Annotated in this window: 54 protein-coding genes (1 of these 54 cut by a window edge); 48 read left to right on the top strand and 6 right to left on the bottom strand. The window is 57.5% G+C overall.

Translation table 11 applies throughout. From position 1 onward, the window contains the following. The 45 genes from M516_RS0118200 to M516_RS0117980 all read left to right on the top strand — a co-directional run. Nucleotides 1-2,550 carry the 3' portion of a phosphodiester glycosidase family protein gene (locus tag M516_RS0118200; protein WP_029100382.1) on the top strand. 600 nt of this gene lie to the left of the window's left edge, so only the last 2,550 of its 3,150 coding nucleotides appear in the window; its start codon lies off the left edge, out of view; it ends in the stop codon at nt 2,548-2,550. 168 nt (nt 2,551-2,718) lie between these two features. Next, entirely contained in the window at nt 2,719-4,089 is a 1,371-nt protein-coding gene (gene bioA, locus M516_RS0118195) for an adenosylmethionine--8-amino-7-oxononanoate transaminase (protein WP_029100381.1), read from the top strand. A gap of 5 nt (nt 4,090-4,094) precedes the next feature. Continuing rightward, nucleotides 4,095-4,838 (top strand): dethiobiotin synthase, encoded by a 744-nt coding sequence (bioD, locus tag M516_RS0118190; protein WP_029100380.1) that lies wholly within the window; start codon nt 4,095-4,097, stop codon nt 4,836-4,838. Then, entirely contained in the window at nt 4,835-5,839 is a 1,005-nt protein-coding gene (gene bioB, locus M516_RS0118185) for a biotin synthase BioB (protein ID WP_029100379.1), read from the top strand. The genes bioD and bioB overlap by 4 nt, the downstream gene beginning before the upstream one ends. A 5-nt stretch (nt 5,840-5,844) precedes the next feature. Further along, nucleotides 5,845-7,044 (top strand): 8-amino-7-oxononanoate synthase, encoded by a 1,200-nt coding sequence (gene bioF / locus M516_RS0118180; RefSeq protein WP_029100378.1) that lies wholly within the window; start codon nt 5,845-5,847, stop codon nt 7,042-7,044. Next, nucleotides 7,041-7,769, top strand: a complete 729-nt coding sequence (locus M516_RS0118175) for an alpha/beta fold hydrolase (RefSeq protein ID WP_029100377.1) — start codon at nt 7,041-7,043, stop codon at nt 7,767-7,769. The genes bioF and M516_RS0118175 overlap by 4 nt, the downstream gene beginning before the upstream one ends. Next, nucleotides 7,750-8,580, top strand: a complete 831-nt coding sequence (gene bioC, locus M516_RS0118170; RefSeq protein ID WP_029100376.1) for a malonyl-ACP O-methyltransferase BioC — start codon at nt 7,750-7,752, stop codon at nt 8,578-8,580. The genes M516_RS0118175 and bioC overlap by 20 nt, the downstream gene beginning before the upstream one ends. A 91-nt stretch (nt 8,581-8,671) precedes the next feature. Further along, nucleotides 8,672-9,862: an acetyl-CoA C-acetyltransferase gene (locus tag M516_RS0118165; RefSeq protein WP_029100375.1), complete on the top strand. Its 1,191-nt coding sequence runs from the start codon at nt 8,672-8,674 to the stop codon at nt 9,860-9,862. A 204-nt stretch (nt 9,863-10,066) separates the two neighbouring features. Further along, nucleotides 10,067-10,276, top strand: coding sequence for an AtpZ/AtpI family protein (locus tag M516_RS0118160; protein ID WP_029100374.1), 210 nt, complete (start codon nt 10,067-10,069; stop codon nt 10,274-10,276). 11 nt (nt 10,277-10,287) lie between these two features. Continuing rightward, the gene (locus M516_RS0118155) at nt 10,288-10,656 is read left to right on the top strand and encodes an ATP synthase subunit I (RefSeq protein ID WP_029100373.1); all 369 of its coding nucleotides are present in this window, start codon (nt 10,288-10,290) and stop codon (nt 10,654-10,656) included. Between the two features lie 73 nt (nt 10,657-10,729). Further along, entirely contained in the window at nt 10,730-11,545 is an 816-nt protein-coding gene (gene atpB, locus M516_RS0118150; RefSeq protein ID WP_029100372.1) for a F0F1 ATP synthase subunit A, read from the top strand. 48 nt (nt 11,546-11,593) lie between these two features. Beyond that, a complete protein-coding gene (atpE, locus tag M516_RS0118145; protein WP_029100371.1) occupies nt 11,594-11,815 on the top strand; it encodes a F0F1 ATP synthase subunit C in 222 nt (73 codons plus the stop codon). Between the two features lie 260 nt (nt 11,816-12,075). Continuing rightward, nucleotides 12,076-12,579, top strand: coding sequence for a F0F1 ATP synthase subunit B (gene atpF / locus M516_RS0118140; protein WP_029100370.1), 504 nt, complete (start codon nt 12,076-12,078; stop codon nt 12,577-12,579). After that, on the top strand, nt 12,576-13,103 hold the full coding sequence (locus M516_RS0118135) for a F0F1 ATP synthase subunit delta (RefSeq protein ID WP_029100369.1): 528 nt from the start codon (nt 12,576-12,578) through the stop codon (nt 13,101-13,103). Before atpF ends, M516_RS0118135 begins: the two co-directional genes overlap by 4 nt. A 29-nt stretch (nt 13,104-13,132) precedes the next feature. Continuing rightward, complete coding sequence (gene atpA / locus M516_RS0118130) at nt 13,133-14,644, top strand: F0F1 ATP synthase subunit alpha (RefSeq protein ID WP_029100368.1); 1,512 nt, start codon at nt 13,133-13,135, stop codon at nt 14,642-14,644. 75 nt (nt 14,645-14,719) lie between these two features. Then, nucleotides 14,720-15,583, top strand: a complete 864-nt coding sequence (gene atpG, locus M516_RS0118125) for an ATP synthase F1 subunit gamma (RefSeq protein WP_029100367.1) — start codon at nt 14,720-14,722, stop codon at nt 15,581-15,583. Nucleotides 15,584-15,630: 47 nt separating this feature from the next. Continuing rightward, the gene (atpD, locus tag M516_RS0118120; protein WP_029100366.1) at nt 15,631-17,040 is read left to right on the top strand and encodes a F0F1 ATP synthase subunit beta; all 1,410 of its coding nucleotides are present in this window, start codon (nt 15,631-15,633) and stop codon (nt 17,038-17,040) included. A 27-nt stretch (nt 17,041-17,067) separates the two neighbouring features. Further along, nucleotides 17,068-17,472 carry a F0F1 ATP synthase subunit epsilon gene (locus M516_RS0118115; RefSeq protein ID WP_029100365.1) on the top strand — a complete coding sequence of 135 codons (405 nt, stop codon included), beginning with the start codon at nt 17,068-17,070 and terminating at the stop codon, nt 17,470-17,472. Nucleotides 17,473-17,656: 184 nt separating this feature from the next. Then, nucleotides 17,657-18,397, top strand: a complete 741-nt coding sequence (locus tag M516_RS0118110; protein ID WP_029100364.1) for a DUF6042 family protein — start codon at nt 17,657-17,659, stop codon at nt 18,395-18,397. Nucleotides 18,398-18,653: 256 nt separating this feature from the next. Beyond that, nucleotides 18,654-19,025 (top strand): NADH-quinone oxidoreductase subunit A, encoded by a 372-nt coding sequence (locus M516_RS0118105; protein ID WP_029100363.1) that lies wholly within the window; start codon nt 18,654-18,656, stop codon nt 19,023-19,025. Next, on the top strand, nt 19,016-19,534 hold the full coding sequence (locus M516_RS0118100) for a NuoB/complex I 20 kDa subunit family protein (protein WP_029100362.1): 519 nt from the start codon (nt 19,016-19,018) through the stop codon (nt 19,532-19,534). The genes M516_RS0118105 and M516_RS0118100 overlap by 10 nt, the downstream gene beginning before the upstream one ends. Further along, nucleotides 19,531-20,859, top strand: a complete 1,329-nt coding sequence (locus tag M516_RS0118095) for an NADH-quinone oxidoreductase subunit C (protein WP_029100361.1) — start codon at nt 19,531-19,533, stop codon at nt 20,857-20,859. The genes M516_RS0118100 and M516_RS0118095 overlap by 4 nt, the downstream gene beginning before the upstream one ends. 3 nt (nt 20,860-20,862) lie before the next feature. Then, entirely contained in the window at nt 20,863-22,011 is a 1,149-nt protein-coding gene (locus M516_RS0118090; RefSeq protein ID WP_051188291.1) for an NADH-quinone oxidoreductase subunit D, read from the top strand. After that, nucleotides 22,008-23,021 (top strand): NADH-quinone oxidoreductase subunit NuoH, encoded by a 1,014-nt coding sequence (nuoH, locus tag M516_RS0118085; RefSeq protein ID WP_176703311.1) that lies wholly within the window; start codon nt 22,008-22,010, stop codon nt 23,019-23,021. The genes M516_RS0118090 and nuoH overlap by 4 nt, the downstream gene beginning before the upstream one ends. 42 nt (nt 23,022-23,063) lie before the next feature. Next, on the top strand, nt 23,064-23,477 hold the full coding sequence (nuoI, locus tag M516_RS0118080) for an NADH-quinone oxidoreductase subunit NuoI (RefSeq protein ID WP_029100358.1): 414 nt from the start codon (nt 23,064-23,066) through the stop codon (nt 23,475-23,477). A 2-nt stretch (nt 23,478-23,479) separates the two neighbouring features. Then, the gene (locus tag M516_RS0118075; RefSeq protein WP_029100357.1) at nt 23,480-23,989 is read left to right on the top strand and encodes an NADH-quinone oxidoreductase subunit J; all 510 of its coding nucleotides are present in this window, start codon (nt 23,480-23,482) and stop codon (nt 23,987-23,989) included. Further along, nucleotides 23,986-24,297, top strand: a complete 312-nt coding sequence (nuoK, locus tag M516_RS0118070; protein WP_029100356.1) for an NADH-quinone oxidoreductase subunit NuoK — start codon at nt 23,986-23,988, stop codon at nt 24,295-24,297. Before M516_RS0118075 ends, nuoK begins: the two co-directional genes overlap by 4 nt. 18 nt (nt 24,298-24,315) lie before the next feature. After that, complete coding sequence (gene nuoL / locus M516_RS0118065) at nt 24,316-26,232, top strand: NADH-quinone oxidoreductase subunit L (protein ID WP_029100355.1); 1,917 nt, start codon at nt 24,316-24,318, stop codon at nt 26,230-26,232. Next, entirely contained in the window at nt 26,222-27,757 is a 1,536-nt protein-coding gene (locus M516_RS0118060) for a complex I subunit 4 family protein (protein WP_029100354.1), read from the top strand. Before nuoL ends, M516_RS0118060 begins: the two co-directional genes overlap by 11 nt. Nucleotides 27,758-27,760: 3 nt before the next feature. After that, entirely contained in the window at nt 27,761-29,287 is a 1,527-nt protein-coding gene (gene nuoN / locus M516_RS0118055) for an NADH-quinone oxidoreductase subunit NuoN (RefSeq protein ID WP_029100353.1), read from the top strand. Nucleotides 29,288-29,410: 123 nt separating this feature from the next. Continuing rightward, entirely contained in the window at nt 29,411-29,641 is a 231-nt protein-coding gene (locus tag M516_RS0118050; RefSeq protein WP_029100352.1) for a DUF1146 family protein, read from the top strand. Between the two features lie 139 nt (nt 29,642-29,780). Continuing rightward, nucleotides 29,781-30,527: a YwmB family TATA-box binding protein gene (locus M516_RS0118045; protein WP_029100351.1), complete on the top strand. Its 747-nt coding sequence runs from the start codon at nt 29,781-29,783 to the stop codon at nt 30,525-30,527. 18 nt (nt 30,528-30,545) lie between these two features. Then, entirely contained in the window at nt 30,546-31,871 is a 1,326-nt protein-coding gene (gene murA, locus M516_RS0118040; protein WP_029100350.1) for a UDP-N-acetylglucosamine 1-carboxyvinyltransferase, read from the top strand. Nucleotides 31,872-32,040: 169 nt separating this feature from the next. After that, complete coding sequence (gene spoIID / locus M516_RS0118035) at nt 32,041-33,045, top strand: stage II sporulation protein D (protein WP_029100349.1); 1,005 nt, start codon at nt 32,041-32,043, stop codon at nt 33,043-33,045. Nucleotides 33,046-33,139: 94 nt separating this feature from the next. After that, nucleotides 33,140-33,880 carry a M23 family metallopeptidase gene (locus tag M516_RS0118030; protein ID WP_029100348.1) on the top strand — a complete coding sequence of 247 codons (741 nt, stop codon included), beginning with the start codon at nt 33,140-33,142 and terminating at the stop codon, nt 33,878-33,880. A 242-nt stretch (nt 33,881-34,122) separates the two neighbouring features. Further along, nucleotides 34,123-34,407 (top strand): sporulation transcriptional regulator SpoIIID, encoded by a 285-nt coding sequence (gene spoIIID, locus M516_RS0118025; RefSeq protein ID WP_003388385.1) that lies wholly within the window; start codon nt 34,123-34,125, stop codon nt 34,405-34,407. A gap of 115 nt (nt 34,408-34,522) precedes the next feature. Beyond that, nucleotides 34,523-35,539 (top strand): rod shape-determining protein, encoded by a 1,017-nt coding sequence (gene mreB, locus M516_RS0118020; RefSeq protein WP_029100347.1) that lies wholly within the window; start codon nt 34,523-34,525, stop codon nt 35,537-35,539. Between the two features lie 6 nt (nt 35,540-35,545). Next, nucleotides 35,546-36,517 (top strand): flagellar hook-basal body protein, encoded by a 972-nt coding sequence (locus tag M516_RS0118015; RefSeq protein ID WP_029100346.1) that lies wholly within the window; start codon nt 35,546-35,548, stop codon nt 36,515-36,517. Between the two features lie 17 nt (nt 36,518-36,534). Then, nucleotides 36,535-37,356, top strand: coding sequence for a flagellar hook-basal body protein (locus M516_RS0118010; RefSeq protein ID WP_029100345.1), 822 nt, complete (start codon nt 36,535-36,537; stop codon nt 37,354-37,356). A 28-nt stretch (nt 37,357-37,384) separates the two neighbouring features. Further along, complete coding sequence (locus M516_RS0118005; RefSeq protein ID WP_029100344.1) at nt 37,385-37,633, top strand: DNA-directed RNA polymerase subunit beta; 249 nt, start codon at nt 37,385-37,387, stop codon at nt 37,631-37,633. Between the two features lie 188 nt (nt 37,634-37,821). Then, nucleotides 37,822-38,340, top strand: a complete 519-nt coding sequence (locus M516_RS0118000) for a CDP-alcohol phosphatidyltransferase family protein (RefSeq protein WP_029100343.1) — start codon at nt 37,822-37,824, stop codon at nt 38,338-38,340. A 163-nt stretch (nt 38,341-38,503) separates the two neighbouring features. After that, nucleotides 38,504-38,959, top strand: a complete 456-nt coding sequence (gene fabZ, locus M516_RS0117995; RefSeq protein ID WP_029100342.1) for a 3-hydroxyacyl-ACP dehydratase FabZ — start codon at nt 38,504-38,506, stop codon at nt 38,957-38,959. Between the two features lie 90 nt (nt 38,960-39,049). Then, nucleotides 39,050-39,799, top strand: a complete 750-nt coding sequence (locus M516_RS0117990) for a WecB/TagA/CpsF family glycosyltransferase (protein WP_029100341.1) — start codon at nt 39,050-39,052, stop codon at nt 39,797-39,799. A gap of 16 nt (nt 39,800-39,815) precedes the next feature. After that, a complete protein-coding gene (locus M516_RS0117985; protein ID WP_029100340.1) occupies nt 39,816-40,916 on the top strand; it encodes a glycosyltransferase family 4 protein in 1,101 nt (366 codons plus the stop codon). A gap of 169 nt (nt 40,917-41,085) precedes the next feature. After that, nucleotides 41,086-45,615 carry an S-layer homology domain-containing protein gene (locus tag M516_RS0117980; protein ID WP_029100339.1) on the top strand — a complete coding sequence of 1,510 codons (4,530 nt, stop codon included), beginning with the start codon at nt 41,086-41,088 and terminating at the stop codon, nt 45,613-45,615. Nucleotides 45,616-45,646: 31 nt separating this feature from the next. Here M516_RS0117980 and M516_RS24445 read toward each other — a convergent pair whose 3' ends face one another. Together M516_RS24445 and M516_RS0117970 are read right to left on the bottom strand one after the other, a co-directional pair. Further along, a complete protein-coding gene (locus M516_RS24445) occupies nt 45,647-46,126 on the bottom strand; it encodes a hypothetical protein (RefSeq protein WP_051188290.1) in 480 nt (159 codons plus the stop codon). Between the two features lie 90 nt (nt 46,127-46,216). Further along, on the bottom strand, nt 46,217-46,870 hold the full coding sequence (locus tag M516_RS0117970) for a YigZ family protein (protein ID WP_029100338.1): 654 nt from the start codon (nt 46,868-46,870) through the stop codon (nt 46,217-46,219). 280 nt (nt 46,871-47,150) lie between these two features. On the opposite strand from M516_RS0117970, the gene M516_RS0117965 reads away from it, so the two are divergent. The 3 genes from M516_RS0117965 (at nt 47,151) to M516_RS0117955 (ending at nt 55,118) form a co-directional block, all read left to right on the top strand. Continuing rightward, entirely contained in the window at nt 47,151-48,359 is a 1,209-nt protein-coding gene (locus M516_RS0117965; RefSeq protein ID WP_029100337.1) for a TolC family protein, read from the top strand. Nucleotides 48,360-48,799: 440 nt separating this feature from the next. After that, on the top strand, nt 48,800-51,970 hold the full coding sequence (locus tag M516_RS0117960) for an S-layer homology domain-containing protein (protein ID WP_029100336.1): 3,171 nt from the start codon (nt 48,800-48,802) through the stop codon (nt 51,968-51,970). 199 nt (nt 51,971-52,169) lie between these two features. After that, on the top strand, nt 52,170-55,118 hold the full coding sequence (locus tag M516_RS0117955) for an immunoglobulin-like domain-containing protein (protein WP_029100335.1): 2,949 nt from the start codon (nt 52,170-52,172) through the stop codon (nt 55,116-55,118). A 108-nt stretch (nt 55,119-55,226) separates the two neighbouring features. On the opposite strand, the gene M516_RS0117950 is transcribed toward M516_RS0117955, so the two are convergent. From M516_RS0117950 to M516_RS26030, 4 genes are all read right to left on the bottom strand, one after another. Beyond that, nucleotides 55,227-55,904 carry a helix-turn-helix domain-containing protein gene (locus M516_RS0117950; RefSeq protein WP_029100334.1) on the bottom strand — a complete coding sequence of 226 codons (678 nt, stop codon included), beginning with the start codon at nt 55,902-55,904 and terminating at the stop codon, nt 55,227-55,229. Between the two features lie 18 nt (nt 55,905-55,922). Next, nucleotides 55,923-56,276, bottom strand: coding sequence for a tyrosine-type recombinase/integrase (locus M516_RS0117945; RefSeq protein ID WP_193746995.1), 354 nt, complete (start codon nt 56,274-56,276; stop codon nt 55,923-55,925). A gap of 87 nt (nt 56,277-56,363) precedes the next feature. Then, on the bottom strand, nt 56,364-57,149 hold the full coding sequence (gene istB, locus M516_RS0117940; protein WP_029099487.1) for an IS21-like element helper ATPase IstB: 786 nt from the start codon (nt 57,147-57,149) through the stop codon (nt 56,364-56,366). Next, nucleotides 57,146-57,671, bottom strand: a 526-nt coding sequence (locus M516_RS26030) for a Mu transposase domain-containing protein (protein ID WP_420796328.1), incomplete at its 5' end; no start/stop codon positions are given. The genes M516_RS26030 and istB, both read right to left, overlap by 4 nt.

The following is a 57,671-nucleotide window of genomic DNA, read 5'->3' as shown; positions in this document are numbered from 1 at the left end:
ACGCCGGCGTTCGGCAAGACCAGCCTCGGCGCCATTCCCGGCTACAAGGACGTCGTCGAAGTACTGTTTGTGGACAACGTGGCCAAGGAAGTGCGCATCAACCAACCCGGCTTTTACATACCGTACAACGGCTACGTGCTGTGGGGACACGGCGCGGCGGCCAACTTCCTGAAGCAAAACTTCCCGGTGGGGTCAAGGGCGACCGTCGAGTACCAGACGACGCCGCTCAATCAGGACTGGGTACAGGCGGTGGGAGGAAACGTGCTGCTGGTCGATCAGGGCAAACCGCTCCCCTCGTTCCCGGCCGACAAATCGATTCTCTCGATCAACGCCCGCACCGCTGTCGGCGTCTCCCGGGACGGCAAGACGCTGTACATGGTGACGGTGGACGCGAGCAAAGGCGTCTATCTGGATGAACTGGCCAAGATCATGGCCGAACTGGGTTCCTGGCGCGCGGTGAACTTCGACGGCGGCGGTTCGACCACCTTGGCCGTGCGCATGTTGGGCGAAACGCACGCCAGCCTGGCCAACCAGCCGAAAGACGGCGCGGAACGGCGGGTCCCGACCGGACTGGCCGTGTACAACACGGCGCCGCCGGGAGAACTGGCCGGCTTCCGGATCTTCGGCCCGGCAGAGATGCTGATCGGCCAAACGGCGGAGTTTACGACCAAGGCGTACGACACCCACTACCAGCCGTACGCAGTCAACCCGTCCACCATCGTCTGGGAGGCCGGGGACGCGGGATCGTTTAACGGCCAGCGCTTCACCCCGACCCGTTCGGGACAGGTGTCGGTTACGGCGCGCGTGGGCAGCGTGGCGTCGAGCAAAGAGGTGCACGTCATCTCCGGCAGCGAGGTGCAGCAGATCGTCGTCTCGCCCAATCCGATCACCATCGCGCCCGGACAGGCGCTTACCCTGGACGTGAAGATCAAGACGAAAAAGGGACAGCTTCTCCAGGCGACCCCGCTCAGCGTCCAGACCAGCGTCAATTCGGCAGCCGCGACGGTAAACGACAAGCTGCAGCTCGTCGCGGGACAAGAGCCGGGCAGCGGGACGCTGACCGTATCGTACGACGGCGTCACCACCAGCGTGCCGTTCGTCGTCGGGCAGTTTGAGCAGCCGTGGCTTACCTTTGACAACCAGACGGGCATGCACCATGCGGCCGTGCCGGCTTCGATCAGCAACAGCGGATCGTTTACGGCGGTATCCGATCCGGTCTTCCGCACCCGCAAGGCAGCCAAGCTGGTCTACAACTTCTCCGGCGCTCCGGCGACCGAACTGCGCATCGCCTACGGCCGCGTCGGGTCCCAACCGGTGACCATTCCGGGCAAACCGATCGGCATGGGACTGTGGGTGTACGGAGACAACAGCAAGCACTGGCTGCGCGCGGAGGTTATCGACGCCAACGGCAAGACCGTCTACGTCGACCTGGCCCAGGCGATCGACTGGAGCGGATGGAAGCAGGTCAAGGGGTACTTCCCGGCCAATGCGGCCTACCCGCTGAAGCTGAAGAGCATCTACGTCGTTGACCGCCCCGATGACGGCAACCGGCACGACAAGGGAACGCTTTACTTCGACGAGGTCTCCCTGCTCCTGCCGAGCACGGCCGGCAGTCAGCCGTCCGGCAGGGACGTGGCGCCGGAGACGCCAGGAACACTTTCCCTGGGAGCCGAATTGGACCTCGGCTATTCGTTCGTGCGTACGGCGTCATTCCTGCAGTCGGCCTCGATCAAGGTCAATTCGATCGTGCAGCAGCCGCTCCCCGGTTACGTGCCGGCCGACTACTCGTTTACCATCAAGCCGGGCGCTTTGAAGGAAGGCCAGCAGGACCAAATCTCCACGTCGCCGGTGACGCTGACGCTGACGCCGAAGCAGTGGCTGCCGGGCAAAGGCGTGGGCCTGCTGTACGTGAACGAGGCAAACAAGACGTTTGACCAGATCCCCGGCACCGTCAACGCGAAGGGGCAGTGGGTGTACGAAGTGAACGCCTACGGCACGTACATCCCGTACTACCTGGACGGAGGCGGCGTCGCCTTCACGGACATCGCCAACCACCCGGCAAAGGCGGAAATCACCTACATGGCGCAAAAAGGCTTGGTCAAGGGGCTGACGGAAACCACGTTCGGCCCCGAGGTCCCGCTGACCCGCGCCCAGTTTGTCACGCTGCTGGCCCGGACGTTCGAGTGGGAGCTGCCGTCCTCGCCGAAGCTCACCTTCAAGGACAAAATCCCGGCGTACGCGCAGGGGGCGGTGCAGGTGGCGCTCTCCAAAGGGCTGGTCAAAGGGTACCCGGACAAGACGTTCCGTCCCGACCAACCGGTGACCCGGGCGGAAGCGGCCGTGATCCTCGACCGCGTGCTGAAACAAAAGGGGACGACGGCCAAGGCGCTCTCCGACAAGCAGGCATGGCCCGCCTGGGCTGCTTCGTCGATTACCAACGTCGTCGGGCTGGGGCTGATCGACCCGGTCGGCAGCAGGTTTGAGCCGAACAAGCCGACCACCCGTGCGGTTTGCGTCGTGGCGCTGTACCGGATTCTGCAGAAAAAATAAAAGTTCGAATTTCGACGAAAGACCGAGTTCTTCCCGAGGGAAGGGCCCGGTCTTTTGTCCTGTTTTTGGAGGGGTCCCCAAAAATCCTTTGCGAAAATTTGTTAACTAAAATACAATTGTGGTTAACAAAACGTTTTCCGAATATTTGTGCCGAAGGAGGGGACCGGGTTGTCGCATACGCATACCTACGAAGAATTGGCACGAAAAAACAAGCAGTACCTCTGGCATCCGTTCACGCAAATGAAGGACTACGTGGCGGAAGACCCGCTGATCATCGCGCGGGGCGAGGGGATCAAGCTGATTGACGTGAACGGCAAGGCCTATTACGACGGGTTTTCGTCCGTCTGGCTGAACGTTCACGGCCACAACGTGCCGGAGCTGAACCGGGCGATTGTCGAGCAGTTGGAGCAGGTGGCGCACTCCACCCTGCTGGGCATGGCCAATGTGCCGTCCATCTTGCTGGCGGAGCAGCTTGTCCGCATCGCGCCCGACGGCTTGACCAAGGTGTTCTACTCCGACAGCGGGGCGACCGCCGTGGAGATCGCCTTGAAAATGGCGTTTCAGTACTGGCAGAACATCGGCGTCACCGGCAAGCGTTCCTTTATCACCATGAACAACGCCTATCACGGGGATACGATCGGCGCCGTCAGTGTCGGGGCGATTCCGCTGTACCACGAGGTGTACCGGCCGCTGCTCTTTTCCTCGTATACGATCCCGTACCCCTATCCGTATCGTCACGAGGGAGAGCGGTCCGCCGCCGAAGAGACGCTTGCCTGTCTGGAGCGGCTGCTGGACGAGAAGGCGGACGAGATCGCCGCGCTGATCGTGGAGCCGATCGTCCAGGGGGCGAGCGGGATGATCATCATGCCCGACGGCTGCCTGAAGCAGATGGCCGATATGGCCCGGGCCTACGGCGTGCTGCTGATCGCCGACGAAGTGGCTACCGGTTTCGGCCGCACCGGCAGGATGTTCGCCTGCGAGCACGAAGGCGTGACGCCGGACATCATGGCGGTAGCGAAAGGGATTACCGGCGGCTATCTGCCGGTTGCCGCGACGCTGACCACGGACCGGGTGTACGACGCCTTTTACGCCGACTACAAGGAGCAGAAGACGTTTTTCCACGGTCACTCCTACACCGGCAATCCGCTCGGCTGCGCCGTCGCCCTGGCCAACTTGCGTCTGATGGAAGAGCGGCGGATCGTCGAGGGGGTGGCGGAAAAATCGCGCCGCCTGGCGAAGCTGCTGGCGCCGCTGTCCGATTTTGCCCACGTGGGAGAGGTGCGGCAAAAAGGATTTATGGTCGGCATCGAACTGGTGCGGGACAAACAGACCAAAGAGCCGTATCACTGGGATGAGCGGATCGGCGTCCGGGTCTGCCGACGGGCGCGGGAAAACGGGCTGCTGACCCGGCCGCTGGGCAACGTCGTCGTGCTGATCCCGCCGCTGGTCAGCACGGAGGACGAACTGGCGGAGATGGTGGGCATTCTGGCGGAATCGATCGAGGACGTAACCGCGGCAGCCGCGGTCAAAGGAGCGTGACACGGATGGGAGACGGATGCTTCGCCGGCTTGTTCGTCGCCGGCACCGACACCGAGGTGGGGAAAACCGTTGTGACGGGCGGACTGGCCGCCGCCCTGCGCGAGGACGGCCTGGATCTGGGGGTATGGAAGCCGGTCCAATCGGGGGGAGAAACGGAAGAAGAGCGGGATTCGTACCGCCTGCGCACGCTTTCGGGCGTAGCCGACGCCTGTGACGAGATCGCCCCGTTTTCCTTTCCCGCGCCGCTGACCCCGCTGCTTGCCGCCGAGGCGGCGGGCGTCAGCCTTTCCCTGGAGCGGATCATCGCGTCCGGTCAGCCGCTCAAACGTCGGCACGATGCGCTGCTGGTGGAAGGCGCGGGCGGATTGGCGGTTCCCTTGACGAGGAACGAAATGATGATTGATCTGGCCGCCCGCCTCGGCATGCCGCTTTTGCTCGTGGGTCGTGCCGGTCTGGGGACGATCAACCACACGCTGCTGTCGGTGGAGTACGCCAGACAGCGGGGCATCACGGTGGCGGGGGTCATCCTGAACGGCTGCCGCACGGGCGACGGCGACCGGAGCGTGGAAAGCAACGCGGCCATGATTGAACGATTCGGCGATGTGCCCGTGCTCGGGCAGATTCCCTGGTTGGAAGGGAACGTTACCCGGGCCGGTGTGATCGAGGCGATACGCCGCCACGCAGATGTGGAGCGCATTCGCGGCTGGGTGGAGAAAAGCATGCTGCAAAAAGGAGAGGGTTGCCGATGAATCGAGTGGGGACGGCCGTCAACTGGACGGATTACGCGGAAAAAGCGCTGGCCGGGGAAGGGCTGTCGCGGGAGGAGGCGCTGTCCGTGCTGCGGGCGGACGATGACGACATCCTGCCGCTCATGCACGCCGCTTTTCGCGTTCGAAAGCGCTACTACGGGAAAAAGGTAAAGCTGAACATGATCATCAACGCCAAGAGCGGGCTGTGTCCCGAAGACTGCGGCTACTGTTCGCAGTCGATCGTCTCCAGCGCGCCGATCCAAAAGTACACGCTGCTGGACAAGGAGACCCTCCTGGCGGGAGCGCGTGAGGCGCTGAACCGCAAGGCCGGCACCTACTGCATCGTCGCCTCCGGACGGGGCCCCACGGACAAGGAGCTGGAGCAGGTGATCGAGGCGGTCAGGGAGATTCGCGCCACCATGCCGCTGAAAATCTGCGCGTGTCTCGGTCTGTTGAGCGGGGAACAGGCGGCCCGGCTGGCGGAGGCGGGCGTCCACCGCTACAACCACAACCTGAATACCAGCCGCGCCAACTATAGCAACATCACGTCGACCCATACCTACGATCAGCGCGTGGAAACGGTGGAAACCGTGAAGCAGTCGGGGATGTCCCCCTGCTCCGGGGTGATCATCGGGATGGGAGAAAGCGACGAGGAGATCGTCGAGATGGCGTATGCGCTGCGCGAGCTGGACGCCGATTCCATCCCGGTCAATTTCCTCAACGCGATCCCCGGCACGCCGCTGGAAGGATACGGGCGGACGCCGGCCCTGCGTGCGCTCAAGGTGCTGGCGCTGTTCCGGTTTGTCTGTCCGACCAAGGAAATCCGCGTCGCCGGCGGGCGCGAGGTCAACCTGCGGACCCTGCAGCCGCTGGCCCTGTACGCGGCCAACTCCATTTTCGTCGGCGATTACCTGACCACGCCCGGCCAGGAGATTACGACCGACCATCAGATGATAGAAGATCTCGGCTTCGAGATTGAGCGCTGCGCGCTGCAGGAGTGAGGCGGATGAACGGAACCGGCTTTTGCGACTGGATGGAAGCGGAGCTGGATGCGCTCCGGCAGCAGTCCCTGAACCGGTGCCTGCGCATCGTGGACGACCGCGGGGAGGAAGGCGGCAAATGGCTGACGGTTGGCGGCAGGCGGCTGTTGAACCTCTCCTCCAACGACTACCTGGGCCTGGCGGGCGATCCCCGGATCGCCGATGCCGCCCGTCAGGCGGCGGAACAATGGGGAGTGGGAGCGGCCGCCTCCCGGTTGATTTGCGGCAATCACCGCTGGTATGCCGATCTGGAAGAACGTCTGGCCGAATGGAAGCAGCGGGAAGCGGCCCTGGTCTTCGCCAACGGCTACATGGCCAATCTGGGGGTAATCGCCGCGCTGGTCGGGCGGGAGGACGCGGTGTTCAGCGACCGGCTGAACCACGCGAGCATCGTCGACGGCATCATTCTCAGCCGCGCCCGCCATTACCGCTACCGCCACAACGATCCGGAGCACCTGGAGCACCTGTTGAAAAAGCACGCCGGACACCGCCGCGCCCTGATCGTCACCGATGCCGTCTTTTCCATGGACGGAGATGCGGCGCCGCTGCGCGAACTGGTGGAGCTCAAAGCGCGCTACGGCGCGATGCTGATGGTGGACGAGGCCCATGCCGGCGGCGTGAGAGGCAGACGGGGGGAGGGGCTGTGTCACGAACTGGGACTGCACGACCGGGTGGATGTGATCATGGGCACGTTCAGCAAGGCGTTTGGCGTGTACGGCGCCTACATCTGCGCCGACCGCGTGCTGATCGACTACCTGGTGACGAAGACGCGTCCGCTGATCTACTCCACCGGGCTGCCGCCGATGGTGGTGGCCGCCGTCCGCAAGGCGCTGGAAGTGGTGCAGGAGGAAGGCTGGCGCCGCACCCGGCTCAGGGAAAACAGCGCCTGGTTTCGCCGGCGGCTGCAGGCGTGCGGTTTTGCGGTCGGGGAGGGCGACTCGCCGATCGTCCCATGGATCGTCGGCGACAACAGGCAGGCGCTCCGGTTGAGTCAACGTCTGGAGGAGCGGGGAATCGCCGCCGTCGCCATCCGCCCCCCGACCGTACCGGAAGGCACCGCCCGCATCCGCTTTTCCCTGATGGCGACGCATACGCGTGAGGAGCTGGAGGAGGTTATTCGGCAGATGCAGTTCGCTGCGGCAGCCCGGGAGGAGGAGACGGGATGAAGGCGGCGATGCTGTGGCTGAACGGGTGGGGGATGTCCAACGAGGCGTGGCGCGGCATGCGCAGCCAGTTTCCGGAGTGTGAGCACACCGTCCCCGACCTGTCCAGGGCGGACCGGCCTGAAGCGTTTTACGAGATCGCCCGTCAGGCGGCCTTATCGACCGCTTCCCTGCCGCTGATCGCGGTCGGCTGGTCGCTGGGCGGGATGCTGGCGCAGCGGCTGGCGGCCGAGGGATTGGCCGTGGGGCTCGTCTTGATCGGCACGACGGCGCGGTTTGTCCGTCCCCGCGAGGAGCGGCGGCTTGGCTGGCTGGACGCGCAGGTGCAGCGGATGGAGCGGGCGCTGTACGCGGATCGGACGGGCGTGATGCGGACGTTTTGGCAGTCGATGTTTACGGCGGAGGAGCGGCAGCGTGACCGTGCCGATCCGTCCGTCTCTTTTTGCGACGCATGGCCCCTGTCGGCGCTCGCGGCCGGACTGTCCTACCTGCGCGAGGAAGACCTCCGTCCGCTTCTCGGGAGCATCACCTGCCCGACGCTGGTGATTCACGGGACGGCCGACGGGATCTGCCCATTCGCGGCAGGGGAGGAATTGGCCGCGAGGATACCGGCGGCCCGGCTGGAGGCAATCGACGGGGGCGGCCACGCGCTGCCGCTCGTCCATCGTCAGGCGGTGGCGGAGGCGATCAAAAGGATGGTGGAACACGGTGTGGAAAGCAGCAGTTAGCAGACGGTTCAGTGATAAGGCGGACACCTACGATCGGTACGCCCTGGTGCAGCGGGAGATGGCGGCGGAACTGGCGGCAGCGCTGGAGGCTGAGATGCCGCCGGCGGAGTCGGTTCGCCGGGTGGTGGAAGTCGGCTGCGGAACGGGCGGTTTGACCAGCCTGCTCAGCGGCCGCTGCGGCAGCACGGAGTACCTGGCGCTGGACATCGCGCCGGGCATGCTGGAAGCGGCGCGGCGACGCCTTGGCCCGACCGGGCAGACGTGCCGGTTTGTGCTGGCCGACGTCGAGGAATGGGTCTGGCAGCAGGCGGAGCAGTGGGCCGATCTGATCGTCTCCAGCGCCTGTTTTCAATGGCTGCGGCAGCCGGAGAGGACGGTGGAGGGGCTGTACCGGCTGCTGCGGCCGGGCGGCTCGCTGCGCTTTGCCACCTTTGGGCCGCGGACGTTTTGGGAACTGCACGACTCGTTCGCGGCGGCCTACCGCAAGCTCCAGCGTGAGCCGCAGCGGCACGGGCTGTCGTTCTGCACGCCGGACGAGTGGCGGGCGATGCTGGATAGGGCCGGTTTTGCCGGCGTGCGGGTACGTACCCGGGAGGTGCGGCTCCACTATCCGGACGTGCGCTCGTTTTTGCACGCGGTCAAGGGGATCGGCGCCAGCACCGGTCCGGCGTCGGACAGCGCCGGGTTGGGTCAGCGGCGGCTGCTGACGGAAATGATGGAGGCGTACCGGAGCCGTTTTGGCGGAGCGGAGGGCATTCCCGTCACGTACGAACTGGTCTATGCGGCGGCTGAGCGGCCCGAGGGAAGGTAAAAATCGGTTCGCCCGGAACGGCAGGATATTTTGCGAAAAAAGGGAATTGTATGAGGAAAACCATCATCCTGTTTTCCAAGGAGTGATCCAGATGAGTCAGAAAGAGGTAGTGATCGCCAGCGCAGTGCGCACGGCCATCGGCAGTTTTCAGGGATCGCTGTCCGGCGTCAGCGCGCCGCAGTTGGGAGCCGTCGTGCTGGAGGCGGCTTTGCAGCGGGCGGGCGTTGCGAAGGAAGCGGTGGACGAAGTGATCATGGGCAACGTGCTGCAGGCGGGATTGGGACAAAATCCGGCGCGCCAGGCGGCGATCCGCGCGGGACTGCCGCAGGAGACGCCGTCGATGACGATCAACAAGGTATGCGGCTCCGGATTGAAAGCGGTTCACCTGGCCGCCCAGGCGATTCTCTGCGGCGACGCCGACGTGGTGCTGGCCGGGGGCATGGAAAACATGAGCCAGGCCCCGTACCTGCTGGAAGGGGCCCGCAGCGGCTACCGGATGGGCGATCAAAAGGTGGTCGACTCGATGATCCGCGACGGCTTGTGGTGTGCGTTTAACGATTATCACATGGGCATCACGGCGGAAAACCTCTGTGCCGAGTACGGGATCAGCCGGGAAGAGCAGGATGAGTTTGCCGCCTGGAGCCAGGAAAAAGCGCAGCGCGCCCTGGCCGAGGGGCGTTTTCGCGACGAGATCGTGCCGGTGCCGATTCCGCAGAAAAAAGGGGACCCGGTCCTGTTTGAGGTGGATGAATTTCCCCGCGCGGGCGTGACCGTGGAGTCGCTCGGCAAGCTGCGGCCGGCTTTCAAAAAGGACGGAACGGTGACCGCGGGCAACGCGTCGGGCATCAACGACGGAGCGGCCGCCCTGTTGATCATGTCGGGCGAAAAGGCGGCCGAGCTGGGCGTGAAGCCGCTGGCCCGGATCGTCGCCAACGCCAGCGCCGGGGTCAACCCCAGCATCATGGGCATCGGACCCGTACCGGCGACGCAGCGGGTGCTGGCCAAGGCGGGACTCTCCCTGGACGAGATCGATCTGATCGAGGCCAACGAGGCGTTCGCCGCCCAGTCGCTGGCGGTCGGAAAGGCGCTGGGCATCCCGCGCGACAAACTGAACGTAAACGGCGGCGCGATCGCCCTCGGACACCCGATCGGCGCCAGCGGTGCGCGCGTGCTGGTCACGCTGATTCACGAATTGCACAAGCGCCCGGGGGTAAAATATGGATTGGCGACGCTGTGCATCGGAGGCGGACAAGGGGTGGCCATCGTCGTCGAGAAACTGTAAGCGGACAGACCTCGGTTTCCATGCTCCCGGTGACGTACAACTTGGCGGTTTTTGTAAGAAAACGTTCGCTGTTTTCAAATGTGAACGCTTTGTGTACAGAACGAGCCGCACGTTGACAAAGGGAATAAATCTTCGTTAATATGGATGAGGGCAAAGGGGCACTTGACACCTGCCCTCTCCTTGTGTATGAAAGGGGGCGGTCCAGTGCCGAAAATCGATAATCCGTGGCGGGCCATCACGCTGGTCAGCCTGATCGGCGCCGATCTGGCCGTCTGCGTCATCGCAGGCGTCTATCTGGGCAGGTACGTCGACAGCCTGCTGGCCACCAAACCGTGGTTCATGATGATCGGATTGCTCGCCGGATTGGGTATAGGCGTGTACAGCGTCTACCGCATAGTCCGCGGTTACCTGTAGGGAGATTGAACATGCAAACGTTTACTTCGGCTATGCGAGCGGCTTTCCGCTATGCTTTTGTTTGTATGGCCCTGGTTGCGATACTCTGGGCCCTGTTGCCTCAGTATCGAATGTTTTTGCAAAGCCTCCTGCTTGGTATGGGCGGAAGTGTCCTCAGCGGCACGCTGCTGGCCAGCAAAACCTGGCGGATCGGCCAGATGGCTGTCGATCCGAACGTGCGGCCGAAAGGAACCGGCATGCTGCAGCGCCTTCTCGTGGCCGGATTTGCCGTCTTTATGACAATCCGCTTTCCCCACCTGTTTGTGCTCTCTGGCGTGCTGATCGGCCTTTTCCTCTTTCAAGTCTTAGGCTTCTTTTTTGTTTATCGCTCCTTCAAATAGATAGGTTGGCAAGCATTTTTTCGTTCTGATTTGCTGGTGCAACAGATTCGCGCGGAAGAAAGGGGTGAAATACATGCATTACTCTCTGCGATTCGAATGGTTGGGCATGGTGTTTGACATCTCGACCATCATTGCGATTGTGGTAACAGCCTTGATTGTGCTGTTCTTCTGCATCGGGATGACCCGCAACCTCACCTCTGGCGTTCCCGGAGGCAGGCAAAACGTGATGGAGTGGATTGTCGACTTCGTCACCGGCATCACCAAAAGCTACATCGAGCCGAAAAAGGCCGCCGGTTTTGTCTCGCTGGCGCTGACGCTGTTCCTCTACATCTTCATCGGGAACCAGTTGGGCCTTCTGTTCAACGTGAACACGGCGATTCACAACGATCCTGTGGAGAAGCAGTATGTGAGCGATACCGTCAAAGACATGCTGACGCTCTCCACGACGGAAGAGGCCAAGAAGGAAAAGCTGGCGAAGCTGGAGGAGGAGATTAACGATCCTCACGGCCACGGCGCCTCCATCGGCTGGTGGAAATCGCCGACCGCCACTCCGAGCGTAACCTTTGCGCTGGCGTTGGTGGTTCTTCTGTACGCCCACTACCTGGGGATGAAGAAAAGCTTTGGCGGCTGGCTCAAGCACACGTTCCTGAACCCGATTCACATCCTCGAAGAGTTCATCATCAAGCCGCTGACGCTTCCGTTGCGTCTATTCGGTAACATCTTCGCGGGCGAGGTTCTCATCGCGTTCCTGCTTAGCGTGGGGATCTTCGGCAGCATTCCGCTGTTCCTGTGGCTGGGCTACTCCGTATTCGTCGGCTCGGTCCAAGCCTTTATCTTCACCACGCTGGCGATGGTGTACATTTCTCAACAAGTGAATGACCAACATTAATTCGCAGTAGATGTTTATTTTTCACAACACTAAGGAGGTATTTTTACAATGGAAGGTTTGGCTCTTGCAATCGGTATCGTATTTGGTCTGGCTGCTCTGGGTGCAGCAATCGGCAACTCCCTGGTAATTTCCCGTACAATTGAAGGCGTAGCTCGCCAACCGGAAGCACGCGGTAACCTGATGGGTCTGATGTTCCTCGGTCTCGGTCTCGTCGAGGCGGTTCCGATTATCGCGGTTGCGATTGGTTTCATCCTCTTCGGTCGTCTGTAAGCGAGCGAACAATCGAAACGATAGGCGGGGGCTTGACCTTCGCCTCTATTTTGGTCAATGGGCGGTGAACGCGTTCCCATTGACACCGGTGTCGGCTGAGCGCGACGTCCCGTACGGCGCACCGCCGACACTCGCACATCTTGTGCGTCGCTGCGCGGCTCGCCTCGCCAGGTGCGCGGCGATGCCACGTTTTCTTGCGGAAACAAACGGCTTTACCCGTAGAGATACATTCTCCTGTTTGCAAGGAAGGAGTGAAACGAATGCTCGACTTTGGTGCCGTAGCCCTCGAATGGGGCTCGCTCTTGACCCAAGCTATCGTATTCCTGCTGCTGCTGCTGGCGGTTCGCAAGTTTGCCATGGGCCCGATCGTGGCTGTCATGGAAAAGCGTCGTCAGCATATCGAATCCGAAATCACCACGGCTGAGCGCAGCCGCAAAGAAGCGGAAGCACTGTTGGCCGAACAGCGCCGCGTGCTGGACGAAGCTCGCCTCGAAGCCAAATCGATCATCGACCGCGCGACGAAGCAGGCGTCCGATGAAGCAGCCAAAATCGTGGCTGACGCCCAAGCTGCCGCTGAACGTCTGAAAGCGGACGCAAGCGCGGAACTGGCGCGTGAAGTGGAGAAAGCGAAAGCGGAACTGCGCGACCAAATGACCGGTCTGTCCGTTCTGCTCGCGTCCAAGATCATCGAGAAAGAACTGGATGAAGCGACGCAAAAAGCGACTGTTGACAAATTCCTCGCTCAAGTGGGAGATCGCCTATGAGCGGCGCGGTAAGCAAGCGCTACGCTCGCGCCCTGTTTGAAGTAGCCAGCGAGCGTGGGAAGCTCGACCAGATTGAAGCGGATCTGAAGGCGGTCGTGGACGCGATTGAACAGAACGCCGATCTGAGCAAGATCCTGCTCCACCCGCACATCGCGCGTGCGGCGAAAAAATCGCTGGCCGACGACCTGTTCAAAAGCCATGTGAGCGAAGAGACGCACAACTTCCTCAACGTCCTGATCGACAACGGACGCGAGGGACAACTGGTGGACATCTACCGCTCCTTTGTGCGGATGGCCAACGACGCGCGCGGCATCGCCGAAGCGACCGTGACCAGCGCCAAGCCGCTGAGTGCCGAAGAACAGGCGGAGCTGGCGGAAAAGCTCGGACAAAAGCTGAACAAAAAGCTGCGCGTGCAAACGGTCGTGGACCCGTCCATTCTGGGCGGCGTCGTGATCAAGATCGGCGACCGGCTGTACGACGGCAGCATCAAGACGAAACTGGAACACTTCGCGCATCAGCAATAAGATCGTTTGGATGAATGGGGTGAATAATAGTGAGTGCAATCAGACCAGAAGAGATTAGCTCCCTCATCAAAGAGCGGATCGCTAATTTTACATCTGAAATCGAAGTTGTGGACGTAGGCACGGTCATTCAGATCGGTGACGGTATCGCACGCGTTCACGGTTTGGAAAAAGCCATGGCGGGGGAACTGCTCGAGTTCCAAAACGGCGTCATGGGCATGGTACTCAACTTGGAAGAGGACAACGTGGGTGTCGTTATTCTCGGTCCGTTCCGCGACATTAAAGAAGGCGACACCGTTAAGCGCACCGGCCGCATCATGGAGGTGCCGGTGGGCGAAGCGCTGCTCGGCCGCGTGGTAAACCCGCTCGGTCAGCCGCTCGACGGCCTCGGCCCGATCAACACGACGCAATTCCGTCCGGTCGAAAGCCCGGCCCCTGGAGTTATGGCGCGTAAATCCGTTCACGAGCCGCTGCAAACCGGTATCAAGGCGATCGACGCGATGATTCCGATCGGCCGCGGTCAGCGCGAGCTGATCATCGGTGACCGCCAAACCGGTAAAACGGCTGTGGCGCTGGACACCATCATCAACCAAAAAGGCCAAAACATGATTTGTATCTACGTGGCAATCGGCCAAAAGCAATCGACCGTTGCCAACATCGTGGAAACCCTGCGCAAGCACGGTGCCCTGGAGTACACCATCGTGGTGTCCGCGACGGCGTCCGACCCGGCTCCGCTCCTGTTCCTGGCTCCGTACGCAGGTGTAACCATGGGTGAATACTTCATGTACAAAGGACAGCACGTCCTCTGCGTGTACGACGACCTGTCCAAGCAAGCGGCGGCATACCGCGAAATGTCCCTCCTGCTCCGCCGTCCTCCGGGCCGCGAAGCGTATCCGGGTGACGTCTTCTACCTGCACTCCCGTCTGCTGGAGCGCGCTGCGAAGCTCTCCGACGAGATGGGCGCCGGTTCCCTGACCGCACTGCCGTTCATCGAAACGCAAGCGGGTGACATTTCCGCGTACATTCCGACCAACGTGATCTCCATCACCGACGGTCAGATCTTCCTGGAGACCGACCTGTTCAACGCCGGTCAGCGCCCTGCGGTAAACACGGGTCTTTCCGTATCCCGCGTAGGTGGTGCGGCGCAGATCAAGGCGATGAAAAAGGTAGCCGGTCCGCTCAAGCTGGAGCTGGCCCAATACCGCGAGCTGGCAGCGTTTGCGCAGTTCGGTTCCGACCTGGACAAGGCGACGCAAGCCCGTTTGACCCGCGGTCAGCGCCTGATGGAAATCATGAAACAAAACCAATTCGATCCGATGCCGGTGGAGAAGCAGGTTGCCATCATCTACACGGCAACCAAAGGCTATCTCGACGATATTCCGGTAGAGGATGTACGCCGTTTCGAGAAGGAATTCCTCTCCTACCTCGATTCCAACAAGCCGCAACTGCTGGAACACATTCGCACGACGAAAGAGCTTCCGGATGAAAAAGAACTGAACGCAGCGATCGAAGAGTTCAAAAAAGGCTTTTCGGTTAGCCGCTAAGCGGATATAGAATGAGATCTGTTGCATGCCGGCCGTCTGCGGTTCGGCATGCACCCCCAAGGTGGTGAAAAGTGAGTGGCTAAAGGAATACGCGAAATTCGAGGCCGTATCAAAAGCTTTAAGAATACGCGTCAAATCACCAAGGCGATGAAGATGATGGCGGCAGCGAGACTTCGCCGCGCCCAGGAGAAAGCGGAAGCGGCACGTCCGTACGCGCGCAAGATCCGGGAGGTCATTGCCAGCATCGCGAGCGGCACGACTGCGGTAAAACATCCGATGCTGGAATCCCGGCCGGTGAAAAAGACCGGGTACATCGTCATCACCTCGGACCGCGGCATGGCTGGCGGCTATAACGGAAACATCATTCGGAAAGTGCTCCAGACCATCAAGGAAAAGCACAAATCGCAGGACGAATACGCCATCTTTGTGCTGGGGCGCAAAGGGCGCGATTTTTTCCGCAAGCGCAACTACCCGGTCATCGATGAGGTCGTGGGACTGCCGGGCAACCCGACGTTTGCCGACATCAAGAAAATCGCCAGCGCGGCGGTTCAGATGTTTGCCGACGAAAAAATCGACGAGCTGTACCTTTGCTACAATGAATTCCAAAGTGCCATTTCGCAAGTGCCGACGGTCACCCGCCTGCTCCCGCTGAACGCTGTGGAGAGCGGGGAGCAGCGCAAGGTGAACTACGAATACGAACCGTCCGCCGAAGAAGTGCTGTCGGTGCTGCTGCCGAAATATGCAGAAACGCTCGTGTACAGCGCACTCCTGGATGCGAAGGCGTCCGAGGAAGGAGCCCGCATGACCGCGATGGGCAACGCAACGGACAATGCAACCGCCATGATCGACAAACTGACGCTGGAGTACAACCGTGCCCGTCAGGCGGCCATTACCCAAGAGATCTCCGAAATCGTCGCAGGTGCGAATGCGCAAGCGTAATGTCTAGGTAAACGCCCAAATCAGTTTCACAGGAGGGAAGAAGTAAGATGGCGAAAGGACGCGTGGTTCAGGTAATGGGTCCCGTTGTAGACATCGAGTTTGAACGCGGACACCTGCCTGCCATTTACAATGCGATCAAGATTCAACACAAAGCGCAAAACGCGGGTGAGCGCGACATTGATTTGACCGTTGAGGTTGCGGTTCACCTGGGCGACAACCGCGTACGTACCGTTGCGATGGCATCCACCGACGGTCTTGTGCGCGGCATGGAAGCGATTGACACCGGTGCTCCGATTTCTGTACCGGTTGGTCAGGTAACTCTGGGCCGTGTATTCAACGTGCTGGGCGAACCGATCGACCTGAAGGAACTGGGCGAAGTGGAGCGCCGTGACCCGATCCACCGCAAAGCGCCGGAATTTGTGGAACAAGCGACGACCGTAGAAATTCTCGAAACCGGGATCAAGGTGATCGACCTGCTCGCGCCGTACATCAAGGGCGGCAAGATCGGTCTGTTCGGCGGTGCCGGCGTAGGGAAAACCGTTACCATCCAAGAGCTGATCAACAACATCGCGCAGGAGCACGGCGGTATCTCCGTATTCGCCGGCGTAGGCGAGCGCACGCGTGAAGGGAACGACCTGTACCACGAGATGAAAGACGCAGGCGTTCTGCCGAAAACCGCGATGGTGTTCGGTCAGATGAACGAACCGCCGGGTGCGCGTCTGCGCGTGGCGCTGACCGGTCTGACCATGGCGGAGTACTTCCGCGACGAAGAAGGCCGCGACGTGCTGCTGTTCATCGACAACATCTTCCGCTTTACCCAGGCGGGTTCCGAGGTATCCGCGCTGCTGGGCCGCATGCCGTCCGCGGTAGGTTACCAGCCGACGCTGGCAACCGAGATGGGGCAACTGCAAGAGCGCATTACCTCCACGAAAAAAGGTTCCGTAACGTCCATCCAGGCGATCTACGTACCGGCGGACGACTACACCGACCCGGCTCCGGCTACGACCTTCGCACACTTGGACGCCACCACCAACCTGGAGCGTTCCATCGCCGAGCTGGGTATCTTCCCTGCGGTTGACCCGCTCGCATCCACGTCCCGCGCGCTGTCCCCGGACATCGTCGGACAAGAGCACTACGAAGTGGCTCGCGGCGTGCAAAAAATTCTGCAGCGCTACAAGGAACTGCAGGACATTATCGCGATCCTGGGTATGGACGAGCTGAGCGACGAAGACAAGCTGATCGTAGCCCGCGCCCGCCGCATCCAGCGCTTCCTGTCCCAGCCGTTCCACGTTGCCGAGCAGTTTACCGGCTTCCCGGGCAAATACGTCCCGCTCAAGGAAACGGTCCGCAGCTTCAAGGAAATCCTGGAAGGCAAGCACGACGATCTGCCTGAGGCGGCATTCCTCTACGTTGGTACGATTGAGGAAGCGGTTGAGAAAGCGAAGACCATGGCGTAAGACACCCTGGAAAGGGGAGACCAGTAAGTGAGCAAGATGACAGTGGAAGTCGTAACTCCTGAACGGGTTGTCTACAGCGGCGAAGCCAGCATGGTCATTGCCCGAGGCGTGCAGGGGGATCTCGGTATTTTGCCGAACCACATGCCGCTGGTAACCCCGCTGAAAATAGCGCCTGTTCGGATCAAGACAGAAGGCGAGAAAGAGATTCGCATGGCCGTAAGCGGCGGGTTCATGGAAGTTCGCGGCGACAAGGTAACAATTCTGGCCGAGACGGCAGAACTTCCGGAGGACATTGACGTGGAGCGCGCCAAGGCGGCGAAAGAACGCGCCGAAAAGCGTTTGATCGACAAACATCCGGACCTCGACATTCGCCGTGCCGAACGCGCCCTGCAGCGCGCCATGGCTCGTCTCGATGTGACCAACAACCAGTAAGCAAACATCCCCGCGCCACCCGGCTGCGGGGATTTTTCCTGTAGCGGGACGATTTTTTTCCAGTTGGTACTGACCTGCGGTTTCCGTTATAATAAACCTAATGCTCTGCCGAGGCGTGCCGTTTGCCCGGAAAGGCGAAGGGGCGGGACGGCACTGGCGATCGGAAAGAAGGAGAGTGTAAGTCATGCAAACCATTCGCGATATTCGCAATAACCAAACAGGCGTAGTCATTCCCAGCGGATATACGGCAAACGGCTGGTACAACGTGCTGTCTCATGACATGAACGTCCTGTTTCAAGCGCTGTGCTACGTGGTAACCAAATGCGAAAGCAAGGAAGAAATGAAGAAGCAGTTGGACGGCTTTAAAGGACTGCAGCACGTGTTTTCCACGCCGAAGAAGGAAAAGTTCAAGTCGGAAGAAGACTACAACGCCTACGTGGCGCACGTGGAGAAACACAAGGAGTTCCTGGAGCGCTCCGGCTATCAGTACCCGACATCCCGCGAGGAGGCCATTGAACTGCTGACCAAGTGGGGGCTGGTTCTGGACAAGGGCGACGTGTGGGACATCCCCGTTTATCCGTTCCCGGACACGATGGATTTGTTCCAACTGACCGAGGCGGAACAGTTTGCCCTGACACACATCAAGCTGGAGGCATTGGTCCATCCGATGTTCAGCCGTTTGGTGTTGAAGCTGCATGAGCACGAGGAAAACACCTTTACCTACACCAAGGCAGAACTGAAAGAGATGCTGAACACCAATGACGCGATGCTGACCGAAGTGCTGATCAAGCTGACGCCGTATATGGAAGAGCCGATTGACAACTTGCTGGAGATTCCGGACGACCAGCCGATGACCTTCACGGTCGTATGGGAGCGCATCTACGAGGATTTCCTCGGGCAGGAGTTCTCCTCGAATGTTCAATAAAACCGGATTCTTGTGGATTGGAAAAACTTAGGGACGATTCCCTAAGTTTTTTCCTTTTATTGTAAGGGGAGGGAGGCTTTCGTTAGACACCCGTTTGGCGATTTGCTATAATGATGGAGGTATTTTTTTCTAACAGTGTCAGATTGGTTCAACAGCGTGACCTGCTTCCGGATGCTGCACGAAAAAAGACCAGCGTCGCTGAATCGGCATCTCGTTCGAAATTTTTCATATTTTTCACAGAGCGGAGGGAACGACGGTGAGTGAGGTCTACACCAACAATTACGTGATTGTGGCGATTTTCCTGATCCTTGGGGTGCTGCTGCCGGTGGCAACCGTGAGCATCATCGGACCGCTGCTGCGTCCCAAGAAGCCGACGCCGGAAAAGCAAGCCACCTATGAAAGCGGTAACATTCCCGTTGGGGACAGTTGGGTGCGCTTCAACGTCAAGTACTACATCTTCGCCCTGCTGTTTGTCATTTTCGATGTGGAAACCCTCTTTCTCTATCCATGGGCGGTCGCCTATAACCAGTTGGGCCTGTTTGCCCTGGTGGAGATGGTGATTTTTATTACCTTGCTGGTGGTTGGATTGATCTACGCTTGGAGAAAGAAGGTGCTGGAATGGAACTAGATCTCACGAGCATCGCGCCTGAACTGCAGGAAGAACTGAATCGCAACGTCATGTTTACGACGCTGGAAACGATCAAGGGGTGGGTGAGGAGCAATTCCCTCTGGCCGCTGACGTTTGGGTTGGCCTGCTGTGCCATCGAGATGATGGGAACCGGCGGCTCCCGATACGACCTTGACCGCTTTGGCGTCATTTTCCGTGCCTCCCCGCGGCAGTCCGACGTGATGATCGTGGCCGGCACGGTGACCAAAAAAATGGCGCCGCTGCTGCGCAGATTGTACGACCAAATGCCGGAACCCAAATGGGTCATCGCCATGGGCTCCTGTGCCACGGCCGGCGGGCCGTACGTGAGGTCGTACAGCGTGGTGAAAGGCGTAGACCAGATCGTGCCCGTCGATGTGTACATTCCGGGCTGTCCGCCCAACCCCGCAGCGCTGATTTACGGCATTAACAAGCTGCAGGAGAAGATTCGCTACGAGGCGAAGACCGGAAAGCGGGTGACCAGCCAATGAGCGACGAAAAGCGCAAACCGACGCCGGAAGAAAAAGCGAAGGCTGCGGCAGAGGCCCGTGCCAAGGCGGAGGCATTGCGAAAAGCGAAAGAACAGCAGGCGGAGGGGACAGAGCAAACAGCGGCAGCCCCTTCGGATGCGCAGGCCGCAGGCGGCGAAACGCCTGAAGCTCAGCCAGCCGCGTCCAAGCCCGTCTCGGAAATGACGCCGGAGGAAAAGGCGAAAGCAAAAGCAGCGGCGGCAGCAGCCGCAGCGGCGAAGGCAAAGGCCGCGCGTGAAGCGGCAGAGGCCGGCGGAGCAGGGGAGACGACAGGCGACGATGCCGACGCGAAGGCGAAAGCGGCAGCGGCGGCCAAGGCAAAGGCGGCGGCCGCAGCAGCCGCAGCGGCGAAGGCAAAGGCCGCGCGTGAAGCGGCAGAGGCTGGCGGAGCAGGGGAGACGACAGGCGGAGACGCCGACGCGAAGGCGAAAGCGGCAGCGGCGGCAAAGGCAAAAGCGGCGGCCGCAGCAGCCGCAGCGGCGAAGGCAAAGGCCGCGCGAGAAGCGGCAGAGGCTGGCGGAGCAGGGGAGACGACAGGCGGCGACGCCGACGCGAAAGCGAAAGCGGCAGCGGCGGCAAAGGCAAAAGCAGCGGCCGCAGCAGCCGCAGCGGCGAAGGCAAAGGCCGCGCGAGAAGCGGCAGAGGCTGGCGGAGCAGGGGAGACGACGGGCGGCGACGCCGACGCGAAGGCGAAAGCGGCAGCGGCTGCAAAGGCAAAAGCAGCGGCGGCAGCAGCCGCAGCGGCGAAAGCAAAGGCCGGCGGGGCGGCAGGAGCGGACGAGACAGCGGAAGCACCCAAACCGCCTTCCAAAAATCAGCCGTATCTGGACAAATACGTGGCCCGTATTTCCGAAACATTCGGTGCGGACGTGCTGGAAGCAGCCTATATCAACGAGCTGTCCAAAGACGTTCCGACGCTGGTGGTGAAAAACGAGCGCTGGCATGAAGTGGCCCGGTTCCTGAAAGAAGACGAGTCGCTGGCGTTCGACTACCTGTCCGATCTGCACGGCGTCGATTACGAAGACCGCATGGAAGTGTACTATCATTTCTATTCCTACAAAAATCGGCAGAGCCTGGCGGTAAAGGTCAAAACCAACCGCGAACAACCGAGTGTCCCGTCTGTTATGGACATCTGGCGCGGTGCCGATTGGAGCGAACGGGAAACATTCGACCTATTGGGCATTTATTTCCCGGGACATACCGAATTGCGTCGAATTTTGCTGCCGGACGAGTGGGTCGGCTATCCGCTGAGAAAAGATTACGTGCAGTACGACGAGGAGGTGTAGCAGATGAACCGCGACATCCTATTGACGAATGCCACGACATCTCCTGAGTCGGGCATCCGGACGGAAGAAATGCTCCTCAACGTCGGACCGCAGCACCCCAGTACCCACGGCGTATTGCGCCTGGTCGTCAAGATTGACGGGGAGACCATCAAGGAAGCGACTCCCGTGATGGGCTATCTCCACCGGGGGACGGAAAAGCTGGCGGAAAACCTGACGTATACGCAGATCATTCCCTATACCGACCGGATGGACTACGTCTCGGCCATGACCAACAACTACGTCCTTTGTCACGCCGTCGAGACGATGATGGGCGTGGAAGTGCCGGAGAGGGCCCAATTCCTGCGGCTGATCGCGATGGAGCTGAACCGCGTGGCCAGCCACCTGGTCTGGTGGGGGACGTACCTGTTGGACATCGGGGCGATGGGACCGTTCCTGTACGCCTTCCGCGACCGGGAAAGCATCCTGGATTTGTTCAATGAGCTGTGCGGAGCGCGAATGACGTTCAACTACATGCGCATCGGCGGCGTGAAGTGGGATGCGCCGCCGGGCTGGATCGACAAGGTAAAAGAGTTTGTCCAATACATGAAAAAGGAATTGAACAATTACCACAAATTGGTGACTGGCAACGAGATTTTCATCAACCGTCTGCGGGGAATCGGCAAATTCGACCAGAAGACCGCGCTGGATTACTCGCTTTCCGGCGTGATGCTGCGGTCCACCGGGGTGAAGTGGGACCTGCGCAAAGACGAGCCGTACTGCATCTACGACCGTTTCGAATTTGACGTGCCGACGGCTACCGAAGGCGACTGCCTGGCGCGTTATCACTTGCGGATGGCGGAGATCGAACAGTCGCTGCGCATTCTTGAGCAGGCGCTCGATCAATTTCCCAGCGAGGGAGAAGTCATGGGCAAAGTGCCCCGCGTCATTCGTCCGCCTGCGGGCGAGGCGTACGTGCGGATCGAGTCGCCGCGTGGGGAGATCGGCTGCTACATCGCCAGCACCGGCAAGGATAAGCCGTGGCGCCTGAAGTTCCGCCGCCCGTCGTTCCACAATCTGCAGATCCTGCCCAAGCTGTTGGAGGGCGAAAACATCGCCAACATGGTGGCCGTCCTGGGCAGCATCGACATCGTGCTCGGGGAGGTTGACTGCTGATGAGCGATCTGTTGCAACAAACGCCCTCATGGGGCACCGCGCTCTGGTTCGCTCTGGCGGCGGTGGCGCTGCTGCTCGTCGTGCTGGGGTTCGTCACCTACGCGATCTATTTTGAACGCAAGGTGATCGGCTGGATGCAGTTGAGGATTGGTCCCAACCGCGTCGGTCCCCTGGGTCTGCTGCAGACGGTGGCCGACGTGGCCAAACTGCTGTTGAAGGAAGACACGAGGCCGCAGCACGCCGACAAGGCGCTGTTTACGCTGGCACCCATCCTGGCGTATGCGCCCGCGTTTGGCGTCCTGGCCGTCATGCCGTTTACGGACAGCATTCGCTTTGCCGATCTGGGCATCGGCCTGCTCTACTACATCGCCTTGTCCGGCATCACCGTTCTGGGCGTGATCACGGCAGGCTGGGCTTCCAACAACAAGTATTCGCTGATCGGCGGATTGCGCTCCGCCGCGCAGATGATCAGCTACGAAGTGCCGCTGGTCATGTCCGTGGTGGGGGTTGTGCTGATGACCGGCAGCATGAACCTGCGGGATATCGTGTTGGCGCAGCAGGACGTGTGGAATATCGTGCCGCAGTTTCTCGGCTTTGCGGTCTTCATCGTGGCGGCGCAGGCGGAGCTGAACCGCACGCCGTTCGACCTGCCGGAGGCCGAATCGGAGCTGGTGGCCGGCTACCACGTGGAGTACTCCGGGTTCCGCTTTGCCATGTTCATGCTGGCGGAATACGTCTACATGTTCGGTATGGGCGCCCTGGTGACCATCCTGTTTTTGGGCGGCTGGCTGCCGATTCATCCGAGTCTTTCCTTCATTCCGGGAATTGTCTGGTTTGTTCTCAAATTCTCGCTCTACGTCTTTTTCCAGTTCTGGGTGCGTGCGACGTTCCCCCGTCTGCGCGTCGACCAGTTGATGTCGTTTGCCTGGAAAGTACTCCTGCCGCTGGCGCTCTTGAACATCCTGCTGACCGCCGTGGTGATTTCCTTCCAAAACGGCATGTTCTCCTAGACGCCGAGCCGTATCACGATCTTGTCCAGAGGGGTGACACACATGCTAGGACTGGCCAAAGGCCTGGGGTATACGTTTAAAAAGCTGACCGAGAAAAAAGTGACCCATTTCTACCCGGACGTGCCCTTTCCGATGCCGCCTCGGTTTCGCGGCATTCAGCACTTCTCGCCGGAAAAATGCATCGTCTGCAACCAGTGCGCGCGCATCTGCCCGACGGAGTGCATCCAGCTGACGGGCAAACCCCATCCCGATCCGGAGAAAAAGGGGAAAATCATCGACACCTACGACATCAACTTTGAAATCTGCATCCTGTGCGACCTCTGTACGGAGGTGTGCCCGACGGAAGCGATCGTGATGACCAACAACTACGAGCTGGCCGTGTACAGCCGGGACGAGTTGTACAAGGACCTGAAATGGCTGGACGACAACAATACCAACGTCAGGGAGGAGAATTAGTCATGACCGGCGAATTTCTGGCCTTTTTCATCCTCTCCCTTCTGACGATCGGCGGCGCGGTCTTCATGATCAGCTTCACCCGGGTGGTGCACATGGTCATTTCGCTCGGGATCACGTTTATCAGCATCGCCGGCCTGTTCGTGCTGCTGGGGGCCGAGTTTGTCGGCGTGGCCCAGGTGCTGGTATACTCGGGCGCCATATCCATCCTGATGCTGTTCGGGATCATGCTCACCAAACACAACGCTTCCGACGAAGGGACGGGACGTTCCTGGAAGAACATCTTCAGCCTGGTGTTTGTCGCCGGCCTGTTCGGCCTGATGTTCTGGGGCATCCAAAAGACCGTGTGGACGGCGCCGCCGGAGGGAGCCGCAGCGCAGACGGCCAGCGTCAAGCAGCTCGGCGTGGAGATTTTCACGAAGTACGTCATTCCGTTTGAACTGGTATCCGTCCTGCTGCTGGTGGCGCTGGTGGGCGCGATCATCATGGCGAAAAAGGAGGGGGACAGCGAATGAGCGTAAACATTACCTCCTATTTGCTGGTGGCCCTGATTCTGTTTTGCGTCGGATTGTACGGGGCGCTGACCAAGCGAAACGCGGTCATTGTGCTGCTGTCCATCGAACTGATGCTGAATGCGGTCAACATCAACCTCGTGGCGTTCGCCAAGTACGGGCTGTTCCCGGCCGTGACGGGGCAGATCTTCACCCTGTTCACGATGACGGTGGCAGCAGCCGAAGTGGCGGTGGGGCTGGCGATCCTCATCGCGCTGTACCGCAACAAGGAGACCGTCAACGTGGACGAGATGGATTCGATGAAACGCTAGACGAAAAGGAGGACAAAGATGGATACCCTTATGCAATACGCGTGGCTGATTCCTCTGTTTCCGCTTCTTGCTTTCATCGTGATCGTCTCGTTTGGCCGTCAGTTGAAAGAAGGAGCTGCCGCCGTCGGGATCCTGTTGACCGCCGTGTCGTTTGGGGTGGCGGCGCTGACGTTCTGGCAGAGGTTTCAGGAGGGAGCGTCCGATTACACGTTCTCCCTCGACTGGCTGCAGGTGGGCGACATCGTCATCACCATGGGCTTTGAAGTGAACCAACTGAATGCCATGATGCTGGTGATCGTCACGCTGGTCAGCCTGCTGGTGCAAATCTATTCCAAGGGATACATGCACGGAGACGAGCGTTTCCCCGTGTTTTACCAATACCTGGCCCTGTTCACCTTTTCCATGCTGGGCCTGGTGATCTCACCCAACCTGCTGCAGGTCTACATCTTCTGGGAGCTGGTAGGGGTCTGCTCGTTCCTTTTGGTGGGCTACTACTACTTCAAGCCGGAGGCCAAGGCGGCGGCGAAAAAGGCGTTCATCGTCACGCGGATTGGCGACCTGGGCTTGTTTATCGGCATCTGCCTCTTGTTCTGGTGGACCGGTAGCTTTGAGTTCACGCAAATTTTTGACAGCATTGCGCTCGGCAAGCTGGAGCCGTGGATGATTACGCTGGCGGCGATCCTGATCTTCGTCGGCGCGGTCGGCAAGTCCGGTCAGTTCCCGCTGCACACCTGGCTGCCGGACGCGATGGAAGGGCCGACGCCGGTGTCCGCCCTGATCCACGCGGCGACGATGGTGGCGGCCGGCGTTTACCTGGTGGCGGCCACGTATCCGCTGTTTCTCGCTTCGGAAACGGCGCTTGACGTGGTGGCCTACGTCGGCGGCTTTACGGCCATTTTTGCCGCATCCATCGGCCTGACGCAGCGCGACATCAAACGGGTGCTCGCCTACTCGACGGTCAGCCAGTTGGGTTACATGATGCTGGCGCTGGGGGTGGCCGGCGCGGCCGGCTATGTGGCGGGGACGTTCCACCTGATGACGCACGCGTTTTTCAAGGCGCTGCTGTTCCTCGCGGCCGGCAGTGTCATCCACGCGGTACATACCCAGGACGTGTTTGAGATGGGCGGTCTGTGGAAAAAGATGCCGGTGACCGCGCTGACGTTTTTGATCGGCTGTCTGGCGATTGCGGGGATCTTTCCGTTTGCCGGCTTCTGGTCCAAAGAGGCGATTCTCAGCGCCGTGTACGAGGCGCACCGCTTTGACCTGCTGTGGCTGGCGATCATCGCCGCGTTCTTCACCGCGTTTTACATGTTCCGGCTGTTCTTCCTGACGTTTGCCGGGGAGCCGCGGGGCAGGCGCGACGGGCACGAATCGCCGGGGGTCATGACCGGCCCGCTGCTGATCCTGGCCGTGTTGGCCATCGGGGCCGGCTTTGTCAACACGCCGTACGCCCCGTATCTGACGAAATGGCTGCTTTCCGGCGAAACCGGCGCGGCCATTACCGCCGGATTTGGCGAGGGAACGGGCCATGCCGCCGCCTGGCTGCAGATCGTGGCGCTGTTGGTCTCGCTCCTGGGCATTGTGCTGGCGTATCTGATGTACGGCAAGCGCTACATTCCGGCGGACGCCATCCCGGAAGCGATGCCGTGGCTGTATCAATTGTCCTACCGCAAATACTACATCGACGAACTGTATCACTACGTCATCGTCCGTCCGCTCGGCTGGCTCGGACTGCTGCTGGATCTGATCGACCGGTACGTGGTGGACGGTCTCGTGGCCCTGACCGCGAAAATAACCAGAGGCATCGGCTCGCTGCATGCCCGGGCACAAAACGGCCAGGTGCAGTCATACGGGGCCGTGGTGCTGTTCGGCTTGCTGCTGTTGGTTGTCGCGATCAGCCTGACGGCGCAGGGAGGTGGATTCTTTGGTCAATAGTATCCTGCTTAGTTTGATCGTCTTTTCGCCGCTGCTGGCCATCCTGATCCTGGCGTTCGTCCCGCGTCATCAGGGCGGTGTGATCAAACAGATTGGGGTGCTGGGCACGCTGCTGCCGCTGGCGCTGTCCTTGATGCTGTTCGCCGCCTTCAACTACGAGACGGCGGAGCCGCAATTTGTCGAGAGCGCCAAGTGGATTTCCATCCCGATCGGGTTCGCCCAAGGGGGGGCGATGTTTACGTTTGACCTCGCCTACGAGCTGGGAGTGGACGGCGTCTCGATGCCGCTGATCGTCCTGACGGCGCTTGTCGGTACGCTGGCGGCGGTCGCCTCCTGGCAGGTCAAAAAACGGCTGAAGGAATACTTCATCCTGTTTCACCTGCTGTTGATCGGCATGCTGGGCGTATTCGCCGCGCAAAACCTGTTTCTGTTCTTTATCTTCTTTGAACTGACGCTGGTGCCGACCTTTTTCCTGATCGGCATCTGGGGATACGGAGAGCGCGAACGGGCGGCCAACAAGTTCCTGCTGTACAACGGGATCGGGTCGGCGGTCATGCTGATCGCCTTCATCGTGCTGTTTGTCTTCCTGCAAACGCTGAACATGGAGAAGATCGCGACGATTTTGGCATCGACCGACCATCCGGCCGCCGCCGCGATGACGCCGGCGTTCCGCTTCGGCCTGTTTCTCGCCTTGTTCATCGCGTTTGCGGTCAAGCTGCCTGTGTTCCCGTTCCACACCTGGATGTTGAAGGTACACGTGCAGGCGCCGCCGGCGATTGTCATGATCCACTCCGGCATCCTGCTGAAAATGGGGGCATACGGGCTTTTGCGCATGGGCATCGGCTTTTTCCCCGAACAGGCGTACCAGTTTGCCGGGTGGATGGCGGTGCTGGGGCTGATCAACATCCTGTATGGAGCGGTGCTCGCCTTTGTGCAGGAGGATTTGAAAATGGTGCTGGCCTACTCCAGTATCAGCCACATGGGCATCGTATTGCTGGGATTTGCCGCGATGAACACGATCGGGTTTCAGGGAGCGATGTTCCAGGTGGTCTCTCACGGCTTCATCTCCGCGCTGCTGTTCTTCCTGATCGGCGTGATCTGGGAACGGACGCAAACTTCGATGATCAGCGAGCTGGGCGGCCTGGCCAAATCGATGCCGTTTGTGAGCGGCATCCTGCTGACGGCGGGGATGGCCTCCCTGGGACTGCCGGGCATGTCCGGCTTTATCAGCGAATTCTTCGCCTTCCTGGGGTTGTTTGGCGACAGGCCGGTTCACGCCGCGATCGGTACGCTGGGCATCGTGTTGACGGCCGCCTATCTGCTGCGGGCGATCCTGCGCACGACGTTTGGCCCAACGCCGGAACGGCTGAAGGGCTTGGCCGACGCCCAGCCGATGGAAGTGGTGCCGATGGTGGTGCTGCTCGGCTTCATCATCCTGATCGGGGTCTATCCCGCGGTGCTCGGCAATCCGATGCAGCAGACTCTGAAAACGCTCGTACCCATCGTGACGGGGATAGGAGGGTAATCCATGGACGTAAACACTATTTTCTCGTATGACTGGAGCTACCTTCTGCCCGAATGGATCATTCTCGGCTTTGCCACCTTCCTGTCTCTCCTGGACCTGTTTGCCGGAAAACGGCTGGGCAAAACGGTGCTGGGCTGGCTGACCCTGGTCGGCGTCGTGCTGGCCGGCGTGTTTGTCTTCGTCAATCTGAACACGCTCGACAAACCCTACAGCTACATGGCGGACATGATCCGGATCGACGACTACGGCAACGCGTTCAAGCTGCTGTTCCTGGCGGGCGCGGCCTCTACCCTGCTGCTGTCGATTCCCTACATGAAGCAGGGCGAAGTGAAGCACAGCGGCGAATACTACTACCTGCTGCTGACCGGCCTGCTCGGCGCGATGGTGATGGCGTCGTCGGCCGACCTGATCACGCTCTTTGTCGGGCTGGAACTGCTGTCGCTCTCCTCGTACGTGCTGGTCGGATTGCGCAAAACGTCGCTGCATTCCAACGAATCGGCATTCAAGTACGTCGTGTCCGGCGGCATCGCCACCGCGGTCACGCTGTTCGGGATGTCATACCTGTACGGATTGACGGGAACCACCAACATTTACGAGATTTCCTCCCGGCTGGTTCACGCGTCCTTGGCAGGCTACCAGTTCCTCGTGTACGCCGCGTTTGCCTTTCTCGCGGTGGGGCTGGCGTTTAAAATTTCCGCCGCGCCCAACCACATGTGGGCGCCGGATGTCTACCAGGGGGCGCCGACGCCGGTTACCGCCTTTTTGGCGGTCGTCTCCAAGGCGGCCGGGTTCGCGCTGGTGTTTCGCCTGCTGATGATCGCGTTCTTTCAGGTTCCCGGCGAGGCAGGCCGATTCTTTTTCGAAGAGGGCAGCCTCTATCTGGCCGTGATGGCGGCCGCGTCGATGATCATCGGGAACACCATGGCGCTGCGCCAGACCAACGTCAAGCGGATGATGGCCTACTCCGGGATCGCCCAGGCGGGGTACCTGCTGGTGCCGTTCGTTCCGCCGACGACCCTGTTCTTTGGCGAAGTCATGTTTTACCTGTTCGCCTACCTGCTCGTCATCTTCGGCGCGTTTGCCGTGATCATGGTCGTCACGCGCGACCAGCAGACCGAAGAGCTGAAGGCCTTTGCCGGGCTGTACCACCGCTCGCCGCTGCTGGCAGTGTCAATGAGCATCTTCCTGCTGTCGCTGGCGGGGATTCCGATTACGGCCGGTTTCTTCGGCAAGTTCTATCTGTTCATGGGCGCCATCGCGCAGGAAAACTACTGGCTGGCGGCGATCATGATCGCGACCAGCGTGGTGTCCTACTACTACTATTTCGGGATCATCCGGCAGATGTACATGCGGCCGGGCACGACCGAAGCGCCGCTCGCGGTGCCAAAGGGCATCGGTGCCTTTGTCCTGGTCCTCGCCGCCGCCACCGTATTCTTCGGCGCGCTTCCGGGCGTCGCCACCAATTATCTGCAGGCGCAGTTCAACCCGTCGTTCAACTTTGGCGACATGCTGCCGCCAGAGTTTCAGTGATGGACGGGCAAACATCAGGTACAATAAAGGGGACGGCTGTCACGACAGGCCGCCCCTTTTTTTGCACAGGCCGCATTTATGGAACCGGGCGGGTTTGCCGATATAGGATAAGGAGGAAAAAACATGCAGCAAGAAATCTACGGGGTTGTCAGCATCATTCTGACTGTGCTCTTCATCGCGCTGAGCTGGTGGGGGCTGCAGGCCATTCGCTTCGATCTGTTTCTGAAAAAACCGGACAGCGCGCAGGCCAAGCTGCTGCAAATCCTGCTGTCGCTCGTGATCGGATACGAAGTGGCCCGCTTTTTCCTTGACTATCTGGGCTGGTCCCTGATGATCGGACAGGTTTTCTCCTGACCGCATCCGAACGCAGGCGGTCTGGTCCGCGTATCGGTTCGACGGACGAAGTCTCTCGACGCCCGCTGGTATATCCCTCCAATTTTCCGTGCAAACTAAGAGGTACAAAGAGAAGCACGTGAAAAGGGAGAGGAAGACGATGGGGAAATGGTCGGGGTGGTGGATCCTGCTGCTGTTGGCTGCGGGGGTGACGGTTTGGCGGATGCCCGCAGAGGCGAAGCCGGAACGGCCGGCAGCGGCGCAGCTGCTCGACGCGGTGGAAGGCTCCGGAGCCGAAGGAGTATCGATCCAGGTGCGAATCCGCACGGAATTGGGCCAGGTATCTGGTCCCGCACACATCAAAGAGTTGGCCGAAGCATGGGCACATCGACTTGACATTCCGGTACCGCAAGCCGAACTGACGCGGAAATCCAATCTCCATGTGTACCAAGTCCTGTTTGAACGGCAAGGGGTACAAGGACGGTTCCAGGTCACGGGGGTCCCTCGTCAGGGGGCCTATGATGCATATCTTGCGCTGTCTCTGACCGGAACCCCTGATTCCCTACCATATATAGGTGTGATACAGGACTCTTTCGACAAAGCCCTGACAAAAGCCGACCTGATTCCGCAAATTAGCACTTGTGTTCGCGGAATGTACAGTGTTAAACTGAGTGTTGATCAACAGGAGGGTAAAATTTTGTCGATTTTTCGCACCCTCCACGCAAAAGAACTGGAACGTTTGCAGGACGAGACGGTTGTCAGCATCTCCGGGTACACCCCGGCGTGGAAACCGTTTATCGCGTTAAACGGTAAAACGAAGATGAATCTACAGGTGGCTACACACCGAGACAGCCAATCTGGAACGTGGATCACCGTAGGTACACCGATTATCACAGCGGAATATTAGCACGCGGAGGGGTACACATTGGATAAAATCATTGTCCGCGGTGGTAAGGCATTGGCGGGAAAGGTCAAGGTTTCCGGCGCCAAGAATGCCGTACTCCCTATCATTGCAGCATCCATTCTGGCAGAAAAGGGCACATGCGTCATTCACGACGTACCCGCTCTGGACGATGTCAGAACCATATGCAACCTCTTGAGATCGCTGGGAATTTCCCTTACATATGATCGCGAAGTGCTGACGATTCAGGCTTCCCGGTTGACGAGCGTGGAAGCCTCCTATGAATTGGTTCGCAAAATGCGTGCGTCCTTTCTGGTGATGGGGCCGCTTCTCGCCCGTCAGGGAAAGGCGCGCGTCGCACTTCCCGGGGGTTGCGCCATCGGTACCCGCCCGATCGACCAGCACCTCAAGGGCTTTGAGGCGATGGGCGCCAAAATTGAAATCGGACAAGGTTTCATTGAAGCCAGTGTCGAGGGCCGGTTGAAGGGCGCGAAAATCTACCTGGATATTCCGAGCGTGGGCGCGACGGAAAACATCATGATGGCCGCAGCCCTGGCCGAAGGGACGACCGTGATTGAAAATGCCGCGGAAGAGCCGGAGATTGTGGATCTGGCCAACTTCCTCAACGGCATGGGCGCCAAAATCCGCGGAGCCGGCACCGGGTCGATCCGCATCGAAGGCGTGGAATCGCTCAAGGGCTGCACCCACTGTGTCATTCCGGACCGGATCGAAGCCGGAACGTTTATGGTGGCGGCGGCGATTACCGGCGGCGATGTCTTCATCGAAGGCGCGATTTGCGATCACTTGAAATCGGTCACCGCCAAGCTGCGGGAAATGGGCGTGCAGGTGGACGAGCAGGAAAACGGCATCCGCGTCCGCCGCAGCGGCCCGATCAAGGCGGTTGACGTCAAAACCCTGCCGTATCCCGGCTTCCCGACGGACATGCAGTCGCAGATGATGGCGCTCCTGCTGGTATCGGAAGGCACCAGCATCGTGACGGAAACGGTGTTTGAAAACCGCTTCATGCACGTCGAGGAATTTCGCCGGATGAACGCGAATATCAAGATCGAAGGACGGAGCGCCATTGTGGAAGGCGGTGCCAAGCTGACCGGCAGCAAGGTCACGGCCACCGACCTGCGGGCCGGAGCGGCCCTGGTGCTGGCCGGCCTGGTGGCGGAGGGCGAGACCGAGGTCTCGGGCCTGCACCACATCGACCGGGGCTACGTCAACTTTACGGAAAAGCTGCGCCAACTGGGCGCCGACGTCGAGCGGCTGTCCCCGGAAGCGGATGTTCGCGAAGCGGCGGCGTCCGAGACTGTGAAAGTCAGCTTTTCTCCCAATTTTGCCTGATGGCTGAACAAAAAAGCATAGACAGAGAGACTTCCCCGTGCGGGAAGTCTTTTTTTGTGCCGTACAGGCGCTAAAGGCGCACTCCCGTCTCTCTGACTCTCTCGTTCTACCTCCCGCTGCTTGTACATAGACTGAAATTGTCCAGCACAAAACGGGGAGGAGCTGTCGCATGAAACGTTACCTGATCGTTTGGTTCATCGGTTTGCCGATACTGCTCGTGTTGATGCCTGCCGCACTGGTGTCTCTGTTTTCTCCCCCGTCTAACGGCAGCGCCGACGTGGCTGCCGTCGCCCCGCACGCTCCGGCGTCGAACCGTCCGCCGATCGAGGTCAAGGTGTACCGCACCAACAAAAAGACGGTGGAAACCGTCCCGCTGGAGACGTATATCGAGGGAGTTGTCGCGGCGGAAATGCCGGCCGAATTCGAGATGGAGGCGCTCAAGGCGCAGGCCATGGCGGCGCGCACCTACATCGTCAGACGGCTGAGCGAAAAGAAGTTTGACGACGTTCCGGCGGGGGCGCAGGTATTGGATACGGTCAAACACCAGGCGTACCTGGACGAGCAGCAGCGCAGGGAGCTGTGGAAGGAGCAGTTTGACTGGAAAAACGGGCGCATCCGGCAGGCGGTGCAGGCGACGGCGGGGGTGGTTCTCACCTATCAGGGGGAACCAATCGACGCCACGTTTTTTTCCACCAGCAACGGCTTTACCGAAAACGCCAGCGAGTATTTTGAAAAGCCGGTGCCCTATTTGAAAAGCGTCGCCAGCCCCTGGGACATCCAGTCGCCCAGCTACGAGAAGACGCAGGTGCTGACGGTGGCCGACCTGGAGCAAAAACTGGGGGTGCGCATCGCGCAGGAGACGGCTACCGGGGGGAACTGGTACCGGATCGTGGAGCGGACCACGGGCAATCGCGTGGGCAAAATCAGCATCGGCGGCAAGGAATTCAGCGGTCGCGAGTTTCGCGAACGGCTGGGGCTCAACTCCTCGGCCTTTTCCCTGGAACTGCGGGGCGGCCAGGTGTACATCACGACAAAAGGGTACGGGCACGGCGTCGGCATGAGCCAGTGGGGAGCCAACGGGATGGCCAAGGCGGGCAAAAACGCGGAACAGATCGTCAAATACTTTTACCAGGGGATCTCGCTGGAGGACTGCGGCAGCGTCTTGAAAGGCTAGCCGCGCCGCTTTGCGCAAATTTTCAAGATTTCCCTCACTCTCAGGTTTATCCGCTAAAAAACTGGCGATACTGAGGGATGAGGTGATGAATACAATGGAAGATCAAAAAAATCAAAATCAACCGATTCCATTTAAAAAGGCAAGCTCCTGGAAAAACATGTTGGGCAAGAAGTGGGCGTTTCCGGCAATCTACATCGGCACCGCAGCAATCATTCTCGCTATTGTGATGTGGTACCAGAGCAGCGTCACCGATACGGTGCCGGGACAAACCGCAGACAACGGCGGCGTGGCCGTCACGACACCGCAGGACGGCACCGCCATTCCCGCCGATGAATCCGCCGGCAAGGACGGCGCGGTACCGGTGGCGGGCAACCCGCAGCCGCTCGCCTGGCCGGTCGGCAAGGGTGTGAAGTACGAACAGGGGATGGGCTTCTATGACGAACAGGCGTCCAAGGACGAACAGCAAAAGGCGCTCGTCACGTACAAGGACACGTACATCCCGCATACCGGGATCGACCTGAAGGCGACAGACGGCAAAAGCTTCGATGTCACCGCCGCGCTCGCCGGCAAAGTGACCAAGGTGGAAAACGACCCGCTTGTCGGCTTCAAGGTGGAAATCGAGCACGACGACAAGCTGGTCACGGTCTACCAGAGCCTGGAGAAAGTCACCGTGAAACCGGGCGACCAGGTCACCCAGGGACAGGTGCTGGGAACGGCCGGACGCAACGTCTATGAAAAAGACGCCGGCGTTCACCTCCACTTCGAAGTGCACGTGGACGGGGAGCCAGTCAATCCGGAGCAGTACCTCGTCCAGCCGGAAGCGGAACATCAGTAAGCCGTCCGCTGACGCGAACGCCCAATCCGGGAGCGAACACAAAAGCATGCCAAAAAACCTGCAGGGCCACGTCTCTGCAGGTTTCTTTCTGTTCGCCGGGAAAGCGTGTTGTCGGCCGGGGTGTACACGCTCTTGAAAAAAGATGCGGTCGTGCCGGCTTGTCAGGCTTGGAAACGTAGAATATGTGTCCGCACCCCCCCATATATTGTAACAGACAATGTTGATACAGGGAGGCGAGTAGCGTGCACGACTACATCAAAGAGCGAACCATAAAGATCGGTCGATACATTGTGGAGACGCGCAATACGGTTCGCATGATCGCCAAAGAGTTCGGTGTTTCCAAGAGCACGGTGCACAAAGACCTGACAGAGCGGCTGCCTGAGATAAATCCGGAGTTGGCGAACCAGGTAAAGGAAATTTTGGAGTACCACAAGGCCATCAGACACCTCCGCGGAGGGGAAGCGACCAAGATCAAATACAAACGGAGAAGTAAAAAAGTCCGGGTGGAACAGGAGGAGAGCGTTTAAGCGGTACCGGTTTGCGATGAAAATATTTCCTGACAATAGGAAGAATTTCCTTGTCCTCTCACGTGCAACCGCCTATGATAAATGATAGGAATGAACTGGAACAGGGAGGACTTTCATGTTTGGCAAAGATATCGGAATCGACCTGGGTACGGCCAATGTCTTAATTTTTGTGAAAGGCAAGGGCGTTGTCCTGGATGAACCGTCTGTCGTAGCAATCGACAATCAGACCAATAAAGTACTGGCCGTGGGGAACGAGGCGCGCCGCATGGTAGGGCGCACCCCGGGCAACATCGTGGCGATTCGACCTTTGCGGGACGGGGTTATCGCGGACTTTGAGATCACGGAAGCCATGCTGAAACACTTTTTGGCCAAAATCGGCGGGAAAAGCCTGTTTGCTCGCCCGCGCATTTTGATATGCTGTCCGACCAACATCACCTCGGTGGAGCAGAAAGCGATCCGCGAAGCGGCTGAGCGCAGCGGCGGAGCGCGCGAGGTGTTTATCGAGGAAGAGCCGAAAGTGGCGGCGGTTGGAGCGGGAATGGACATCTTTCAACCTTCCGGCAACATGGTGGTGGATATCGGCGGGGGTACGACCGACGTAGCGGTCCTGTCCATGGGGGACATTGTCACGTCTTCCTCCATCAAAGTAGCGGGCGACAAATTTGACCTGGCCATTATGCGGTACATAAAAACCAAATACAAGCTGCTGATCGGGGAGCGTACGGCCGAGGACATCAAGATGCAAATCGGAACGGTTTCCGGCGGGCGCCAGGACGAAATGGACATTCGCGGCAGGGACATGGTGAGCGGGTTACCGCAGACGATTACCATCCACTCGTACGAAGTCCAGGAAGCCCTGGCCGAGTCGGTGAGTGCGATTGTACAAGCCTCCAAATCCGTTTTGGAACGAACACCTCCGGAGCTTTCTGCCGATATTATTGATAAGGGCGTTTTTCTGACCGGCGGCGGAGCGCTGCTGCACGGGATTGACCAACTGCTGGCCGACGAACTGAAGGTTCCCGTGCTGGTGGCGGAGGATCCGATGATGTGCGTGGCCAAAGGGACGGGCATGATGCTGGACTATCTGGACAAGGCGCCCGCGTATCGGAAAAAGAAGTTTTTCGGGGGGTAATACCGCGTGATCAGAGGCTTGTATACGGCTGCTGCGGGCATGCTGGCGATGCAGCAGCGTCAGGAAGTGCTGGCCAACAACCTGGCCAACATCAACACACCGGGCTACAAGCAGGACGTAGGCGTAATGCGCGCCTTTCCGGAACAGTTGATTGCGCGCATCCGCGATCAGGAAGGACCGGATATTCAAGGACTGCCCACCATGAGCGGACAGCCTGCCGTCATCGGCCGGCTGCACACCGGCGTCTACATGTCGGAGGCGCTGCCGGTCTTCCGCCAGGGCGATATCGCGGAGACGCGCAATCCGTACGATGTGGCGCTGCTGGACAACCTGCAGCCGGATCAGGACGGCAATGAACGTCGGCTGTTCTTTAGCGTGGCCAGACTGGACGACCCCGGACAGGCTGCCCAGCCCGATCAGATCCGCTATACGCGCAACGGCAACTGGAGCGTCAATGCGGACGGCTACCTGGTGACGCCGGACGGCTACTACGTACTGGACGACCAGAACCGGGCCATCCGGGTGAACGATCCGGCCGATCCTGCGAACAGCGCCGGTCAACAGTTGAAGATCGGTGACAACGGCGCCCTGTACCGTGCGGACGAGGCGGGCAATGCCTTTCCGCTGCCCGGCGGCAGTGAGCGGCTGGGCCTGAAAGTGGTGACCAATCCGCTGCAGCTCGTGCGGGAGGGCACCAACATCTACCGCTGGGAAGGCGGCGGACAGCCGGAGGATCTGGAGCAGGCCCTGCAGAATGACCGGACGGCGAGAGCGCAGGGACAGTACACCGACCCGGCGGTGGAAGGGAGATTCGGCTTGAAGCAGGGCTGGCTGGAGCGAGCCAACGTGGACCCTGCCCAGACGATGACCGACATGATGACGGCGCTGCGGGCGTACGAAGCCAATCAGCGCGTGATTACCACGGTGGACGGCACGCTGGAAAAAGCGGCCAATGAAATCGGCCGGGTAAACGGGTAAGATAGGAGGTAGCGTGGATGCAGTCACTGAACATCTCGAGCGCGGCGCTGCGCAGCGTCCAGCAGGCATTGGACACGACCGCCAATAACCTGGCCAACATCGATACGGTCGGCTACAAGCGGCGCACGGCGTCGTTTTCCGAACTGCTGTCCGATTCGCTGAACGAGCAGCCGGCCGCGGACAGGCAGCAGCGCTCGACTCCGCCCGGGCTGCGCATCGGCAGCGGGGCGCGGATCGGCTTGACCAAACTGGACATGGCCCCGGGCAGCGCCAAGATCACCGATGTCCCCACGGATTTGATGATCGAGGGGGAAGGGTTTTTCCTGGTGAGCCGGCCTCTCTACGACAACAACGGGACGATGATGGGGGAAGCGTACCGCTTTACGCGAAACGGAGCCTTTCAGGTGCGGTTCGACGACAAGCTGGGCTCGTATGTCCTGCATAATGCCGCAGGAGATTTGCTGACAGACGTGGACGGGACCCCCATCATGATCACGGGCCCCGTTCGCAATCTGCAGGTATCTCCCGAGGGAGTCGTCACCAACGACGGAACAACGGTGGGACAGATTGGCGTGTGGAAGGTACCCAACCCCGACCAGTTGACACAGGTAGGGGAAAATGAATACGATGCGGAGCTTGCGTCCGGAATGACGCCGTACTCCAAGTATGAACAATCTGCCGCCAAGATCCGTCAGGGAGCGCTGGAAGCCTCCAACGTCAATCTGCAGGAAGAGATGACACAATTGGTCAACGTCCAGCGGGCCTACCAGCTCAACGCCCGCGCGATCGCGATTGCCGATCAGATGATGGGAATCGCCAACTCCCTGCGCAGCCGCTAATCCACTCGGAATGTCGGAGGAGACGTCAATGGACCAAGGAAAGGGAAAACGTATCCCGCGTGACGGACAGGAGGCCCGGGAGAGAGAGCAGCTCCGGGGCGGTCAAGCGTGGCCGTTCCGACTGGCAAAAATCCTCTTGATCCCGTTTCTGATGTTTTTCTCGCTGGTCATCGGTCTGGTCATCGGATACAGCGTGTTGGGACACAAACCGGCTTCCGAAGTGTTTGATCTGAACACCTACAAGCATATGTACGATCTGATTTTTCAGGACACGTAACACAGACATCCGGCAGCAGTAGACGGCCCCATCCGATGGAGGTGAGGGGCCTCTTCTTTTTGTTCCGGGGCGGGAAAAGATGCCGCTCCTTGCTCATTCTTCCAGCTCTTGTTGAGCCCGCTGTCCTAAGAGTATAATAATGAAGTGGCGAAAATAGGGAGTGACGATCTTCATACGGAGGGGTATCCGTGAATCTTCCCAATGCGCTTACCGTCTTTCGCATCGTTCTCATCCCTTTGTACCTATACGTCTTTTTTCAGCCGTTTCCGTACCATGTGGAGATCGCCCTGGGCATTCTCATCCTGGCGGGAATTACCGATATAGCGGACGGGTACATTGCGCGGAAGCACAAGCTGGTGACCACGTTTGGCATCATGATGGACCCGCTGGCAGACAAGTTGATGATGATGGCAGTGATCGCCTCGTTGTTTCTGACAGAGCGGATCAGTCTTTGGGCCGCCCTGTTTTTCTTTGCGCGCGATGCGGGCATGATCATCGCCGCCGGCTTCTTCCATTTTCGCGGGAAAAAGACAGTGCCGGCCAACGCGTTTGGCAAGCTGACCACGGTCTTGTTTTACATCGCCTTTCCGTTGGTCATGTACCGGTACCAGTACGGCGAACTGATTCTCTGGAGCGTGATCGCGTTTTCCTTTGTGACCACGGCCATTTACCTGGTGAAGTTTCGGCTGCTGAACCGCGTGTTGTGATGCAAAGCGGATGGAAAAGAGCACTTCCGCCTCATGGAGGAAGTGCCCCTTTATCTTAACCCCGGTCTGACGTCGGAGACGGGGGGTTGTCTTTATTCTCAGTTTGCGGTATGTTCTTCATACACGGATGAAACGCATAAAGTATGGAAATGGAGCGGTGTTTATGGAATTGCGCACGCCTTTGGACGCGGTCGACATTCAAGCGATCATTCCCCATCGTTACCCGTTTTTGCTGGTGGACAAGATTGTCGAGCTGGAACTGGGCAAACGGGCCGTGGGGATCAAAAACGTAACGATCAACGAACCGTTTTTCCAAGGCCATTTTCCCGGCTACCCGGTCATGCCCGGCGTGCTGATCGTCGAGGCGCTGGCCCAGGTGGGCGGGGTGGCGATGTACATGGAAGAAAACAAGGGAAAGCTGGGACTGTTTGCCGGCATTGACGGCCTCCGGTTCAAGGAGCAGGTAAAGCCGGGCGACACGCTCGTCCTGGAAGTGGAAATGACGCGCGTGCGCGGCTCCATCAGCAAATGTCGCGGTATCGCGAGGGTAAACGACAAGATCGCGGTCGAGGGCGAGCTGATGTTTGCTCTGGTCGACGCGAAGCAGGCACATTCATGAATTTCTTGAATGTGCCTTTCTTTTCGGGTAGAATGGCTAATGTGCAACTTTTTTTAGACGCATAGCGTCTAGACAATGAAGGTGAAACTATTGACCAAACAGGTCGCAAACATATTGGGTGTGTCGTTTTCCACGCGCGGTTTTGACGAAACGGTCGCCGATCTTGTCGAACGGATCGCGAGCGGGCGTAAGACGCACGTCGTCACCGCCAATCCGGAGATCGTCATGCTGGCGCGGGAAAACCGTTCGCTGCGCGCCATCCTGGAACAAGCCTACGTCGTTCCCGACGGCATCGGGATCGTGTACGCGGCCAGGTGGACGAAGCAGCCGATCAGCGAGCGCGTCACGGGCGTCGATTTGCTCGAAGCGCTGATGGCGGCGGCGGACCGGCACCAGTGGAAAGTATATCTGTTGGGGGCGTCCCCGGAGGTGAATCGGCTCGCGGCGGAAAAGCTGGCGGGACGGTATCCGGGTGCGCGCATCGTCGGGTATCGGGACGGATATTTTCAACAAGGCGAAGAGCCGGCAATCGTGCGGGAGATTGCGGAAAAAGCGCCCCATCTGCTGTTTGTGGCGATGGGCTCTCCCAAGCAGGACGAGTGGATCGCCAGGTATCGCGATCAACTGCAGGCGTCCCTGATGATGGGGGTGGGCGGCAGCTTTGACGTCATTGCCGGGAAAGTAAAGCGGGCGCCAAAGCTGTGGCAGCGGCTGCATCTGGAGTGGCTGTACCGGCTGCTGGCCCAGCCGTCGCGCTGGAAGCGGCAGTTGGCCATTCCGCGCTTTGTGTGGACAGTCTTGAAGGAAAAAGGGGAAAACCGCTCCGAAAGGTACCCGTAGAGAGGAGAAACAGCCGATGTCAACGATGATTTTCGGGTTTCTGACTTCGCTGATCGTGGCTTTTGCGGCCACACCCTTTGTAAAAAAACTGGCAGAATCCATCGGCGCCGTAGATGCGCCCAACCAGCGCAAGGTGCATACGCGGATCATGCCGCGCATGGGCGGTCTGGCCATCTACGCGGGCTATCTCGTCTCGTTTTTCCTGTTTGTTCCGTATTCCAGTTTCAAGGAAATGCTGGGGATTTTCATCGGCGGGACGATCGTCATGACGGTGGGGATACTGGACGACAAACTGCAGCTTTCGCCCAAATGGAAGCTGCTCGGCCAATTGGCAGCGGCGGCCGTGGTCGTCGTTCCGTTTGGCCTGAAAATCGGCGTCGTCAACCTGCCGTACGAAGGCAGCATTGACTTTACCAGCGGCTGGCTGCTTTGGCTGGCGATCCCGATCACGATCTTCTGGATCGTCGGCGTCACCAACGCGGTCAACCTGATCGACGGTCTGGACGGGCTTTCCGCCGGCGTATCGGCGATTGCCACTGCCACCATGGCGGTCGTGGCGCTGGTGAACGGCCCCGGCTATGAAAACGTGGCCATCTACTGTTTCGTACTGCTGGGAGCCATCCTGGGATTTCTGTACTTCAACTTTCATCCGGCCCGCATCTTCATGGGGGACACCGGTTCGCTGTTTTTGGGCTTCAACCTGGCGGCGCTGTCCGTCATGGGCTTCAAAGAGGCGCTGTTCGTCTCGTTCATCATCCCGATTGTGGTGCTGGGCGTTCCGCTTTGGGATACGTTCTTTGCGATCGTTCGCCGGATCGTGAACAAAAAGCCGATTTCCAGCCCGGACAAAGGGCATCTGCACCACTGTCTCCTGAACATGGGCCTGTCGCATCGGGCCACGGTCCTGACCATCTATTCGGTCAGCATCTTCTTCGGCACGATGGCGATCGTGCTGACGAAAACGACCAAATGGACAACCATTATCGTGATGGCGGTGCTGCTGTTCGCGATGCACGTGGCCACCGAGGTGGTCGGTCTCGTCGGCCGCCGTCACCGCCCGCTGATCAACGCGGTCCGACGGTTGAAAATCAAGTATACAGAACGGCGAAGCCACTAGACAGGCAATCCCCTGCTGGATCACCAGCAGGGGATTTTTCCGCTTTTTAACAAAAATCCTTAAGCCAAACCGATGTTTTTCCGATAAAAGAAATGACGAGAAAGGCGTCCCTTACTCTCTCGGGCAGGGGACAAAATCACGCAGAAAAACATGTGGAGAGGTGAAGACTTTGCAGAAGACGTATCAGCAATTTCGGCGTTGGCTCGCAGTATGTCTGACGATGCTGCTGCTGGTGACCGGTCTGGTTCCGGCGATGCCCGCGTCGGCCGCGGGAACCTGGACGATTGCCAACCCGTCGTCCATCGTGGTGGACAGCTCCGAGACAAATGCCTTCGGTACTTTTTCCAATCCGGTAGAGGTCAAAAACAGAACGATCAACGGAATCGTCCTGACCAATACGGCCGCCTCCGGCAACACGGTCGCCGTGGCAGTGGACGGCACGCAGGTCGTCTACAATCCTGCCCCCGCCTTTGTCGGACAGACCCTGACGCTTCCGCCGATCAACATTGATCGTAACGGCGCGGTCACCAAAGTGGAAGTATGGTTTGGCTCCGAAAAAGCCACCATGTACTACAAGCTGGTGAAACAGCAGACCGGGGCGACGCTGCAGATCGTGCCTCCGTCCGACCTGGTCCCGCCGGCCAATCCGTCCCAGCCGGGCAACGGGAACAGCGCCAGTGAAGCGCTCGTCACCAATTCCGGCAAGCTGACCAATCTCAAAGTGAAATACACGGATCCCGGCAATCTGGACCCCAGCCCCGTGCTGGAAGTGCAGGTGGACGGGAAACCGGTCCAGACCATTACGGCTCCGACAGCAAAAAACGACGGCTCCGAGATTCCCGTCGGCACCATCGATCTGAAAAACGGCATCAACGTCATCAAGGTGGTGTCGGTCAACACCGGCTATGAAAGCCTGCAGTATTACGATTATCGACCGCAGAACAGCCCGATTGTCCTGCTCGATTACCCGAACCAGGGGACAAGCGTCACCAATCCGGTGCTGCACGCGGAAAACAAAATTACGCTCCGCGGGATCTACGGAGCGGGTGTGACAGGCGCCAACCTGCGTCTGAAAATTACCACCAACAACGGACAAACCGTGGAAGATCTCAGCTCCACGTCGCCGACCCTGAGCGGCACCAACAACTTTACGTTCTGGGACGTTCCCCTGAAGCCGGGATTGAACGTCATCTCGTTCTATGAACGGGTGGGAAGTGTCACCAAGGAACACTATCAATTCTACGTGCAGTACAACAACACGCCGTATATCGACAGCATCAGCGTGAACGACACGCCGCTCACGTCGGCCACCACGCTGATTACGGTGGCGTCGACCAACCGTTTGACCCTGAATGTGGACGGTAAGGTGAAGAACGCCGAGAAGGTCGTCGTGAAAAACGTGACCACCGGCGACGAAGTGGAGGCGAGGGTCACGTCCGGCGCATTCGCCGCCAACCTGCCTTCGCAGTTGGGAGAAAACCGGCTGGAGTTTACCGTCTACAACGACAACAAAAAAGTGGGCGTCATCAGCCGGACGATCCATGTGGTGTCCCGTTCACAGGATACCGCCAACCAGTTCTACAACGTAACCATTCAAAAGCAGGGAACACCGCCGACACCTGTGACCAATCTGGTGCTGGGCCAGGTGGCTGCGCTGCCGGGAACGGGCACTCCGAACACCGAAAAGTATCAAATCAGCGGTACGGCCCTGCTGCAATTTGAAGAGACCGACAAGCAAACGATCAAGCAGTTCAAGCTGGAGTACAAAAACGAAAAAACCGGGGGGACGTTCTCGGTTGACAACATTACGCCTGCTTCCCGAACGTACAAGGGTAGCGGCTTTACCGAGTACGCCATCACCGGCGCGATCGCGAGCGGCGGTGCGGACACCGGCATTCTGGAAGACGGCGTCACCTATCGGGTTACCCTGAGCTACGAGTACACCACCACCGATCCGACAACCGGCGTACAGACGGATTCCGGGTTCTATCAGGTGAACGGGTACGAGTACAGGTTTACCTATGTGGACGATACCAAACCGCGATTTGTCGAAGCGTACATCGACTCGACCAAGCTGTCCGAGTACACGGTCAACCCGCTGGGGAAAGCCACCTTTACGGTAGACCTGAAGACGGTGAACATGAGCGGTAATCAGACCGATTACACCGTAACGTACAACGGCAGCCCGATCAGCTATAATCTGGACGCGCTGAATGCTACGCAGTTCAAGTTTACCCTGTCCAACATGCCGGCGGGTACAGGGGATCTGGAGATCAGGTACACCAACGGCTCAACGGCGCTTTCCGTCACGTACAAACTGAACATCCAGATTGCGCCGTATCTCCAACTGACGTACATCGACGGTTCCGGACAGGTCCGCAGCTTTGAGAGCGGGTATCAGATCAAGAGTGACGACGACTTCGTTTCGCTGAGCGGGAAGGTGTACAACTACGACCTGACGTCCAGCAACATTGTAGTCAAGCTGAACGGAACACCGATTACCCCGACGTTGGGGACCAACAACAGCTTTACGATCAGCAAGGCATCCCTGCAGGACAACATCAAGTCCAAAGGCGAACACACGCTGGAAATCACGCTGACCACCGAGCCGTCCGTCAGCTTCACGTACAAGATCCTGTTCATCACGTCCAAAGCGCCGACGATTGAAGACGTCAAGCTGAAAATCAGTGAAAACGGCAAGGACAACGAACTGGTCAAACAACCGACGGATACGGCTTACAGGACGGGCGCCAAGTTCCTGAGCGAGTTTTCGTTTACGGTAAAGGACGCGGAGCATGTCTATATTGAGAAAAACGGCAAGCGCATTGCCGATTTCCGCTATGAAAACGGCGACTGGGAACAAAAGGAAGACAATCAGGACTACAACGACACGCTGAACCAGATTCCTTCCGGGCTTCGCCGTGATTTCCAGGAGTACAACTTCGACGCGGAAAGCAAGACGTCGTTCCGGGCCAAGATGCGCAGCAGCGACTACGGCGACCTGCTGGAACAAATTCAGGATGAGGTAACCAAAAGCGACGAGCAGGAGCAAAAACTGGCGCTCTTCCCGCTTACCCTGAAAAAGAACGGCACCACCACCTACACGATCGTGGCCGAGGACGGCAATGGCGCGGTGGTCCGATACGAGGTGAAAATTGACCAGACCACCAACAGTTGGGAGATTATCTCCCCGGTCAAAGCCAAGGAGAGCGATCCGTACATCGTCGTAAACGCCAACAGCGTGCCGATCAAGGTCTTTGCCGAAAATGCGACCAAGGTGATGTTCGGCAAAACGGAAGCGAAGGTAACCAACACCACGCAGCGGGATTTCGAGTACAATGAAGACCTTGGCAAACCGGTCCCGAAATCCTACTACGTGTTTACCGCTACCGTTCCGTTGAAAGCGGGCCTGAACAAGATCAAGTACACCGTCTTCGTAGGCAGCACGTCCTACAACGACGAGGTTCAGATTTTCAACGCCAACTCGTCCGTAAACGGTGCCGAGTACCGCGACGTGCTGGGCAAGAAAACGTCGTTCAGCGTCTTTGACAAGAAGCTGGAGCTGAAGTTCCCGACCGGCACCGTACTGGTTTCGCCGCCCAACAAGCTGGAGGGCGAAGAAGTCACCAATCCGACCAAGGACATCTTTGTCGATGTGGAGCTGTACTTCGGCATTGCCGACCGGACGACCGGCCAGGTGGCGATTCCGGACGATGACATGAAGTCCAAGCTGACGCTGAATGAAAACTTCAACTACGCCAGCCCGCTCTACTACATCGATGCCGGTGACAAAAACGCGCCGGGCGGACGCGATCCGTACTACAGCGACGGGGACGACATCGATACCTTCAAGGATCGCTACGAGGACAACCTGGTTCCGAGCAAGCCGGGTACATTGACGATCCAGTACGACCCGTCCATCGTTAATGCGGCCAACAACATCCTGACGGTGTACTATCACAATGGGGATGAATGGCAAAACCTTGGCGGGGTTGTCAATACGAGCAAGAAAACCATCACGGTGCCGTTTGCCGGATTTGGGTACTACATGGTCATGAAGACCAAAGAGTCGTTTGACGACGTGGTCAATCACGACTTTGCGCGTGACGCGATGGAGACGCTGTACGCCAAAGGGATCATGCCGAACTACAGTGCCGTCTCGTTTGGGGCCAACCGCGACATCACGCGCGGCGAGTTTGCCACCATGCTGGTGAAGGCGCTCGACCTGCCAATCAATGATGGTCCGTACGTCGACAGCCGCACGCCATCCGCGCCGACGTTCAACGACGTGCGTCCGGTACGGGACACCTGGGACTACCAGTACAAATACATTGAAACGGCGGCCCGCGCCGGCATCGTCCGCGGCAAGGAACCGGGCTACTTCCGTCCGGACGATCCGCTGACCCGCGAAGAAGCGGCAATTATGATCGCCCGCGCGCTCAACCTGAAGTTGGGCACGCCGGATGCTGCGAAAGTGGCCCTGGCGAAAATGTTTACCGACGCCAAGGATGTAGGCTACTATGCGCAGCCTGCCGTACTGGCGGTGGCCAAAGCGAAGATTATGGCCGGCGAACCGAACGATCCGGCAGCCAAGAAGCCGACGTACCGCTTCCTGCCGAAGTCCAACCTGACCCGCGCCGAGATGGCGGTCATCACCATCCGCGTCATGGTCCAACTGAAAAAACTGCCGAAGCAGTAACAACGAAAGAAGCTGAAGAGGAGCTCCCTCTTCAGCTTCTGTTTTTGTCGTCCAGATACTTGTCCAGCCTCTCGCGCAGTAGGAACAACTGCTTTTCCTGCTCCCATACCTTCTTGTCCAGAAAGGTCACGGTTTCGTTGGTTTGTTTGAACGCCGCGTGGAGATCGTGGACGTCCGCCTGCACCTCTTCCAATCGGGCGTTCGTATGACCGACCATCTGGATGAGAGAGGCCGTCATCTCCTCCACGCTGATCATGCGGCGCTCGTGTTTGTCCAAGCGCTCCTCGATCCGCTCAAACCGTTTATCAACCTGTTCGAATCGCTTGTCAATCTGTTCGAATCGCTTGTCTACCTGCTCAAATCGCTTGTCAATCTGTTCAAAGCGTTCGTCAATCTGCTCAAACCGCCTGTCCACGTCCTGAAACCGCTTGTCGATCTCCCGAAACCCCTGCTCCATCCGCTCGGCAACAGCATCCAGCTTGTCAAACAGCTCGTCCAGCGTTTTCCCCACCGCGCTCCCCGCCTTTACGAATTGTTGGTTTCTTGCTTCCCTCTCATCGTAGACAATGTCAGTGCGGTACACAAGCTTTTTTGATTCGGGTTAGTCGTCGCCGCCAACCGCCTCCACCGGCACTTCCACGTACTCGTTTTCCCCCAACACAATGTCGGCCTGTCCGTTGGTCAAATCGGTCATCCGTTCCACAAAGGCGTCCTGTTCCCCTTCCGGAATCAGCAGGTGAACCGTTACCTTGTCCGTGTAGTCGGTGGCGGTGACCCGGTGCTGGCCGAGGCGCAGTTCGTTTTCCACCTTGCCCCACCAGTGATAGTCGACGATAACCGATACCTGCTGGTGCAGGGTGTGGACGACGATGCCCGCAGCCTTGAGCGCCGTGACGCAGCCGGCCGTGTAGGCGCGCACCAGGCCGCCCGCCCCCAACTTGATCCCGCCGAAATAACGGGTGACCACGACCACGGTGTCCTTGACGCCGTTCTTTTTGATGCACTCCAGGATCGGCTTGCCGGCCGTGCCGCTCGGCTCTCCGTCGTCGCTGGAGCGCTGAATCTGGTCGTTTTCGCCGATGACAAAGGCGGAACAGTTGTGCGTCGCGTCCCAGTGCTTCTTTTTAATCATGGCGATAAACGCGGCCGCCTCTTCTTCCGTTGTGACACGTTGGGCATATCCGATAAACCGGGAACGCTCGATGACGATTTCGCCTTCACCGTACCCGGCAACTGTTTTGTACTGCCGCAGCATCTTACACATCACCTCAAGGGTTAGCATAGCACGTTCCCGCACGCTTCGCGAATGGTGAAATTTTTTCGCCGCCCATTCGTACTAACACGGGACAGTTTTCATGTGCTAACGGGGAGAGCGGAGGTGTATACATGGTAAAGTGTGAATTGTAAGGGGAAAAAACTGGATGCGGAAGATTCTTCGTGTACGAAACATTCAACTATGATATAGTGATCTTGGGACAAACTGAAAGATTCCGTACTGTCGGAACCGACAAAAAAGCGAAAAGGAGTGTAGAACCATGAACTTTCCATATTCGCCGAAGAAATGGCTGACCATCTCGCTGGCTGCGATTGTAGCTACGTCGATCGGCGCAGGGGCCATGGCCCAGTCTTCAAACGACGGGACAGCATCTCAGACGACAAATCAGACACAGACACGAACCACTCCATCGAACCAGACCGATAAAGCCGACACAACCATTCAACCAACCGCGCAAGATGCCGCAGAGGAACTGACGCTGGAAAAAGCAGTGGAACAGGCGCTGAAGACGAATCCCAAGCTGCAGCAGGCCCGCCTGGATGAGAAAAACGCGAGCGTCAACGCCGAGCTTACATACGATACGGTGGCGGAGATCCCGTCCGAATTCGTCCGTTCGCTGGACGCCGCCAAGCAAAAATACGTGTCCAGCGCGCAGGCGAAAATGACGGAAAAGCTGAACAAGCTGGCGGTACAGACAACGGAAAACCAGATCAAGCTGGGCGCTCAACAATTGTATTACGCCCTGCTGCATGCACAAGCCGACCTGGAGTTGAAGAAACAAAGCCTGGAGCGCGCCCAGACCCAGCTCAAAGTGGCCAAAGCTCATTTTGACGTTGGCACCAAGGCGAAAACGGACATCCTGCAGGCGGAGATGGGCGTAGCCGGCGCGCAGGCAGCGCTGGCGGCGGCGGAAAACAACGTGGAGATCGCCCGCATGAAGTTGAACGAATTCCTCGGGGTGGATTTGAACAAGAAATGGAAGCTGTCCAACGACAACAAACAGGTGGCCGCCCCGTCGATGACACTGCAGCAGGCACAGGAGAAGGCGCTGCAGCAGCGTATCGAAATCACGCAAAAGCAGGAAGAATTAAATCTGGCCGAACTGAATGTAAAGCTGATCGAGGAGTATTCCGCGCTGTCCACTTACCCGGGTAAGATCGCCCGCAACAACGTGGAAAAGGCAAAACTGGCGATCGAGGAACAGAAGCGCACCATCTCCCGCGAAGTGGCGGAAGCCTACTACAGCCTGAATGCGGCGAAGCTGGGCATCGAATTCAAGAAAAAGGCGAAGGAAGCGGCGGCGGAGAGCTATCGCCTGACCAGCCTGCGCTATGAAAACGGTCTGGCGACCACGCTGGAAGTCATTCAGGCCGAAGAAGCACTCGCCGATCAGGAAAACCAGTACGAACAGGCCGTGCGCGACTACAACCTGGCTGTCGTGAACTTCGAGACAGCTACAGGAAAGTAAGTGTAAAGTTGTAAACTTCCCGGACAAATTGGAAAAAGATTCATGGGTGACAGTCCGTCCGACCTGCCCTATAATACGAGTTGTGGCGGATGTCACCACATACATAACCAGTAAGGAAAACGGCCACAAAAATTTTTAAAAACTTTTTCGGAGGCACCGCAACTTTTTCAAATCTGAGGCGTTTAATAGGATGTCACACGAAAAACGGGGAATTGTGTAAAAAAGATTCACGAATTCTAGCAACTGTGTTACACTAGGGATTGCCGCATTTACACAATACTGAATATACTAGAGATTTATTCGGGCAAAAAAGTCAATGCAGTCCTGCGAAAGGAGGTGACACGCGCTTGCAGGATTCGGGCTTTAAAAAGAAAGATAGATCGAAAACAAATATTCCCCAAGAACAATTTGTTTATTCCAGAGGAGGAGAACCCAAGGTTATGAAAAAGGTTGTTAACAGCGTACTGGCAAGTGCACTCGCACTTACTGTAGCACCGATGGCATTCGCTGCCGAGGAGACAAACAACACCGAAGCTCCTAAAATGGATGCGGATCTTCAGAAAGTAGTAGGACGCCTGGCAGCACTGAACCTGGTTGCTGGTTATGGCAACGGTGACTTCGGTGTAGACCGTACCATCAACCGCGCTGAGTTCGCTACCCTGATGGTTCGTCTGAAAAACATGACGGAAGGTGCAAAACTGGCTCAATTCCAGTCTAACTTCACCGACGTGAAACCGAGCGACTGGTTTGCGGGCTTCGTTAACGTAGCATCCGGTCAAGAAATCGTAAAAGGTTACCCGGACAAGACCTTCCGTCCTGCTAACAACGTTACTTACGCGGAAGCCGTAACCATGATCGTTCGCGTTCTGGGTTACGAGCCGGCTGTTAAAGGCGTATGGCCGAACAACATGATCGCAGAAGCTGCCAAGCTGAACATTGCGAAAAACATCTCCGCTCCGAACAATGCGGCTACTCGCGGCGACATCTTCAAAATGATGGACAACGCGCTCCGCGTGAAACTGATGGAGCAAGTTGAGTTCGGTACCGACATCCGCTTTGAAGTGAAAGACGACACGCTGCTGACCAAGTACCTGGACGTTGACGTATACGACATGGAGTGGGCTCGCGACAGCAAAGGCGAACTGCCGATCGTATCCAACGTACCGGTAATCGGTCTGGGTTCGATGAAAGCCAACGAAATCACCCTGAGCGGCAAAGACGCCGGCATGGGCACCAAAGGCACCACGTTCAAAGTGGCTGACGGCATCAACCCGAACGAGTACGCTGGTCAACACGTACAAGTGTGGATCAAGGACGACAAAGAAAACACCGTTGTGTGGATGGAAGGTTCCGAGGACGAAGAAGTGGTTATGGACCGTCTGGGTACCTTCTACCTGAACGACAAGTCCAAGTTCAATGTGGATGACATCAGCAAATCCTCCGATCTGAGCGATCTGGAAATCGAACTGGACGGCAGCGGCAAAACCTATCGTTTCACCGAAGATACCAAAGTTACCTTCAACTTCCAGCCGTATGACAGCAACGTAAAAGGTATCAAGGAAATCATCAAGGCGAACGATGGTTACACCTTCTCCGCCAAAGTCGTTCTGGATAAAGACAACAAAATCAGCTACATCCACGTAATCGACGACCAAACGCTGAACCAAACCAAAGAAGGTTACAAATACGGTTCCGAAGTCATCAAGAAAATCGACGCCGAGAAGAAGCGTATCGAGAACCTGGATGGCGGCAACTTCACCGCGCTGAAAGACCTGGAAGAGGGCGTAGACTTCCTGGTATTCCGCGACAACAAACCGGCGAAACTGGCCGACCTGAAAGAAATGGACGTGTACAGCGTTTACTACGCAAGCGGCAACAAGAAGAAGCTGCTGGTATTCGCTAACAGCACGCAAGTTGAAGGTAAAGTGGAACGCGTAATCGTTCGCAACGACGGCGACAACCGTCTGGAAATCGACGGCAAGTCCTATCGTTTCCGTCCGGGCTCCACTTACTCCGACAACGCGAACAAAGATGTGAAAGAGCTGAACTCCAGCAACTGGGATCTGGTTCGCGACCTGAAAGGCGAAGAAGTAAAACTGTACCTGGATGCATCCGGCCGTATCCGCCACATCGAAACCAAGGACAGCGTGGACGATCGCCGCTTCAAAGCTATCCTGACTCGCAAAGCCGAGTACAATAAAGGCAAATACGAATTCGGCATCATCAACGAAAAAGGCAAAGAGCTGGATATCGCGGTAGATCCGGAAGACGTTTACCGTGCAGACGGCAAATCGTACGAAAGCAATCCGGATGACATCGAAAATGACTTCATCCCGGATAAAGAAGACATCCTGCTGCTGGAAGTAACCCTGGATTCCAAAGGCGATGCAGAGAAGGTTAAAGTTCTCCCGACCAAGCTGAAACATCTGCAAGATAAAGCTTGGAATGACGCTGCTGACGAAGATGATGAAACCATCAAGGATAGCGACGGTCTCTACACCGTAACTGCCGACACGGCCATCTTCGACATGACCGGCGAAATCACAGGCAAACGTTACGAGCTGCAAAATCCGGGCGTAGCGAAGTTTGCCGACATCGCTGACAAAAACGACCTGGATGTATACTATGCCGTAAATGAAGACGAAGAAGAAGTAGACGCAATCTTCGTTGTCGAAGGTAAAGGCCTGGGCAGCAAAACGCTCTACGGTCTGGTTACCCAACTGGGCGGCCGCAGCGACAACGACGAAATCGAGGTTATTACCAAAGACGGCGAAAGCGGTCAGGTAACGACCAAAACCTTCAAACTGGACGACGATCTCGAAGATCTGCTGGATCGCAACATCGACCGCGGCGACTTCATCGCGTTCAGCCTGAACTCCAGTGAAGAAGTCATCGTCAAGGATGTTGTCGAAGTAGTTGACGGTGCTCAAGACATCGATGTCGCAGACTTCTTCGGCGACGGCAAATACGCACCGGCAACTGAGGATGAGCTGGAAGAAGCATCTCTGCATGCTCTGACGGTTGCTCGCGTTGACAAGAAAGATGGCAGCAACAAGTTCTACTTCGAGTACAAAGATCAAGATGGTAAAACCCAAAAAGCTACCTTCACCCTGAACTCCAAAACTGCTTTCATCAACGCATATGATATGGAAGCAGGCGACGGCATCGACGAAGGCGACTACGTAATCCTCGTAGAAACCGACGACGATGGTAACGTATGGGATTACGTCATCAAAGTTTCTTCCGTAGATGACGCGAAGAGAGACTACGATGATGACGAGGTAGAAGAATACACCACGAACTTCTTCAAGCAGTTCGCTAACGGTAATATTGTTCCTAAACCGCCGATCGTCGACCTGATTGACGAAGATTCCGTAGACGTGGTTGTAACTCCGAAACTCGGCGGTATGCTGGCTGAGTACAAAGTGACCGGTAAAGCCGCAGCAGGCGCAACTGTGAAGGTGACGATCGGCACTCGTTCCGGCCAAGCTACAGCAAATAGCAATGGTGACTTCGAAGTAACCATCCTGGGCAAAGCTGGTGAGACTGAAGCAGTCATCGAAGCATCCAAAGACGGTAAATCCGAAGGACCTCACACCATTGAAATTTAATTCGGATCCGCTTCCGTAGTTACGGTTGATGGCATGGAATGGCATGGGGCAGAGGGATTCCCCTCTGCTCCCCATGCAATGCTTGTCGATCGTAAATTGATGCTCAGATAAGGAGAAACACACGCAACAGGATTACCAGCGTAGAGTGTTTCTCAATATATAAGACAAAAATTCCTATCAAAATCTGGAGGGGTAGTACGTGAATAAAAAGCTGGTGCTTTCTGTACTCTCGACAGCAGTAGTAGCTAGCATGGCCGCTTCCGCTATGGCTAAGCCGAACGCTGGTTTTTACGTTGGCGGCAATGTAGATAAATACTATTCCATCGATGCTTTCCTCAATCACCTGGATACGGCTCTGGATGAAATCATCGACAATCTCGACAGCACTACCTTTGTTGACGAGAATGGCAAAGCCGCACCGTTCCTGAGCGCTCTGAACGCACAAACGGAAGAAGAGCTGAACGCTGTTACGGAACCGGCTCGTCTGGACCACTTTGAAAATAATCCTTACGCCATCGTAGACGGTACTGGTGTCTACAATCCTGAAGAGGATGAAGACCTGCTGGCGCCGGAACCTGGTGAGCTGAAAGTTGAGAGCGTAAGTGCTATTAACGCTAATGAAATTAAAGTAGTTTTCGGCAAGGAAGTATTCAAAGAATCTGCTGAAACAGAGTCCAACTACAGCATTACTTTGAATGGTGCACCGTTTAACCCGGCTGGTCTCACCGCAACTCTGTTGGATGATAAGAAAACGGTAATTCTGAGCAACGTAAACGCTGGTGTACAACAGCAGATCTTCTCTAACGGTGACTCCTTCCGCGTTACTGTGGATGGCGTAATGGACAAAGACTACAACAAGTTCCCGAAATTCACTAGTGAACTGGCTGCATACAACGATGTAACTGCACCGACTGTAGTTAAGTCCGAACTCCGTGGGTCTACCATCCGTGTTTACTTCAGCGAACCTGTAACTGGTGGTACTATTAAAGTTGACAACGGTACTGCAGTAGCTCCTGCTTCGTATGTAAATGGTGGTGGCGTATACTATGTAACGCTTAACGCAACCGCAGCTCAACAAGCAGCTGGCACCCATACTGTAACTGTGTACAACTTCCAAGATGCTGAAGGTAACACTCTGCCTGTAGCAACTACAACCTATACTGCTGCAGCTGATACGACTGCACCTTCCGTACAAAGCATCACAGCGGAATCTGCTTACACATTCAAAGTTAAAGTAAGCGAACCACTTGCTGCTGAACCGACAATTGAAGTTAAGAAGGGCAACCTTGTACTTCCGCTTGACAATACTTTCGGCGGTGGTAACGGCATCGCTCTGGACACCACCGATACTACTAACACAACTTACATTGTAAAAGTTGCTGATGCTAACGCATCTAACCCGGTATACGGAACAGGTGAAACTTCTGTAAACCTGTCTGTAAAAGTATCCGATCTTAAGGATAATGCTAATCTGGTTGGCGCGGTCTTCAATGGTACGGTAACTCTGTCTAAAGACGCAACTGCTCCGACAGTTGTTAACGCGAACCTGAACACTGCCGACACTGCTAACAACTATCTGTACGTACGCTTTAACGAGGATTTGGATGCCTCCTACTCTACTGACGGTGCTTTGGATTCTAAGATCGTTGTTACTAAGAACGGCGTGCAACTTCCGGTTACTGCCGCTTCTGTTCAAAACGATGCTAACGGTGATCCAACACTGGTTCGCGTCACGCTCGGTAGCGTAACGCCTGGTACTTACAATGTGAAGTTCCTGGCTGGTGCTGTAACTGACGTGGATGCTAACGCAAACGCTGAGGTATCTACTACAGTTACCGTTGCTGATCCGACTGCGCTTGTAACACCATCCGTATCTCAACCTGCTGCTAACGTAATCCAAATCACGTTTGGTGGCGGCGTTGACATGACCGATAGCGCAACTAACCTGGCTAACTACACTCTGGACGGTCAAGCGTTCCCAGCTGGTACTACCATTGGCTTCTATAACAACAAGCAAACTGTACGTATCACTCTGCCGAGCAACCTCTACAGCCAAAACACGGTAGCACAGCTGAAGATCAGCAAAAATGTTAAGAACGAAAACAATGTACCGGTTCTTGCATCTGCAAGCCCAGAAACTGAGTACACAACTCAAATCAACATCACTGACAATGTGAAACCTGTTCTTGAAAGTGCTAAATTCCTTGTAACCAGCAATTCCGCTACCACTTCTAACAAAGTAAAATTGACCTTCAGTGAAGATCTGGGAACTGCACCTGCAGCTGACGATCTGAAGGTAACTGTAAATGGCAACGAAGTTGCTGTTTCCAACATTGCTCTCAACGGCGACGTTGTAACCTTCAACATCCCGACCACAGTGATCTCTCAAGGAGCTCAAGTAAAAGTTCTGCCTGCTTCTGAGCAAACTGATGGATCTATGGATGCAGAAGACCTTGCTGGTAACGATCTGACTGAAGGCACCATCGTGACAGCTACGGAAAAAGAACTGGATACTGATGCTATTGCTAGTGATGCCGCTGCGGTTGCAGCTGACAAAGCTGCTCTTGCTGTAAACTACAATGGTACTGATGCAACTATCAACCTTACAACGACCGGTACCAATGGTTCCACCATTACTTGGGCAGATACAACAGACGCAGCAAACGTAGCAACTGTCACCGGTGGTACAGTAGCAATCACTCGCAGCGCTGCTGACGACACTGATGACACTGTAGTATTGACTGCGACCATCACTAAGGGTACTGCAAGTGACACTGCAACATTCACAATTACTGTGAAGGAAGCAAAAGCAGCTGTGTTCGCTAGCGGTGAACCTACAGCTGTAACAGGTGCATCTACAGGTGACCTCGATGTAACTGCTGATTTGGATGAAAACGGAACAGTATACTATGTTGTTGTTCCAGCAGGGGATGCTGCTCCGACCGCTGCTGAAGTTGTAGCAGGTACAGCTTCTGGTGGTGCTACTGCCGTAGCATCGGGACAACTCAGTGTTACTGCAGGAACTCAAGCAACTGCAACAGAAAGCGGTATTACAGCTGGTAGCTACGATGTATACTTTGTTGCAGAGGACGCAAACGGTAATGTTCAAAACACTGTAACATCTGTAACCGGAGTTGCCGTAAACTAATTTTAAGGGTTTGGTGTCTTTCACCACTCGAAAATTGTCGAATGAGTCTACTGCCATCTGGCAGTAGGCTCTTTCTTTATCCTTAAACAAAAGAGCCCTCTCGGACTCTTACCCCCCATACCTTTCCAAAAACTCCTCTACGGCCTTGTTTACCACATCCTTCACCGTGTAGCCGGTACTGTTCACGAATCCCGTCAATCGTTCCGACAACTGCGCCTGAATCTGCACGGTTTTGGTCACAGCCGGCCCTCTGTACCGTTTCATATGTAGCGGCTGCGGTCGATCCGTGACCATGTTCAGAAGCTTGTCCTTGTTTCGCAGGATCTCCTGCAATCCTTGCACTAGTTCTGGTGGTAAGGTGGAGCCTGTTGTAGCGGAACTTTGACCAGTTTGATCCGGAAACGTGACGACGTTGCTTTCGTCACTTCCTTGCAAAGGTTTGCTTGTTTCTGAGAAGACATTGCCATCTTCAAATTGCTGTTCCTTGCTGGCCTGTAAATCATTGCTTGCTGGCAAAGTCTGGCTATCTATTACACTTTCTTGCAAATTGCTTGTAGATGGGTCAAAAAGTAAGGCGGTTTCGGCTACATTCTCAAATGGTTCGCGCTTCGCCAAAGGATCGGGGACGTAGTTTTTGATCGTCCAATCCCAGCGGTAGCCATGCCGGCGCATGTAGCCGCTGACGCCACCTTTTCCTTTGTATCCGAGCAAATCGGCGATCTCTTCCGCTGAATGACCTTCTCGAAACAATTCGATAATCACTTCCACGCGTTCATTGGTCTCCATAGCTGTTCCCTCCTCATCCTACGATAATTTCTCCAATGCTTCCCGCAGATGTTCCGGGGTGGTGTGGGTGTAGATCGAGGTTGCCCGCGGCGAAGCATGGCCGAGCAGCTTCCCGATCCGCAACAAGTCCACGCCGTGATCTTTGTAAAGTGAAGTTGCAAAGGAATGGCGAAGGACGTGCGGCGTCACGTTCTTGGTAATCCCGGCTTCTGCGGCGATCTTATGAATCGTCAGGCGAATATAGCCGGGAGTCATTTTTGTCCCCATCTTCTTGGTGACGAAGAAATAGGGGGAGCTGACCTTTGGCCGCACGTTCTCCAGGTAATCTTGAAGGATCGGCGCCAGTTCCGGATGCAGCGGAATGATTGTCAAGATCAAAAGAAAGCTCCTCAAAAAAATCAATCGAAAATTCCCCAGTAAGAGTTATTTTATACGCCCCTTAGGGGGCGGAAACAAGGACTACTCCTTTGGGTGTTCTTCATGCCCTTCTGGTCGGAAGAAACCCGCCTTTTTCTTTTCTTTGATGCGGTAACTTTCCCCCTTGATATTGATTGTGGTGGAATGATGCAGCAAACGATCCAGGATGGCTGTGGCCAGTATAGAGTCTCCAAAGATTTCTCCCCATGAACCATACGACTTGTTGGAAGTCAGGATGATAGAGCCGGTCTCGTATCGTTCGGAGATGATTTGGAAGAAGAAATGGGCTGCCGGTTCGTCCATCTTGCGATAGCCGATCTCATCGATGATCAACAGACGCGGCTTGGTGTACATGCGAATTTTTTGTTTGATCGTATGGTTCTGATCGGCCTGCTGAAGCGTTTGCACGAGATCATGGGCGGTTGTAAAATACACCGTATACCGCTGCTTAATCGCCTCCAAAGCCAGTGCAACGGCCAAATGTGTTTTCCCCACACCGGGCGGGCCGAGGAAAATGAGATTCTCCTGGTGCTCGATAAACCGAAGGGTCGCCAGATCCCGGATTCGCCGTTCATCGATGGATGGTTGGAAACGAAAGTCGAATTGATCCAGGGTCTTGTGAAAGGGCAAGTTGGCTAGACGTGTCCGGGTCCGGATATACCGATCCCATTTTGCCGCCAACTCCTCCTGCAGCAGCTTGTCCAGAAATTCCAGATACGATATATTGTGTTTGGAAGCTTCTTCGGCGTGGTGGTGAAGCACCTCGGGAATGCGAGTCCATCCGAATTGGTGGAAGGCATCCTCAAGACGTTCTTGCAGCCCAATCATTGGAGCCTCACCGCCTCGTCGAGGAATTGTTCATACACGGATAAGTTTCGTTCCAGCACTTCAGGGGCTGGTCGGTCAACAAGTTTGGGCATTGGGGCAGGAACTCGATGTTGACCGGTTGGGCGCAGTCCTTCGAAGTGCTTTTTGTTGATGACCAGCTGCCCTTTTTGGACGGCCTTGGGATGTTCAGCGATGAGTGTGTCTCCACTGTAAATCCGGATGCGTCCGTTCTTGTCGTCCTGGACATGCACGATTTGCCCCATAAAACGGAAGGGAACGGAGTAACGGTTGGCCTCAAACGATACCAGGCAGTCGGCTGATACCTTCCGAGCATGACGGTCGACGACCGCAAACGGCGTTGGGTTCATGGGTTTCAGCTTTTCCTCATGCCAGCGGTCAACCGGCCTGACGTGCGTGGTTCCATGAATCCTCACGTTGGCCACTTGATTTAGCCACTCACGAGCTTGACGATTCAGATCGTCTACTCCCTTGAATTCCCGAACTCGCGGCCAAAAGTTCTTG

This window comes from Brevibacillus thermoruber 423 (assembly GCF_000454065.1).
Classification (GTDB): domain Bacteria; phylum Bacillota; class Bacilli; order Brevibacillales; family Brevibacillaceae; genus Brevibacillus; species Brevibacillus thermoruber.
Note: the sequence above shows the minus strand (reverse complement) of the source record. Positions and strands in the feature narration are given on the sequence as shown.

What these genes read in the sequence shown, in the direction of transcription:
- M516_RS0118095 (WP_029100361.1), top strand. Translation starts at nt 19,531, where the DNA reads ATGAGCGACGAAAAGCGCAAACCGACGCCGGAAGAAAAAGCGAAGGCT.
- nuoL (WP_029100355.1), top strand. Translation starts at nt 24,316, where the DNA reads ATGGATACCCTTATGCAATACGCGTGGCTGATTCCTCTGTTTCCGCTT.
- atpD (WP_029100366.1), top strand. Translation starts at nt 15,631, where the DNA reads ATGGCGAAAGGACGCGTGGTTCAGGTAATGGGTCCCGTTGTAGACATC.
- atpE (WP_029100371.1), top strand. Translation starts at nt 11,594, where the DNA reads ATGGAAGGTTTGGCTCTTGCAATCGGTATCGTATTTGGTCTGGCTGCT.
- bioD (WP_029100380.1), top strand. Translation starts at nt 4,095, where the DNA reads ATGGGAGACGGATGCTTCGCCGGCTTGTTCGTCGCCGGCACCGACACC.
- M516_RS0117960 (WP_029100336.1), top strand. Translation starts at nt 48,800, where the DNA reads ATGAAAAAGGTTGTTAACAGCGTACTGGCAAGTGCACTCGCACTTACT.
- M516_RS0118030 (WP_029100348.1), top strand. Translation starts at nt 33,140, where the DNA reads ATGGAAGATCAAAAAAATCAAAATCAACCGATTCCATTTAAAAAGGCA.
- fabZ (WP_029100342.1), top strand. Translation starts at nt 38,504, where the DNA reads ATGGAATTGCGCACGCCTTTGGACGCGGTCGACATTCAAGCGATCATT.
- M516_RS0117950 (WP_029100334.1), bottom strand. Translation starts at nt 55,904, where the DNA reads ATGGAGACCAATGAACGCGTGGAAGTGATTATCGAATTGTTTCGAGAA.
- bioB (WP_029100379.1), top strand. Translation starts at nt 4,835, where the DNA reads ATGAATCGAGTGGGGACGGCCGTCAACTGGACGGATTACGCGGAAAAA.
- M516_RS0118075 (WP_029100357.1), top strand. Translation starts at nt 23,480, where the DNA reads ATGACCGGCGAATTTCTGGCCTTTTTCATCCTCTCCCTTCTGACGATC.
- M516_RS0118090 (WP_051188291.1), top strand. Translation starts at nt 20,863, where the DNA reads ATGAACCGCGACATCCTATTGACGAATGCCACGACATCTCCTGAGTCG.
- bioF (WP_029100378.1), top strand. Translation starts at nt 5,845, where the DNA reads ATGAACGGAACCGGCTTTTGCGACTGGATGGAAGCGGAGCTGGATGCG.
- nuoN (WP_029100353.1), top strand. Translation starts at nt 27,761, where the DNA reads ATGGACGTAAACACTATTTTCTCGTATGACTGGAGCTACCTTCTGCCC.
- M516_RS0118100 (WP_029100362.1), top strand. Translation starts at nt 19,016, where the DNA reads ATGGAACTAGATCTCACGAGCATCGCGCCTGAACTGCAGGAAGAACTG.
- M516_RS0117965 (WP_029100337.1), top strand. Translation starts at nt 47,151, where the DNA reads ATGAACTTTCCATATTCGCCGAAGAAATGGCTGACCATCTCGCTGGCT.
- M516_RS0118155 (WP_029100373.1), top strand. Translation starts at nt 10,288, where the DNA reads ATGCAAACGTTTACTTCGGCTATGCGAGCGGCTTTCCGCTATGCTTTT.
- M516_RS0118110 (WP_029100364.1), top strand. Translation starts at nt 17,657, where the DNA reads ATGCAAACCATTCGCGATATTCGCAATAACCAAACAGGCGTAGTCATT.
- atpF (WP_029100370.1), top strand. Translation starts at nt 12,076, where the DNA reads ATGCTCGACTTTGGTGCCGTAGCCCTCGAATGGGGCTCGCTCTTGACC.
- spoIID (WP_029100349.1), top strand. Translation starts at nt 32,041, where the DNA reads ATGAAACGTTACCTGATCGTTTGGTTCATCGGTTTGCCGATACTGCTC.
- M516_RS0118045 (WP_029100351.1), top strand. Translation starts at nt 29,781, where the DNA reads ATGGGGAAATGGTCGGGGTGGTGGATCCTGCTGCTGTTGGCTGCGGGG.
- M516_RS0118165 (WP_029100375.1), top strand. Translation starts at nt 8,672, where the DNA reads ATGAGTCAGAAAGAGGTAGTGATCGCCAGCGCAGTGCGCACGGCCATC.
- M516_RS0117970 (WP_029100338.1), bottom strand. Translation starts at nt 46,870, where the DNA reads ATGCTGCGGCAGTACAAAACAGTTGCCGGGTACGGTGAAGGCGAAATC.
- mreB (WP_029100347.1), top strand. Translation starts at nt 34,523, where the DNA reads ATGTTTGGCAAAGATATCGGAATCGACCTGGGTACGGCCAATGTCTTA.
- M516_RS0118175 (WP_029100377.1), top strand. Translation starts at nt 7,041, where the DNA reads ATGAAGGCGGCGATGCTGTGGCTGAACGGGTGGGGGATGTCCAACGAG.
- istB (WP_029099487.1), bottom strand. Translation starts at nt 57,149, where the DNA reads ATGATTGGGCTGCAAGAACGTCTTGAGGATGCCTTCCACCAATTCGGA.
- M516_RS0118050 (WP_029100352.1), top strand. Translation starts at nt 29,411, where the DNA reads ATGCAGCAAGAAATCTACGGGGTTGTCAGCATCATTCTGACTGTGCTC.
- M516_RS0118010 (WP_029100345.1), top strand. Translation starts at nt 36,535, where the DNA reads ATGCAGTCACTGAACATCTCGAGCGCGGCGCTGCGCAGCGTCCAGCAG.
- atpB (WP_029100372.1), top strand. Translation starts at nt 10,730, where the DNA reads ATGCATTACTCTCTGCGATTCGAATGGTTGGGCATGGTGTTTGACATC.
- nuoK (WP_029100356.1), top strand. Translation starts at nt 23,986, where the DNA reads ATGAGCGTAAACATTACCTCCTATTTGCTGGTGGCCCTGATTCTGTTT.
- M516_RS0118135 (WP_029100369.1), top strand. Translation starts at nt 12,576, where the DNA reads ATGAGCGGCGCGGTAAGCAAGCGCTACGCTCGCGCCCTGTTTGAAGTA.
- M516_RS0118005 (WP_029100344.1), top strand. Translation starts at nt 37,385, where the DNA reads ATGGACCAAGGAAAGGGAAAACGTATCCCGCGTGACGGACAGGAGGCC.
- M516_RS0117985 (WP_029100340.1), top strand. Translation starts at nt 39,816, where the DNA reads ATGTCAACGATGATTTTCGGGTTTCTGACTTCGCTGATCGTGGCTTTT.
- nuoI (WP_029100358.1), top strand. Translation starts at nt 23,064, where the DNA reads ATGCTAGGACTGGCCAAAGGCCTGGGGTATACGTTTAAAAAGCTGACC.